Here is a 55,729-nt window from a genome sequence, read left to right as displayed (position 1 = left end):
CGGTGGTGCTCACGAACGCCGAGTGCGCGTTCTCCTACCGCCACAGCCGCTTCAAGGCCGACCCGGACCGCTACGTCGTGCTGCGGGTCGGGTTCCGACTCGAGGACGCCAACGGGCAGTCGGCACCCGTGCGCTACGCCGAGGTCGCCCGCTCGCTCGGGGTCGGGCAGGGCGAGCGCGTCGAGCTGGCCCTGGCCCGGGAGAAGGTCCTCGAGCTGCGCGCGGGCAAGGGCATGGTGCTGGACCCGGCCGACCACGACACCTGGTCGGCTGGGTCGTTCTTCACCAACCCGGTCCTGGAGCCCGGCCAGTACGAGGCGTTCCTCGCCCGGGTCCACGACCGGCTCGGTCCCGAATCGGCGCCGCCCGCCTACCCGGCCGCGGACGGCCGCACCAAGACCTCGGCCGCCTGGCTGATCGACAGGGCCGGCTTCACCAAGGGCTACGGCACCGGGCCCGCCCGGATCTCCACCAAGCACACGCTGGCGCTCACCAACCGCGGCGCCGCCAAGACCGAGGACCTGCTGACGCTGGCCCGCGAGGTCCGTGACGGCGTCCGCGAGGCGTTCGGGGTGGAGCTGGTGAACGAGCCGGTCATGGTCGGCGTCGCTCTCTAGCCTCCGCGTACGACAGCGGCGGGGTCCGACCGCTCAGGCGGGCTCAGCCGCCAGCCACTCGTCGACCCCGCTCAGCAGCTTCTCCTGCACGTCCTGCGGCGCCACCGACGCGCGCACCGACTGACGGGCCAGCTCCGCGAGTTCCTCGTCGCTGAAGCCGTGCGACTCCCGTACCAGCCGGTACTGGGCCGCCAGGCGTGAGCCGAACAGCAGCGGGTCGTCCGCGCCCAGCGCCATCGGCACCCCCGCGTCGAACAGCGTGCGCAGCGGAACGGCCTCGGGCTTCTCGTAGACACCCAGCGCGACGTTCGACGACGGGCAGACCTCGCAGGTCACCCCGCGCTCGGCGAGTTTGCGCAGGAGCCTGGGGTCCTCGGCCGCGCGCACCCCGTGGCCGATCCGGGTGGCGTGCAGGTCGTCCAGGCAGTCGCGGACACTGCTGGGCCCGGACAGCTCCCCGCCGTGCGGGGCGGCGAGCAGGCCGCCGTGCCGGGCGATGGCGAAGGCGCGGTCGAAATCACGCGCGAAGCCCCGGCGCTCGTCGTTGGACAGGCCGAAGCCGACGACGCCCTGGTCCTTGAAACGGACGGCGAGGCGGGCCAGGGTGCGGGCGTCCAGCGGGTGCTTCATCCGGTTCGCCGCCACGACCACGGCCATACCGATGCCGGTCTCCCTCGACGCCGAGTGCACGGCGTCGAGGATGACCTCCATGGTCGGGATCAGCCCGCCCAGCCGCGGGGCGTACGAGGTCGGGTCCACCTGGATCTCCAGCCAGCCCGAGCCGTCGGCCGCGTCCTCCTCGGCCGCCTCGCGCACCAGCCGCCGGATGTCCTCCGGCGAGCGCAGCACGGACCGGGCCATGTCGTACAGGCGCTGGAAGCGGAACCAGCCGCGTTCGTCCGTCGCCCGCAGCTTCGGCGGCTCCGCGGACTTCAGGGCGTCCGGCAGATGGACCCCGTACTTGTCGGCCAGCTCCAGCAGCGTGGCCGGGCGCATCGAGCCGGTGAAGTGCAGATGCAGGTGGGCCTTCGGCAACAGGCGTACGTCACGTGCACGTTCTTCCATTCCCAGATCTTGCCGCATCCCGGCGGTGCGCCGGTACCCGCTTTCCCCAAAGGGGCGTTGCCCGAAATCACGAGCGGACCCCGGCGCCGACGCCGGGGTCCGCCCGTGATTTTCGCGACGGGCGGGGTCAGACGGCCTCACCCAGCAGCTTCTGCAGCCGGGAGACGCCCTCGACCAGGTCCTCGTCGCCGAGCGCGTAGGACAGGCGCAGGTAGCCGGGTGTGCCGAACGCCTCACCCGGAACGACCGCGACCTCGGCCTCCTCCAGGATGAGCTCGGCGAGCTCCACCGAACTGGCCGGGCGCTTGCCGCGGATCTCCTTGCCCAGCAGACCCTTCACGGACGGGTAGGCGTAGAACGCGCCCTCAGGCTCGGGGCAGTTCACACCGGGGATCTCGTTCAGCATCCGCACGATGGTGCGACGGCGCCGGTCGAACGCCTTCTTCATCTCCTCGACGGCCTCGAGGTCGCCGGAGACGGCGGCGAGGGCCGCGACCTGTGCGACGTTGCTCACGTTGGACGTGGCGTGCGACTGGAGGTTGGTCGCGGCCTTGACGACGTCCTTGGGGCCGATCAGCCACCCCACGCGCCAGCCGGTCATCGCGTAGGTCTTGGCGACACCGTTGACCACGACGCACTTGTCGGCCAGCTCCGGCACCAGCACCGGCAGCGAGGTGAACGTCGCGTCGCCGTAGACCAGGTGCTCGTAGATCTCGTCCGTGAGCACCCACAGCCCGTGCTCGGCGGCCCAGCGGCCGATCTCGGCCGCCTGCTCGAGCGAGTACACGGCCCCGGTGGGGTTCGAGGGCGAGACGAAGAGCAGGACCTTGGTGCGCTCGGTGCGCGCCGCCTCGAGCTGCTCGACGGTGACCCGGTAGCCAGTGGTCTCGTCCGCCACCACGTCCACCGGCACACCGCCGGCCAGACGGATGGACTCGGGGTACGTGGTCCAGTACGGCGCCGGGACGATGACCTCGTCACCCGGGTCGAGGATGGCCGCGAAGGCCTCGTAGATCGCCTGCTTGCCGCCGTTGGTCACCAGGACCTGCGAGGGGTCGATCTCGTAGCCGGAGTCGCGCAGCGTCTTGGCGGCGATGGCGGCCTTGAGCTCGGGCAGGCCGCCGGCCGGGGTGTAGCGGTGGTACTTCGGGTCGTGGCAGGCCTTGGCCGCCGCCTCGACGATGTAGTCCGGCGTCGGGAAGTCGGGCTCGCCCGCGCCGAAGCCGATGACCGGCCGCCCGGCCGCCTTCAGCGCCTTGGCCTTGGCGTCCACGGCGAGGGTCGCGGACTCGGAGATCGAACCGACGCGGGCCGAGACCCTGCGGTCGGCGGGGGACTGGGAGGGAGTTGCAGCCGTCATGACTGCCATCGTCGCAGACGCTCCGGGGGCGCGGCACAGCGGTTTCAAGCGGTGGTCACCCCACGGGTGAAACGACGGCGCAGGGGACGCTTCCGCAGCTCGTTAGACCACGGAGGCATGGACCACGTACACTCATGCGTCGGTGGCCCCCAGCGGATGAAGCACGCCTGCTAGCGCATAGCAGCCGTTCGGATGCGGTAGGTTGAGGGGACTCCTCAAAGGGCAATAGCTCAATTGGTAGAGCACTGGTCTCCAAAACCAGCGGTTGGGGGTTCGAGTCCCTCTTGCCCTGCTACACGCATCTTCATCACGGTGCGTGCGCCCATATATGGTGAGAAGCATGCATCGCCGTGCGGCCCTGACAGGCGCGCAGCGGCACGACCGGATTCAGGTGAGGACGAGTGACGGAAGCCCTTGGCTCCACCGCGACGCCTGAGCGCGGTCGGCCCGAGGACGAGGCCAGCCAGTCACGTCGCGGCGGCAAGCGCAAGAAGAAGGGCCCCCTGGCCCGCCTTGCCACGTTCTACCGCCAGGTCATCGCCGAGCTTCGCAAGGTCGTCTGGCCCAAGCGGTCCGACCTCATCACGTACACGACGGTGGTCATCGTCTTCGTCGTCGTGATGATCGCGCTCGTGTCCGTGATTGACTTGGGTTTCAGCAAGCTGATCGAGCAGGTCTTCGGCTGATCCGGCTGTCACCTGGCGGTCCGGGCGGCCATGCCTTGCCCCCGCACTGGTTCCACCCATTGAATTCAGGAAGAAGCAGCCACCGTGTCTGACCCGAACCTGTACGACGTCACCGAGCCCGCCAAGGGCGAGGAGACAGCGGAGACGACGGCCGACGACGCTGCGGAGCAGGCTGCGTCCCCCGAGCAGGACGGTGCTGCGGAAGCCCAGGTCGAGGCCGCCGAGGCGGCGGACGCCACCGAGGACGCCGAGTCGGGGGACAGCGCCGAGGACGCCCGCGAGGCCGAGGACGGCGAGTCCGGCGAGGACGAGTCCGAGGCGGAGGCGGAGCCCGCGCTGGACCCGGTCACCGCGTTCCGCGAGGAGCTGCGCCTCAAGCCCGGCGAGTGGTACGTCATCCACACCTACGCCGGCTACGAGAACCGCGTGAAGTCCAACCTGGAGACCCGCGCCGTCTCGCTGAACATGGAGGACTACATCTTCCAGGCCGAGGTGCCGCAGGAAGAGGTCGTCCAGATCAAGAACGGCGACCGCAGGACCGTCCGCCAGAACAAGCTGCCCGGCTATGTGCTGGTCCGCATGGAGCTGACCAACGAGTCCTGGGGCGTCGTCCGCAACACCCCCGGTGTCACCGGCTTCGTCGGCAACGCCTACGACCCGTACCCGCTGACGCTGGACGAGGTCGTCAAGATGCTGGCGCCGGAGATCGAGGAGCAGGCCGCGGCGGCCGCCGCCGCCGAGGGCGGTGCGGCGGCTCCCAGCCGCAAGGTCGAGGTCCAGGTGCTGGACTTCGAGGTCGGCGACTCCGTCACGGTCACCGACGGCCCCTTCGCCACCCTCCAGGCGACGATCAACGAGATCAACGCCGACTCGAAGAAGGTCAAGGGCCTGGTCGAGATCTTCGGCCGGGAGACCCCGGTCGAGCTCTCCTTCGACCAGATCCAGAAGAACTAGATCCAGAAGAACTAGATCCAGAAGAACTAGATCCGGAAGAACTGGATCCCGGAAGAACTGGCCGACCTGACCGGTCGGCGGAACCGGTCGGCCGGACCATACGCTTCCGACCAGGTCGGACGGGCTCTCGCACGGGACCGCCTCCCGCTCGCGGGAGGCGGTCCGACCTCGTCGGTTTCTGGCCGCACCGCTGTACCCGTTATCGTGGTGCGGTATGCCTCCATCCGGATGACCGGATCAGGGGGCGGATCACCTCTCACTAGGACCCGGAGAGAGCATGCCTCCCAAGAAGAAGAAGGTCACGGGGCTCATCAAGCTCCAGATCAACGCGGGCGCCGCGAACCCGGCGCCGCCGGTCGGCCCCGCGCTGGGCCAGCACGGCGTCAACATCATGGAGTTCTGCAAGGCCTACAACGCCGCGACCGAGTCGCAGCGCGGCATGGTCGTGCCGGTGGAGATCACGGTCTACGAGGACCGCTCCTTCACCTTCGTCACCAAGACTCCGCCCGCCGCCAAGCTGATCCTCAAGGCCGCCGGCGTGGACAAGGGCTCCGGCGAGCCCCACGTGAAGAAGGTCGCCAAGATCACGCGCGACCAGGTCCGCGAGATCGCCAGCACCAAGATGGCCGACCTCAACGCCAACGACCTCGACGCCGCCGAGAAGATCATCGCCGGCACCGCCCGTTCCATGGGTGTCACGGTCGAGGGCTGATCGGCCTCGGAACCTTCCGTGGAAGGGCCGGCGCGGCCCGTACCACGACTCCTCACGCGGCGTGAGCCGCGATGAACCGTCATTAGGAGCAGCAGTGAAGCGCAGCAAGTCCCTCCGCGCTGCGGACGCCAAGGTCGAGCGGGAGCGCCTGTACGCCCCGCTCGAGGCCGTCCGTCTCGCCAAGGAGACCTCCACGACCAAGTTCGACTCGACCGTCGAGGTCGCCATGCGTCTGGGCGTCGACCCGCGCAAGGCCGACCAGATGGTCCGCGGCACCGTGAACCTTCCGCACGGCACCGGCAAGACCGCCCGGGTCCTGGTCTTCGCGACCGGTGACCGTGCTGCGGCCGCGGAAGCCGCGGGCGCCGACATCGTCGGCTCCGACGAACTGATCGACGAGGTCGCCAAGGGCCGCCTCGACTTCGACGCGGTCGTCGCCACCCCGGACCTCATGGGCAAGGTCGGCCGCCTCGGCCGCGTGCTCGGTCCCCGTGGCCTGATGCCGAACCCGAAGACCGGCACCGTGACCCCGGACGTGGCCAAGGCCGTGACCGAGATCAAGGGCGGCAAGATCGAGTTCCGCGTCGACAAGCACTCGAACCTGCACTTCATCATCGGCAAGTCGTCGTTCGGTGAGCAGCAGCTGGTCGAGAACTACGCGGCGGCGCTGGAGGAGATCCTTCGTCTGAAGCCGTCCGCCGCCAAGGGGCGCTACATCAAGAAGGCCGCCATCAGCACCACGATGGGCCCCGGCATCCAGGTCGACCCGAACCGCACGCGCAACCTCCTCGTCGAGGAGGAAGCCTCGGTCTGACGACCCGGGCTCCGGACCGGCCCCCGTTCCCTTCTTCGGGAACGGGGCCCGGTCTTTCTGCGTCTTGGGATGTGTTGTGTCCGCCGAGGACGGCGCGGGTCCACCCCTCGGCCGACCGCCTGGCCGCCACCGCGTGGGACCCATGGGCTACATTTCAAGCTCCTTTGCCATGAGGGGGATTACATGCACAGGACGAACTTGCGCCGTGCCTGCGCGGCTCTGGCCGCCGCGGCGGCGCTGACGGGTGTCGCGGCGTGCGACTCGGGCGGCGGGGCCGCCGAGGGCAAGGCCAAGGCTTCCCAGAGCAGCACCGGCGGGTCCCGCCAGGACAAGGGCTCGGACGGCTCCGGGCAGTCGTCCTCCTCGGGCTCCAAGGTGTCGCTCGCGGCCCTCCAGCGGGTGGAGAGCCGTACCGAGCAGGCGAACTCCTCGAAGGTCACCGGCTCGATGGTCATGGGGACCACGTCGATGACGATGGACGGCGCGCTCGACTGGTCGCACCAGCTGACCGGCAACCTCACCATGCAGCAGAAGGGCGGCGCCCTCGAGAAGCTGGGCGGCGACGGCAAGATGCTGGCCCGGTACACGCCGGACGCGATGTACGTGAACATGGGCCCGAGCTTCGCGGAGAAGGCGCAGGGCAAGCACTGGCTGAAATACGACTACGACGACCTCGCCGCCTACGCGGGGGCGTCGGGCGACGTCATGAAGGACCAGCTGCAGCACAACAACCCCACGCAGTCGGTTCGTATGCTCCTGGCCTCGGGGGATGTGAAGAAGGTCGGCAGCGAGAAGATCGGCAGCGACGACACCACCCACTACACCGGCACCATCGACGTCGCGGACTTCACCGAGAAGTCCTCCAGGACACTGTCGAAGGAGCAGCTCGACGCCTTCAAGAAGCAGCTCGAGCAGAGCGGTGTGACCACCGAGCGCATCGATGTGTGGGTCAACGGTGACGACCTGCTGGTGAAGAAGATCGAGGCCGCGGACACCCCGCAGGGCAAGATGAAGGTCACCTGCTTCTACACCGACTACGGGACCCAGGTGGACGTCCAGGTGCCGCAGAGCTCCGACACCATCGACTTCAAGAAGCTGGTGAACCAGCAGGCCGGCTAGGCCCCTGCACGGGCCCACGGGCCACGCCCCGGCCCCATGCACGGCCCCACGCACAGCCGGGCTTCCCGCCCCGGCCCCGAGGACTCCTCCGGGCCGGGGGCCGCGGGCCCTGGCAGACGGGGAGCCGGGCCGGCCGGGGGAGCCGGAGCCCGATTTGCCTGTGCGAGCGCCGTTCGCGTACCGTGTCCCCGAAGCCAAAGACCGCTGGTCGTTGCCGCCTGTCCACTTCGGTGGGAGGGCGGTGGCCGAAGGAATCCGCTGCTGCGGACGGCCTGCGCAGGTGAATGAGGTCGATCTCCCGTTGTGCCCTCCGTCAGGAGTGGACGCGGTCGAGCCACGCCCCGTGCGCCTGCGCCGGGGCGTTTCGCATGAGCAGAGCTCTTCCTAGCCCGACGTGGGCGGTCCGGCGAAGGCGGTCCGGCCGAAAGGCCGGTCCAGGATCGCATCACCCGGAAGGAGGCCGAGGCTCATGGCGAGGCCCGACAAGTCTGCCGCGGTTGCCGAGCTGACGGACAAGTTCCGCAGCTCCAACGCCGCCGTGCTGACCGAGTACCGCGGTCTCACCGTGGCTCAGCTCAAGCAGCTGCGCCGTTCGCTCGGTGAGAACGCCCAGTACGCCGTGGTGAAGAACACGCTGACCAAGATCGCGGCCAACGAGGCCGGGATCAGCACGCTCGACGACCTGTTCCAGGGTCCGTCGGCCGTCGCCTTCGTGACCGGTGACCCGGTCGAGGCGGCGAAGGGTCTGCGCGACTTCGCCAAGGACAACCCCGCACTCGTCATCAAGGGCGGTGTCCTTGACGGCAAGGCGCTGTCCGCCGACGAGATCAAGAAGCTCGCGGACCTCGAGTCCCGCGAGGTGCTGCTCGCCAAGCTGGCCGGTGGCATGAAGGCGTCGATGGCCAAGGCCGCGGCGACCTTCCAGGCCCCGCTGTCGAAGTTCGTCCGCACCGCGGACGCCCTTCGCGCCAAGCAGGCCGAGCAGGGCGGTGCCGGTACGCCGGCTCCCGCCGAGGCCGATTCCGCCGAGTAGTCACTGCTCGACGTCCGGCCCAGCGGGCCCGTACGCCCGCCGCAATGTACACCCGGCACCAGCCGAATTAGTGGAAGGATCGCCACAATGGCGAAGCTCAGCAACGACGAGCTGCTCGAGGTCTTCGGTGAGATGACCCTCATCGAGCTGTCCGAGTTCGTGAAGGCCTTCGAGGAGAAGTTCGACGTCGAGGCCGCCGCCCCCGTCGCCGTCGCCGCCGCCGGTGGCGCCGGTGCGGCCGCCGCCCCGGCCGAGGAGGAGAAGGACGAGTTCGACGTCATCCTCACCGGTGCGGGCGACAAGAAGATCCAGGTCATCAAGGAGGTCCGCGCGCTGACCTCCCTCGGCCTGAAGGAGGCCAAGGACCTCGTGGACGGCGCCCCGAAGCCGCTCCTGGAGAAGGTCAACAAGGAGGCCGCGGACAAGGCCAAGGCCGCCCTCGAGGCCGCCGGCGCCAGCGTCGAGGTCAAGTAGCACCCCACCCTCGCCAGAGGGCTCGATGCGCCCCGCACCGCGTGGTGCATCCGGCCGAGGACGGTCACCCCTGAGGGTGGCCGTCCTCGGCTTTTTCCTGCCTTCTTTCGGGGGGAATCCGCAGGAAAACAGTGTCCTGTCGGGGGTGTGCGCCCCCGGCCCCCGGCGCGGCGGGAGGCCGCCCTGCCGGACGTTGACGGTCCTCGCGGGTATGGTGATCACCGCCGGTTCGGGCAGGCCCTGTGAAGATCTCCGCAGAGGCTGGGCCTTGACGAACCGCACGCAGCGCGCAATTCTCAGGACGCGTCGTCACATCGATCCGGCCCGGCAGGCATGGATCGTGGCCGAGGTGGGAATGCCTTGCGACAAGCGCAGACCTGGTTCAAGCCCGGATCCGAGGCCCGGGCCTGGCAAGGAAGAGGGGGCGAAGATTCGGTCTCCGAATCACGGCTCTGGACAGCAGTGTGCCTAATGGCTACACTGTCCCTTTGCGCTGCCTGTTAACCGCTTCCTGGCCCGTCACCAGGAGCTCACCCAAACCCGAGCAAGAGCCGGACCGACCCTGACCTCAGGGTTTGTTCCCCGTGCCCGGGAGAGGGGCCGGTACGCGCGTAGTGAGTCCGAGCCCTCGGAAGGACCCCCTCTTGGCCGCCTCGCGCAACGCCTCGACTGCCAATACGAACAACGGCGCCAGCACCGCCCCGCTGCGCATCTCATTTGCAAAGATCCGGGAGCCCCTCGAGGTACCGAACCTCCTCGCGCTGCAGACCGAGAGCTTCGACTGGCTGCTCGGCAATGCCGCCTGGAAGGCGCGGGTCGACGCGGCCCTGGAGAGCGGAGTCGACGTCCCCACCAAGTCCGGCCTCGAGGAGATCTTCGAGGAGATCTCCCCGATCGAGGACTTCTCCGGGTCGATGTCGCTGACCTTCCGCGACCACCGATTCGAGCCCCCGAAGAACTCGATCGACGAGTGCAAGGAGCGCGACTTCACGTACGCGGCCCCGCTCTTCGTCACCGCCGAGTTCACCAACAACGAGACCGGCGAGATCAAGTCCCAGACGGTCTTCATGGGCGACTTCCCGCTCATGACCAACAAGGGCACCTTCATCATCAACGGCACCGAGCGTGTCGTGGTGTCCCAGCTGGTGCGCTCGCCGGGTGTCTACTTCGACAGCAACATCGACAAGACCTCCGACAAGGACGTCTTCTCCGCCAAGGTCATCCCGTCCCGGGGTGCCTGGCTGGAGCTCGAGGTGGACAAGCGCGACATGGTCGGTGTCCGCATCGACCGCAAGCGCAAGCAGTCCGTGACCGTCCTCCTCAAGGCCCTCGGCTGGACCGTGGACCAGATCCTCGAGGAGTTCGGCGAGTACGAGTCCATGCGCGCCACCCTGGAGAAGGACCACACCCAGGGCCAGGACGACGCGCTGCTCGACATCTACCGCAAGCTGCGTCCGGGCGAGCCCCCGACCCGTGAGGCCGCGCAGACGCTGCTCGAGAACCTCTACTTCAACCCCAAGCGCTACGACCTCGCGAAGGTCGGCCGCTACAAGGTGAACAAGAAGCTCGGCATCGACCAGCCGCTGGACTCCGGCGTGCTGACCGTCGAGGACGTCATCGCCACGATCAAGTACCTGGTCAAGCTGCACGCCGGCGAGACCGAGACCCAGGGCGAGAACGGCACGACGATCGTCGTCGAGACCGACGACATCGACCACTTCGGCAACCGTCGTCTGCGCAACGTCGGCGAGCTCATCCAGAACCAGGTCCGCACGGGCCTGGCCCGCATGGAGCGCGTCGTCCGCGAGCGGATGACCACCCAGGACGTCGAGGCGATCACGCCGCAGACCCTGATCAACATCCGGCCGGTCGTCGCCTCCATCAAGGAGTTCTTCGGCACCAGCCAGCTGTCCCAGTTCATGGACCAGACCAACCCGCTGTCGGGTCTGACCCACAAGCGCCGCCTGTCGGCGCTGGGCCCGGGCGGTCTGAGCCGTGAGCGGGCGGGCTTCGAGGTCCGTGACGTGCACCCGTCGCACTACGGCCGCATGTGCCCGATCGAGACGCCGGAAGGCCCGAACATCGGTCTGATCGGCTCGCTGGCCTCGTATGGCCGGGTCAACGCCTTCGGCTTCGTCGAGACCCCGTACCGCAAGGTCGTGAACGGTGTCGTCACCGAGGACGTCGACTTCCTGACCGCCGACGAGGAGGACCGCTTCGTCATCGCGCAGGCCAACGCCCCGCTGACCGACGACGACACCTTCGCCGAGGCCCGTGTCCTGGTCCGCCGCCGCGGTGGCGAGATCGACTACATCCCGGGCACCGAGGTCGACTACATGGACGTCTCGCCGCGCCAGATGGTGTCGGTCGCGACCGCCATGATCCCGTTCCTCGAGCACGACGACGCCAACCGCGCGCTCATGGGATCGAACATGATGCGCCAGGCCGTTCCGCTGATCAAGGCGGAGGCGCCGCTGGTCGGCACCGGTATGGAGTACCGCTGCGCGGTCGACGCCGCCGACGTGATCGCCGCCGAGAAGGACGGTGTGGTCCAGGAGGTCTCCGCGGACTACATCACCGTCGCCAACGACGACGGCACGTACACCACCTACCGCGTCGCCAAGTTCACGCGCTCGAACCAGGGCACCTCCTTCAACCAGAAGGTGCTCGTGGACGAGGGCGCCCGCGTCGTCGCCGGCCAGGTCCTCGCGGACGGGCCGTGCACCGACGAGGGCGAGATGGCGCTCGGCAAGAACCTCCTGGTGGCCTTCATGCCGTGGGAGGGCCACAACTACGAGGACGCGATCATCCTGTCGCAGCGCCTCGTGCAGGACGACGTCCTGTCCTCGATCCACATCGAGGAGCACGAGGTCGACGCCCGTGACACCAAGCTGGGCCCCGAGGAGATCACCCGGGACATCCCCAACGTCTCCGAGGAGGTCCTCGCCGACCTCGACGAGCGCGGCATCATCCGCATCGGTGCCGAGGTCGTCGCGGGCGACATCCTGGTCGGCAAGGTCACGCCCAAGGGCGAGACCGAGCTCACCCCCGAGGAGCGGCTGCTCCGCGCGATCTTCGGTGAGAAGGCGCGCGAGGTCCGCGACACCTCGCTGAAGGTGCCCCACGGCGAGACCGGCAAGGTCATCGGCGTGCGCGTCTTCGACCGTGAGGAGGGCGACGAGCTGCCCCCGGGCGTCAACCAGCTCGTGCGCGTCTACGTGGCCCAGAAGCGCAAGATCACCGATGGTGACAAGCTCGCCGGCCGCCACGGCAACAAGGGCGTCATCTCCAAGATCCTGCCCGTCGAGGACATGCCGTTCCTCGAGGACGGCACCCCGGTCGACATCGTGCTCAACCCGCTGGGTGTCCCGTCGCGAATGAACCCCGGACAGGTTCTGGAGACCCACCTCGGCTGGCTGGCCAAGACCGGCTGGAAGGTCGAGGGCGACGACCAGGACTGGAAGCAGCGCCTCCAGACCATCGGCGCCGACGAGGTCGCCCCCGGCACCAACGTCGCCACCCCGGTGTTCGACGGCGCCCGCGAGGACGAGATCACCGGTCTGTTCGAGTCGACGATCCCGAACCGCGACGGCAACCGCATGGTGCTGCCGTCCGGCAAGGCGCGGCTCTTCGACGGCCGCTCCGGCGAGCCGTTCCCGGAGCCGATCTCGGTCGGCTACATGTACATCCTGAAGCTGCACCACCTGGTGGACGACAAGCTGCACGCCCGTTCCACCGGTCCGTACTCGATGATCACCCAGCAGCCGCTGGGTGGTAAGGCGCAGTTCGGTGGTCAGCGCTTCGGCGAGATGGAGGTGTGGGCCCTCGAGGCCTACGGCGCGGCCTACGCGCTCCAGGAGCTCCTCACCATCAAGTCCGACGACGTTCTCGGCCGCGTGAAGGTCTACGAGGCCATCGTCAAGGGCGAGAACATCCCGGAGCCCGGCATCCCCGAGTCCTTCAAGGTGCTCATCAAGGAGATGCAGTCGCTCTGCCTCAACGTCGAGGTGCTGTCCAGCGACGGCATGTCGATCGAGATGCGCGACACCGACGAGGACGTCTTCCGCGCTGCGGAGGAGCTCGGTATCGACCTGTCCCGGCGCGAGCCGAGCAGCGTCGAAGAGGTCTGACGGGAGTCGGCCGGCCGGGCCCTACCGACCCGGCCGGCCACCCCGACGGCCATCCCTCCTGGTCCGCCTCCGGGCGAGGAGGGTCCCAGGTCCTGGTTGGCCGCAAAGCCACAGGGGACCCGTCAGACACCCTGAAGACTCAGCAACTGCCCGACACCGCCCCGCCGGGCAGCGGCGACAAACCCCGAAAGAGGGATTGACGACAAGTGCTCGACGTCAACTTCTTCGACGAGCTGCGAATTGGCCTCGCCACCGCCGACGACATCCGCACCTGGTCCCACGGCGAAGTGAAGAAGCCGGAGACCATCAACTACCGCACCCTGAAGCCGGAAAAGGACGGGCTCTTCTGCGAGAAGATCTTCGGCCCCACCCGGGACTGGGAGTGCTACTGCGGCAAGTACAAGCGTGTCCGCTTCAAGGGCATCATCTGTGAGCGCTGCGGCGTCGAGGTGACCCGCGCCAAGGTGCGCCGTGAGCGGATGGGCCACATCGAGCTCGCCGCCCCCGTGACCCACATCTGGTACTTCAAGGGCGTCCCGTCGCGTCTGGGCTACCTGCTCGACCTCGCCCCGAAGGACCTCGAGAAGGTCATCTACTTCGCCGCCTACATGATCACGTGGGTGGACGAGGAGCGCCGCACCCGTGACCTGCCCTCCCTCGAGGCGCAGATCCAGGTGGAGCGCCAGCAGGTCGAGCAGCGCCGCGACGTGGACGTCGAGACGCGCCAGAAGAAGCTGGAAGCCGACCTGGCCGAGCTCGAGGCCGAGGGCGCCAAGGCCGACGTGCGCCGCAAGGTGCGCGAGGGTGCCGAGCGCGAGATGAAGCAGCTGCGTGACCGCGCCCAGCGCGAGATCGACCGCCTCGACGAGGTGTGGAGCCGCTTCAAGTCCCTCAAGGTCCAGGACCTCGAGGGCGACGAGCTGCTCTACCGCGAGCTGCGCGACCGCTTCGGCACGTACTTCTCCGGCGGCATGGGCGCGGCTGCCCTGCAGAAGCGCCTGGAGTCGTTCGACCTCGACGAGGAGGCCGAGAAGCTCCGCGAGATCATCCGGACCGGCAAGGGCCAGAAGAAGACCCGTGCGCTCAAGCGCCTCAAGGTCGTCTCGGCGTTCCTGCAGACCCGCAACAGCCCCAACGGCATGGTGCTGGACTGCGTCCCGGTGATCCCGCCGGACCTGCGTCCGATGGTGCAGCTGGACGGTGGCCGCTTCGCGACCTCCGACCTGAACGACCTGTACCGCCGCGTCATCAACCGCAACAACCGCCTCAAGCGTCTCCTCGACCTCGGTGCCCCCGAGATCATCGTGAACAACGAGAAGCGGATGCTGCAGGAGGCCGTCGACGCGCTGTTCGACAACGGCCGCCGCGGCCGCCCGGTCACGGGCCCCGGCAACCGTCCGCTGAAGTCGCTGTCCGACATGCTCAAGGGCAAGCAGGGCCGCTTCCGCCAGAACCTGCTGGGCAAGCGCGTCGACTACTCGGCCCGTTCCGTGATCGTCGTCGGCCCGCAGCTCAAGCTGCACCAGTGCGGTCTGCCGAAGGCCATGGCGCTGGAGCTGTTCAAGCCGTTCGTGATGAAGCGCCTGGTGGACCTCAACCACGCGCAGAACATCAAGTCGGCCAAGCGCATGGTCGAGCGTGCCCGCCCGGTGGTGTGGGACGTCCTCGAAGAGGTCATCGCCGAGCACCCGGTTCTGCTGAACCGCGCGCCGACGCTGCACCGCCTCGGCATCCAGGCCTTCGAGCCGCAGCTGGTCGAGGGCAAGGCCATCCAGATCCACCCGCTGGTCTGCACCGCGTTCAACGCGGACTTCGACGGTGACCAGATGGCCGTCCACCTGCCGCTGTCGGCCGAGGCCCAGGCCGAGGCACGCATCCTGATGCTGTCCTCGAACAACATCCTGAAGCCCGCCGACGGCCGTCCGGTGACCATGCCCACCCAGGACATGGTGCTCGGCCTGTTCTTCCTCACCACCGACGAGGAGGAGCGCGAGGTCAAGGGCGCGGGCCGCTCGTTCGCCTCGGTCGCCGAGGCCATCATGGCCTTCGACGCCCGTGAGCTGGACCTTCAGGCCAAGATCGACCTGCGCCTGCCGGCCGGTACCGTCCCGCCGCGCGGCTGGACCCCGCCGCGCACCGAGGACGGCGGCACCGAGTGGCAGCCGGGCGACCCGTTCCGCCTGACCACGTCCCTGGGCCGCGCGCTCTTCAACGAGCTGCTGCCCGAGGACTACCCGTTCGTCGACTACTCCGTGGGTAAGAAGCAGCTCTCGGAGATCGTCAACGACCTGGCGGAGCGCTACCCCAAGGTCGCCGTGGCGGCGACGCTGGACAACCTCAAGGCGGCCGGTTTCCACTGGGCCACCCGCTCCGGTGTCACCATCGCCATCACCGACGTCGTCGTGCCCCCGACCAAGAAGCAGATCCTCGAGGGCTACGAGGCGCAGGACGAGAAGGTCCAGAAGCAGTACGAGCGCGGCCTGATCACGAAGACCGAGCGTCAGCAGGAGCTGATCGCGATCTGGACCAAGGCGACCAACGAGGTCGCCGAGGCGATGAACGCGAACTTCCCGAAGACGAACCCGATCTTCATGATGGTCGACTCGGGCGCCCGCGGAAACATGATGCAGATGCGCCAGATCGCCGGTATGCGCGGCCTGGTGTCCAACGCCAAGAACGAGACGATCCCGCGTCCGATCAAGGCGTCCTTCCGCGAGGGCCTGACCGTGCTGGAGTACTTCATCTCCACGCACGGTGCCCGTAAGGGTCTGGCCGACACCGCTCTGCGTACCGCCGACTCGGGTTACCTGACCCGTCGTCTCGTGGACGTCTCCCAGGACGTGATCATCCGCGAGGAGGACTGCGGCACCGACCGCGGCCTCAAGCTGGACATCGCGACCGTGGGCGCCGACGGTGTGTTGCGCAAGACCGACAACGTCGAGACCAGCGTGTACGCGCGCATGCTCGCCGAGGACGTCGTCATCGACGGCAAGGTCATCGCGCCGGCCAACGTCGACCTCGGTGACGTGCTCATCGACGAGCTCGTCCGGCACGGTGTCTCCCAGGTCAAGACGCGTTCGATCCTGACCTGCGAGTCCGCCGTCGGTACCTGCGCCATGTGCTACGGCCGCTCCCTGGCCACCGGCAAGCTGGTGGACATCGGCGAGGCCGTCGGCATCATCGCGGCTCAGTCCATCGGTGAGCCCGGCACCCAGCTGACGATGCGTACCTTCCACACCGGCGGTGTGGCCGGTGACGACATCACCCAGGGTCTGCCGCGTGTCGTCGAGCTCTTCGAGGCCCGTACCCCCAAGGGTGTGGCCCCGATCAGCGAGGCGGCCGGCCGCGTGCGGATCGAGGAGACCGAGAAGACCCGAAAGATCGTCATCACTCCGGACGACGGCTCGGACGAGATCGCCTACGGCGTCAGCAAGCGCGCGCGCCTGCTCGTCGGCGAGGGCGACCACGTCGAGGTCGGCCAGAAGCTGACCGTCGGCACGGAGAACCCGCACGACGTCCTGCGGATCCTCGGCCAGCGCGCCGTCCAGGTCCACCTGGTCGGCGAGGTCCAGAAGGTCTACAACAATCAGGGTGTGTCGATCCACGACAAGCACATCGAGATCATCATCCGGCAGATGCTGCGCCGTGTGACGATCATCGAGTCCGGCGACGCCGAGCTCCTGCCGGGCGAACTCGTGGAGCGCTCGCGCTTCGAGGCGGAGAACCGCCGTGTGGTCCAGGAGGGCGGTCAGCCGGCCTCCGGCCGTCCGCAGCTGATGGGTATCACCAAGGCGTCGCTGGCGACCGAGTCCTGGCTGTCGGCGGCCTCCTTCCAGGAGACCACCCGGGTGCTCACCGACGCGGCGATCCACGCCAAGTCGGACCCGCTGCTGGGCCTGAAGGAGAACGTCATCATCGGCAAGCTCATCCCGGCCGGTACGGGCCTGCCCCGCTACCGCAACATCCGGGTCGAGCCGACCGAGGAGGCGAAGGCCGCGATGTACTCGGCCGTCGGCTACGACGACATCGACTACTCGCCGTTCGGCACCGGCTCCGGCCAGGCCGTTCCGCTGGAGGACTACGACTACGGTCCTTACAACGGCTGACGTGTGGATGGCTCAAAAACGAGGGCGGCTCACCCCGAGGGGTGGGCCGCCCTCGTTTTCGTATTCCCGCAACTGCAGCGCCAGCCCGCCGCGTCCTTCACTATGGAGAAGGATGTCGCGGAACGGGGAGGTGTGCGGTGACGGCACTGCAGCCATGGCAACAGTCGGGTCAGTCGGTGATGCGGGCTTCCCACGCGGACCGCGAGCGCGCTGTCGACGTGCTCAAGGCCGCGTACGCGGAGGGCCGCCTCAACAAGCCCGAGTACGAGCAGCGCATGGGGCGCGCCTACTCGGCCGCAACCTACGGCGAGCTGAACATGCTCGTGGCCGACCTCCCGCAGGGCCCCGTTCCCGGCCAGTTCGTGGGACCGGTGGCGCCGGTGCCCGCGACCTTCCTGCCGCCGCCCCCGAGGCCGACCAACTCCTATGCGCTGGCCTCGTTGATCTGCGGTATCGCCGTGCCCTTCACCGGGGTGTCCGCGATCCCGGCCGTGATCCTCGGCCACCTGGCGAAGTCGCAGCTCAGGACGAGCAACGAGGAGGGTGACGGGCTCGCCACGGCGGGGCTGGTGCTGGGGTGGCTGGGCATCGCTTTCGGTGTCGCCATCGTGTTGCTGATGGTCGGGATGGTGGCCGCCGTGAGCACGCCTTAGCACGGCTGAGCTCGTGTGATGGCCGGTGCCCCTTGCGCGCGCCCAGTTGTTTTGACCTGAGCCGATGCGCTAGGTACGCTCTGTCCTTGTGCCTGGGGTGTCCCCGGGTTCCTGTGCGTGCCGTCGCGGACATTTCCATGTGACAGCGATGTGAGCGGCGCGGGACACCGAGAATTCCGCACGTCCTCCAAACGGCGGGACCACTGCAGAGCATCCGACACGCCCGACCTCGTGGGTCGGGAGGTTGCGCTGGTGCGCCCCAGGTTAGCTACATCAGACTTGGCACACAGAAAACGGAGAAGCGGTGCCTACGATCCAGCAGCTGGTCCGAAAGGGCCGGCAGGACAAGGTCGAGAAGAACAAGACGCCCGCGCTGAAGGGTTCCCCCCAGCGCCGCGGCGTCTGCACGCGTGTGTACACGACCACCCCGAAGAAGCCGAACTCGGCGCTTCGCAAGGTCGCTCGTGTCCGCCTGACCAGCGGGATCGAGGTCACCGCCTACATCCCGGGCGAGGGCCACAACCTGCAGGAGCACTCCATCGTGCTCGTGCGCGGCGGCCGTGTTAAGGACCTGCCGGGTGTTCGTTACAAGATCATCCGTGGTTCGCTCGACACCCAGGGTGTCAAGAACCGCAAGCAGGCCCGCAGCCGCTACGGCGCCAAGAAGGAGAAGTAAGAATGCCTCGTAAGGGCCCTGCCCCGAAGCGCCCGGTCATTGTCGACCCGGTCTACAACTCCCCCCTGGTCACCTCGCTGGTCAACAAGATCCTGCTGAACGGCAAGCGCTCCACCGCCGAGCGGATCGTCTACGGCGCCCTCGAGGGCCTGCGTGAGAAGACCGGCAATGACCCGGTCATCACGCTCAAGCGCGCCCTGGAGAACGTCAAGCCGACCCTCGAGGTCCGCTCCCGCCGTGTCGGTGGCGCGACCTACCAGGTGCCGGTCGAGGTCCGTCCGGGCCGTTCCACCACCCTCGCGCTGCGCTGGATCGTGGGCTACTCCCGCGCCCGCCGCGAGAAGACGATGACCGAGCGCCTCATGAACGAGCTCATGGACGCCTCGAACGGTCTGGGTGCCGCGGTCAAGCGCCGCGAGGACACCCACAAGATGGCCGAGTCCAACAAGGCCTTCGCGCACTACCGCTGGTAGTCGACCCCCGCAACGACGAGAACCGAGAGAAGACTGAGCCATATGGCCACCACTTCTGTTGACCTGGCCAGGGTCCGCAACATCGGGATCATGGCCCACATCGACGCGGGCAAGACCACCACCACCGAGCGCATCCTGTTCTACACCGGTGTGACGTACAAGATCGGTGAGGTCCACGAGGGCGCCGCCACGATGGACTGGATGGAGCAGGAGCAGGAGCGCGGCATCACGATCACGTCGGCCGCGACGACCTGTCACTGGTCGCTCGAAGACGTCGACCACACCATCAACATCATCGACACCCCGGGCCATGTCGACTTCACCGTCGAGGTGGAGCGCTCGCTGCGCGTGCTCGACGGTGCCGTGACGGTGTTCGACGGCGTCGCCGGTGTGGAGCCGCAGTCCGAGACGGTGTGGCGCCAGGCCGACCGCTACGGCGTTCCCCGCATCTGCTTCGTGAACAAGCTGGACCGCACCGGTGCGGAGTTCCACCGCTGCGTCGACATGATCGTCGACCGCCTGGGTGCGACCCCGCTGGTCATGCAGCTGCCGATCGGTGCCGAGGCCGACTTCAAGGGCGTCGTGGACCTGGTCGCCATGAAGGGCCTGGTCTGGTCCGCCGAGGCCGCCAAGGGCGAGATGTACGACGTCGTCGACATCCCGGCCACGCACACCGAGGCCGCCCAGGAGTACCGCGACAAGCTCCTGGAGACCATCGCCGAGGCCGACGAGGAGATGATGGAGCTGTACCTCGAGGGCACCGAGCCCACCGAGGAGCAGCTGATCGCGGCCATCCGCCGCGCCACCATCGGCCGCCACGTCACCCCGGTCTTCTGCGGCACCGCGTTCAAGAACAAGGGTGTCCAGCCCCTGCTCGACGCGGTCGTGCGCTACCTGCCCTCCCCGCTCGACATCGAGGCCGTCGAAGGCCACAAGGTCGGCGACGAGGAGACGGTGCTCACCCGCAAGCCGAGCAACGAGGAGCCCTTCTCGGCCCTCGCCTTCAAGATCATGAGCGACCCGCACCTGGGCCGTCTCACCTACCTGCGCGTCTACTCCGGCGTCCTCGAGTCCGGCACCCAGGTGCTGAACTCGGTCAAGGGCCGCAAGGAGCGGATCGGCAAGATCTACCGCATGCACGCGAACAAGCGTGAGGAGATCGCCAGCGTGGGTGCCGGTGACATCGTCGCCGTCATGGGTCTGAAGGACACCACCACCGGTGAGACGCTGTGCGACGCGTCGAACCAGATCATCCTCGAGTCCATGAACTTCCCGGCCCCGGTCATCCAGGTGGCCATCGAGCCGAAGTCCAAGGGCGACCAGGAGAAGTTGGGCGTCGCCATCCAGCGCCTCGCGGAGGAGGACCCGTCCTTCCAGGTCCACACCGACGAGGAGACCGGCCAGACCATCATCGCGGGTATGGGCGAGCTGCACCTCGACGTGCTGGTCGACCGTATGAAGCGCGAGTTCAAGGTCGAGGCCAACGTCGGTAAGCCGCAGGTGGCGTACCGCGAGACCATCCGCAAGGCGGTCGAGCGGATCGACTACACGCACAAGAAGCAGACCGGTGGCTCCGGTCAGTTCGCGAAGGTGCAGATCGCCGTGGAGCCGCTCGAGGGCGGCGACGGCAACTACGAGTTCGTGAACAAGGTCACTGGTGGCCGCATCCCCCGCGAGTACATCCCCTCGGTGGACGCCGGCTGCCAGGAAGCCATGGAGTTCGGCGTGCTCGCCGGCTACCCCCTCGTGGGTGTCCGCGTCACGCTGCTCGACGGCGCCTACCACGAGGTGGACTCCTCCGAGCTCGCCTTCAAGATCGCCGGTTCCATGGCGTTCAAGGAGGGTGCTCGCAAGGCCAGCCCGGCTCTGCTCGAGCCGATGATGGCCGTCGAGGTGACCACGCCCGATGACTACATGGGCGACGTCATCGGCGACTTGAACTCCCGCCGCGGCCAGATCCAGGCCATGGAGGAGCGTCACGGCGCCAGGGTCGTCAAGGCCCTCGTTCCGCTGTCGGAGATGTTCGGCTACGTCGGCGACCTCCGCAGCAAGACCTCGGGTCGGGCCAGCTACTCGATGCAGTTCGACTCCTACGCCGAGGTTCCGCGCAACGTCGCGGAGGAGATCATCGCGAAGGCCAAGGGCGAGTAACACAACGTTGCTCAGGCTTTAGGCTGGAGCTCAAGGCTCGGGACAAACCGCCGCACATCGCACGCGACGTGCGGCGGGGTCCCGGTAGCCGGCCCCCAATAAGCGAAGCGGCCAAGGGCATCCCCCTCGGGGTCCTGGCCGGTTCGGTGAAGACCACCTGACGTCGTACGGCGTACAGAACCACTCCACAGGAGGACCCCAGTGGCGAAGGCGAAGTTCGAGCGGACTAAGCCGCACGTCAACATCGGCACCATCGGTCACATCGACCACGGTAAGACGACCCTTACCGCGGCGATCACCAAGGTGCTGCACGACGCGTACCCGGAGCTGAACCCCTTCACGCCGTTCGACCAGATCGACAAGGCGCCGGAGGAGCGGCAGCGCGGTATCACCATCTCTATCGCGCACGTCGAGTACCAGACCGAGTCGCGTCACTACGCGCACGTCGACTGCCCCGGTCACGCCGACTACATCAAGAACATGATCACCGGTGCCGCCCAGATGGACGGCGCGATCCTGGTGGTCGCCGCGACCGACGGCCCGATGCCGCAGACCAAGGAGCACGTGCTCCTGGCCCGCCAGGTCGGCGTTCCGTCCATCGTCGTCGCGCTGAACAAGGCCGACATGGTGGACGACGAGGAGATCCTGGAGCTCGTCGAGCTCGAGGTCCGCGAGCTGCTCTCCGAGTACGAGTACCCGGGCGACGACATCCCGGTCGTGCGCGTCTCGGCGCTGAAGGCGCTCGAGGGCGACAAGGAGTGGGGCGAGAAGCTGGTCGGCCTGATGCACCAGGTCGACGAGGCCATCCCCACCCCCGAGCGTGACATCGACAAGCCGTTCCTCATGCCGATCGAGGACGTCTTCACGATCACCGGCCGCGGCACCGTCGTGACCGGTCGTATCGAGCGCGGTGTGCTCAAGGTCAACGAGACCGTCGACATCGTGGGCATCAAGCAGGAGAAGACCACCACCACGGTCACCGGCATCGAGATGTTCCGCAAGCTGCTCGACGAGGGCCAGGCCGGTGAGAACGTCGGTCTGCTCCTGCGCGGTATCAAGCGCGAGGACGTCGAGCGCGGCCAGGTCATCATCAAGCCGGGTTCGGTCACGCCGCACACCGACTTCGAGGCCCAGGCCTACATCCTGTCGAAGGACGAGGGCGGTCGCCACACCCCGTTCTTCAACAACTACCGCCCGCAGTTCTACTTCCGTACCACGGACGTGACCGGCGTGGTGACCCTCCCCGAGGGCACCGAGATGGTCATGCCGGGCGACAACACCGCCATGACCGTTGAGCTGATCCAGCCCATCGCCATGGAGGAGGGCCTGAAGTTCGCCATCCGTGAGGGTGGCCGGACTGTCGGCGCCGGTCAGGTCACCAAGATCCTCAAGTGACCCGGCGCTCCTAGGAGCACCCAGCGAGGGGGCCCGCACGACTCGGTCGTGCGGGCCCTTGCGTGTGTCGTGACCGGCTAGGGGTAGCGGGGAAGGTTCTCGGTGGAGATCGTCCACTCGCCGATCGTGATGCCCTCGCCGTACACGAAGTCCTTCCGGGTCGCGTAACGGGGTCCGCCCGGGGTGGGGTGGATGTCGGAGAGTACGGCCCCCTCGCCCGTGCGCGGATCGAAAATCACGTAGAGGGGGATGCCCAGCAGCGGATAGTCCCGTGTCTTCCCCGACCAGTCGTTGTCGGGGTTGGACCGCGACACCACTTCGATGGCGGCGATGAGGGTGCGCGGGTCGAAGGAACCCTCACCTCCATGTCCGCCTCGGCGATCACCATGATGTCCGGGTGCCGCATCACGCCCTCGTGCATGTCCTCCACGTCGGGCGTTCCGGTGTGGGCCAGCAGCCCGTCCGGCATGACCTTCTCCAGGCGGCGGCTGATACGGGCGGCGGTCAGCTCGTGCGGCCGCCCGGGCGAGATCATGTCGTGAACGATCCCTTCCTTGGTGATCTCCAGCTTGCCGGGAACGCCCTCCCGCATGCGCTCGACGATGTCCCGCATGGCCGGGTAGCGCAGGGCATCGCACTCCGCGTGATCCGGGGCGATCGTCATGGCGTTCGCTCCCTTCTGTGGCAGCGGCCGGAGAGCTCGAATTTCATGCTGGTCGCGAGGAACGACGCCGCCGCTCGGCCGGCGTCGCACGGTGCTGTGCGTGGGAGGTGGGCCGGTTGCGCCTGCGAACTCCGAGTCCGGTCGGTCGCCGGCCGCCACCGCGCGTGAACCCGGGGGTTGACCCGTACCTGCGTGGGGTACCCTGCTCCGCCCCGATTGGCGGTAGGCGCAGCCGGTATGGCACACTGTTCCAGTTGCTCGGTTGAGCGCCGATGCTGCGCGCCTCCCGTCGGGAGGACCGGAAGCAAGTCCCACAGTATTCGTCGTCCCTGCGCGGGGCGGAAGTACGGGAATCTTCCGGGAAGTGTCAGCGGGGTGCCGGCCAGGCGCCCGGTGGATTGTCTTCCCCGGACCGCGGTCAAGCGCCGTATTCCTTCTTCGAGGGATCTCCCATGCGGAGAACTGCGAGAAGGGGTGCGACACGCCCGACCGCGTGGGTCGGAGAAGACGGGTAATGCGCCGGGTTCCAGAGCGTTTATCCCTAGAGACAGGACTACGAAGCAGCCATGGCGGGACAGAAGATCCGCATCCGGCTCAAGGCCTACGACCACGAGGTCATCGACTCCTCGGCGAAGAAGATCGTCGAGACGGTGACGCGTACTGGTGCGCAGGTCGCGGGCCCGGTGCCGCTGCCCACTGAGAAGAACGTGTACTGCGTCATCAAGTCGCCGCACAAGTACAAGGACTCGCGCGAGCACTTCGAGATGCGCACTCACAAGCGCCTCATTGACATCCTCGACCCCACGCCGAAGACCGTCGACTCGCTCATGCGTCTCGACCTGCCGGCCGGTGTCGACATCGAGATCAAGCTCTGAGGGACGCACCAGTAATGGCTAAGCAGATTAAGGGCGTCCTGGGCGAGAAGCTCGGCATGACCCAGGTCTGGGACGAGAACAACCGGGTCGTCCCGGTGACCGTCGTCAAGGCCGGGCCCTGCGTCGTGACCCAGGTCCGCACAGCAGACGCCGACGGCTACGAGGCCGTCCAGATCGCCTTTGGCGAGATCGACCCCCGCAAGGTGAACAAGCCCCTCAAGGGCCACTTCGAGAAGTCCGGCGTGACCCCGCGCCGCCACCTCGTCGAGCTGCGCACCGCTGACGCGACCGAGTACACCCTGGGCCAGGAGATCACCGCCGAGGTGTTCGAGTCCGGTGTCAAGGTCGACGTGACCGGCACCAGCAAGGGCAAGGGCTTCGCCGGTGTCATGAAGCGCCACAACTTCCGTGGCCTCGGCGCCGGACACGGCACCCAGCGCAAGCACCGCTCCCCGGGCTCCATCGGCGGCTGCGCCACCCCGGGCCGCGTGTTCAAGGGCATGCGCATGGCCGGCCGTATGGGCAACGAGCGGGTCACCACCCAGAACCTGACCGTCCACGCCGTTGACGCGGAGAAGGGCCTGCTGCTCATCAAGGGCGCGGTTCCTGGTCCGAACGGCGGCCTCGTCCTGGTCCGCACCGCGGCCAAGGGGGCTTGAGGTAATGAGCACCATTGACATCCTTTCGCCGGCCGGCGACAAGACCGGGACCGTCGACCTCCCCGCGGAGATCTTCGACGTGCAGGTCAGCATCCCGCTGATCCACCAGGTCGTCGTCGCCCAGCTGGCCGCTGCCCGCCAGGGCACGCACAAGACCAAGACCCGTGGCGAGGTCCGCGGCGGTGGCAGGAAGCCGTACCGTCAGAAGGGCACCGGCCGCGCCCGTCAGGGCTCGACCCGCGCCCCGCAGTTCGCCGGTGGTGGCGTCGTGCACGGTCCCGTGCCGCGCGACTACTCGCAGCGCACGCCCAAGAAGATGAAGGCCGCCGCCCTGCGCGGTGCCCTCTCCGACCGGGCCCGCCACAACCGCATCCACGTCGTCTCCGGCGTGGTCGAGGGCGCCGCCTCCACGAAGGCCGCCAAGACGCTGTTCGGCAGGATCAGCGAGCGCAAGAACGTGCTCCTGGTCGTCGAGCGCAGCGACGAGGCCGCGTGGCTGTCCGCCCGCAACCTGCCCCAGGTGCACATCCTGGAGCCGGGCCAGCTCAACACGTACGACGTGCTCATCTCCGATGACGTGGTCTTCACCCAGGCCGCCTTCGAGCGGTTCGTGTCCGGTCCTTCCGCCGACCAGGCGGGTAGCGCAGCCGAGTCCGCCACCGCCGTCGCCCGCGAGAGCGAGCTCGAAGGGAGCGACGCCTGATGAGTGAGGCGACTGTCGGGACCACTGTCACGAGCAAGACGTACACGGACCCCCGTGACATCCTGCTCAAGCCGGTGATCTCCGAGAAGAGCTACGCGCTGCTCGACGAGAACAAGTACACGTTCATCGTCGACCCGCGGGCCAACAAGACCCAGATCAAGCAGGCCGTCGAGGCGGTCTTCTCGGTCAAGGTCCTGGGCGTGAACACCATCAACCGGCAGGGCAAGCGCAAGCGCACCCGCACCGGTTTCGGGAAGCGCAAGGACACCAAGCGCGCCATCGTGACGCTGGCTGAGGGCGAGCGCATCGACATCTTCGGCGGCCCGGTCTCCTAAGGGAGTCCGAGTCGTCCGATATCGGACGAGGACTGAGAAATGGGTATCCGCAAGTACAAGCCGACGACCCCGGGCCGTCGTGGCGCCAGCGTCGCCGACTTCGTCGAGATCACGCGGTCCACGCCGGAGAAGTCGCTGGTCCGCCCGCTGCACAGCAAGGGCGGTCGTAACAACGCCGGTCGCGTGACCGTTCGCCACCAGGGCGGCGGCCACAAGCGTGCGTACCGCGTCATCGACTTCCGCCGTCACGACAAGGACGGCGTGCCGGCCAAGGTCGCTCACATCGAGTACGACCCCAACCGCACCGCGCGCATCGCGCTCCTGCACTACGCAGACGGCGAGAAGCGCTACATCCTCGCCCCGGCCAAGCTGGGCCAGGGCGACCGGATCGAGAACGGCCCCGGCGCCGACATCAAGCCGGGCAACAACCTCCCGCTGCGGAACATCCCGGTGGGTACCGTGATCCACGCCATCGAGCTGCGGCCCGGCGGCGGCGCGAAGATCGCCCGTTCCGCGGGATCTTCCGTCCAGCTGCTGGCCAAGGAGGGCGCCTACGCCCACCTGCGCATGCCGTCCGGCGAGGTCCGGCTGGTCGACATCCGCTGCCGCGCCACCGTTGGCGAGGTCGGCAACGCCGAGCAGTCGAACATCAACTGGGGCAAGGCCGGCCGCATGCGCTGGAAGGGCGTCCGCCCGACCGTTCGTGGTGTCGCGATGAACCCGGTGGACCACCCGCACGGTGGTGGTGAGGGCAAGACCTCTGGTGGTCGCCACCCGGTGTCTCCGTGGGGCCAGAAGGAAGGCCGCACGCGCAGCCCGAAGAAGGCGAGCAGCAAGTACATCGTCCGCCGCCGCAAGACGAACAAGAAGCGCTAGGAGCAGTCTCGATGCCGCGCAGTCTGAAGAAGGGGCCCTTCGTCGACGACCACCTGATCAAGAAGGTGGACGTCCAGAACGAAGCCGGCACCAAGAACGTCATCAAGACCTGGTCCCGCCGCTCGATGATCGTCCCGGCGATGCTGGGTCACACGATCGCGGTGCACGACGGCCGCAAGCACGTCCCGGTGTTCGTCACCGAGTCGATGGTCGGCCACAAGCTCGGCGAGTTCGCGCCGACCCGCACCTTCCGTGGCCACGAGAAGGACGACCGCAAGTCGCGTCGTCGCTGACGGCCTCTGAAGGAACACGACTGAGATGAGCAAGGGGACAGCAATGGAAGCCAGGGCCCAGGCGCGGTACATCCGCGTCACGCCCATGAAGGCCCGCCGTGTGGTGGACCTCATCCGTGGCCTGCCGGCCACGGAGGCGCAGGCGGTCCTGCGATTCGCTCCGCAGGCCGCGAGCGAGCCGGTTGGCAAGGTGCTTGACAGCGCCATCGCGAACGCCGCGCACAACTACAACCACAACGACGTGGACTCGCTGTTCATCAGCGAGGCGTACGTCGACGAGGGGCCGACCCTGAAGCGGTTCCGTCCGCGGGCCCAGGGCCGCGCCTACCGGATCCGCAAGCGCACCAGCCACATCACCGTGGTCGTCGCCTCCAAGGAAGGGACCCGGTAATGGGCCAGAAGGTTAACCCGCACGGGTTCCGGCTCGGCATCACCACGGACTTCAAGTCCCGGTGGTACGCCGACAAGCTGTACAAGGACTACGTCAAGGAAGACGTCGCCATCCGCCGGATGATGACGACGGGCATGGAGCGGGCCGGTATCTCGAAGGTTGAGATCGAGCGCACCCGCGACCGCGTCCGCGTCGACATCCACACCGCCCGGCCGGGCATCGTCATCGGCCGCCGCGGCGCGGAGGCCGACCGCATCCGGGGCGACCTCGAGAAGCTGACCGGCAAGCAGGTCCAGCTGAACATCCTCGAGGTCAAGAACCCCGAGATCGACGCCCAGCTCGTCGCGCAGGGCGTGGCCGAGCAGCTGTCCTCCCGCGTGTCCTTCCGCCGTGCCATGCGCAAGGCGATGCAGGGCTCGATGAAGGCCGGCGCCAAGGGCATCAAGATCCAGTGCGGTGGCCGTCTCGGCGGCGCCGAGATGTCCCGGTCGGAGTTCTACCGCGAGGGCCGTGTGCCGCTGCACACGCTCCGCGCGAACGTCGACTACGGCTTCTTCGAGGCCCGCACCACCTTCGGCCGCATCGGCGTGAAGGTGTGGATCTACAAGGGCGACGTCAAGAACCTCCGCGAGGTTCGCGAGGAGAACGCCGCCGCCCGCGCCGGCAACCGTCCGCCGCGCGGTGGTGGCAACGACCGTCCGCGCCGCGGTGGCGAGCGCGGTGAGCGTGGCGGCCGTGGCCGCAAGCCGCAGCAGCAGTCCGCGGAGTCGGCCCCCAAGGCCGAGGCTCCCGCGGTTGAGGCTCCGGCTGCTGAGAGCACCGGAACGGAGGCCTGACCGTCATGCTGATCCCTCGCAGGGTCAAGCACCGCAAGCAGCACCACCCGAAGCGGTCGGGCATGGCCAAGGGCGGCACCGAGCTCGCCTTCGGCGAGTACGGCATCCAGGCCGTCACCCCGGCCTACGTGACGAACCGGCAGATCGAGTCCGCTCGTATCGCCATCACCCGTCACATCCGCCGAGGCGGCAAGGTCTGGATCAACATCTACCCGGACCGTCCGCTGACGAAGAAGCCGGCCGAGACCCGCATGGGTTCCGGCAAGGGTTCTCCGGAGTGGTGGATCGCGAACGTCAAGCCCGGTCGGGTGATGTTCGAGCTGTCCTACCCGAACGAGAAGGTTGCTAAGGAGGCGCTGACCCGCGCCGCCCACAAGCTTCCGATGAAGTGCCGGATCGTCCGGCGCGAGGCAGGTGAGTCGTGATGGCGGCGGGGACGACCAAGGCGTCCGAGCTGCGCACACTTGGTGACGAGGAACTGGTCACCAAGCTGAGCGAGGCCAAGGAGGAGCTGTTCAACCTCCGCTTCCAGGCGGCGACCGGACAGCTCGACAACCACGGTCGGCTCAAGGCCGTCCGCAAGGACATCGCCCGGATCTACACCCTGATGCGGGAGCGCGAGCTCGGCATCGAGACGGTGGAGAACGCCTGATGAGCGAGAAGAATGTGACTACAGCGAACACCAGCGGCTCCGCCGCGGGGAACGAGCGCGGTTTCCGCAAGACCCGTGAGGGTCTCGTCGTCAGCGACAAGATGGACAAGACCGTCGTCGTCGCTGTCGAGGACCGTGTGAAGCACGCGCTGTACGGCAAGGTCATCCGCCGTACCAACAAGCTCAAGGCCCACGACGAGCAGAACGCTGCGGGCGTCGGCGACCGTGTCCTCCTGATGGAGACCCGGCCGCTGTCCGCGACGAAGCGCTGGCGCGTCGTCGAGATCCTCGAGAAGGCCAAGTAATCACCTGAGGGTTCCCCTCAGGACCGTTCCGTCAGGCTCGGTCGGCTCCCCGCGCGGGAGTCGGCCGGGAACCGGCGCGACAACCAGGAGATAGACGTGATCCAGCAGGAGTCGCGGCTGCGTGTCGCCGACAACACGGGTGCCAAGGAGATTCTCTGCATCCGCGTGCTCGGCGGCTCGGGTCGGCGCTACGCAGGCATCGGTGACGTCATCGTGGCCACCGTCAAGGACGCGATCCCCGGTGGCAACGTCAAGAAGGGCGATGTCGTCAAGGCTGTCGTCGTGCGGACCGTGAAGGAGCGCCGCCGCGTCGACGGCTCCTACATCCGCTTCGACGAGAACGCCGCCGTCATCCTCAAGAACGACGGTGACCCCCGCGGTACCCGCATCTTCGGCCCCGTGGGGCGCGAGCTGCGCGAGAAGAAGTTCATGAAGATCATCTCGCTCGCTCCGGAGGTGCTGTAACCGATGAAGATCAAGAAGGGCGACCTGGTCCAGGTCATCACCGGCAAGGACAAGGGCAAGCAGGGCAAGGTCATCGTGGCCTACCCGACTGAGAACCGTGTCCTGGTCGAGGGTGTCAACCGGGTCAAGAAGCACACCAAGGCCGGTCAGACCGCTCGCGGCTCGAAGACCGGCGGGATCGTCACGACCGAGGCCCCGATCCACGTGAGCAATGTTCAGCTCGTCGTGGAGAAGGACGGCAAGAAGGTCGTCACCCGCGTCGGTTACCGCTTCGACGACGAGGGCAACAAGATCCGCGTTGCCAAGCGGACCGGTGAGGACATCTGATGACTGCTACCGCTACGCAGCCGCGTCTGAAGACGCGCTACCGCGAAGAGATCGTCGGGAAGCTCCGCGAGGACTTCAAGTACGAGAACGTCATGCAGGTGCCCGGTCTGGTCAAGATCGTGGTCAACATGGGTGTGGGCGACGCCGCCCGCGATTCCAAGCTGATCGAGGGCGCCATCCGCGACCTCGCCACGATCACGGGTCAGAAGCCGGCCGTCACCAAGGCCCGCAAGTCCATCGCGCAGTTCAAGCTGCGTGAGGGTCAGCCGATCGGTGCGCACGTCACCCTCCGCGGTGACCGCATGTGGGAGTTCCTGGACCGCCTCCTGTCGCTCGCGCTTCCGCGCATCCGCGACTTCCGCGGTCTGTCGCCGAAGCAGTTCGACGGCCGGGGCAACTACACCTTCGGTCTCACGGAGCAGGCGATGTTCCACGAGATCGACCAGGACAAGATCGACCGGGTCCGGGGCATGGACATCACCGTGGTGACCACGGCGACCAACGACGATGAGGGCCGCGCTCTCCTGCGTCACCTCGGCTTCCCGTTCAAGGAGAACTGACCGTGGCGAAGAAGGCTCTGATCGCTAAGGCCGCCCGCAAGCCCAAGTTCGGTGTGCGCGCGTACACCCGCTGCCAGCGCTGCGGCCGTCCGCACTCCGTCTACCGCAAGTTCGGCCTCTGCCGTGTGTGCCTCCGTGAGATGGCGCACCGCGGCGAGCTGCCGGGCGTGACCAAGAGCTCCTGGTAGTCCGTCCGTCCGGTCCCCGCCGCCGTCCCTCCGAGGACGGCCGGCGGGCGGCCGGGTGGATCCGGATCACTGGGAACTCTCGGTAAGCACTTCCTGGTCGGCGCAGTCCGCCCACCGCCGCCCCGTGAAGGGGCGGCGGCAAGGAAGCCCTTTTTGCTCGCGTAGAGTAGAAGGGTTGGGTTCCGTCGCCCTGACCGCCCGTGGGCGGAGCTCGCACAAGAACGCTTACTACGCCGTAGGTCCCCGCACCGCACCCGTCCCGACTTGTCGGGGAGAGGGATGGCGCATATAGGAAACCGCGGCGAGAGAGGCCCAAGGCCATCATGACCATGACCGACCCGATCGCAGACATGCTCACACGTCTGCGCAACGCGAACTCGGCTTACCACGACTCCGTCGTGATGCCGTTCAGCAAGATCAAGTCGCACATCGCGGAGATCCTCCAGCAGGAGGGCTACATCCAGGGCTGGAAGGTCGAGGACGCCGAGGTGGGCAAGAACCTCGTCGTCGACCTGAAGTTCGGGCCGAACCGCGAGCGCTCGATCGCCGGCATCAAGCGTATTTCCAAGCCGGGCCTGCGGGTCTACGCAAAGTCCACCAACCTGCCGAAGGTCCTCGGCGGCCTGGGCGTGGCGATCATCTCCACGTCCCAGGGCCTCCTGACCGGCCAGCAGGCCGCCAAGAAGGGTGTGGGCGGGGAAGTCCTCGCCTACGTCTGGTAACACGGGAAACGGAGGTTTAGCCATGTCGCGTATTGGACGGCTGCCCATCCCGGTTCCCGCCGGCGTGGACGTCACCATCGATGGCCGGACGGTCCAGGTGAAGGGCCCCAAGGGCTCCCTCTCCCACACCGTTGCCGCGCCGATCGAGATCGCAAGGGACGAGGACGACAAGCTCGTTGTCACCCGTCCCAACGACGAGCGTCAGTCCAAGGCCCTGCACGGCCTGTCGCGGACGCTGGTGGCGAACATGATCACCGGCGTGACCGCGGGCTACCGCAAGTCCCTCGAAATCAGCGGTGTTGGTTACCGCGTGGCAGCGAAGGGCTCCAGCCTGGAGTTCTCGCTGGGGTACAGCCACCCCATCGTCGTCGAGGCCCCGGAGGGCATCTCCTTCCAGGTCGAGTCGCCGACCAAGCTTCACGTGGACGGCATCGACAAGCAGAAGGTCGGCGAGGTTGCCGCGAACATCCGCAAGCTGCGCAAGCCCGACCCGTACAAGGCCAAGGGCGTGAAGTACGCGGGCGAGGTCATCCGCCGCAAGGTCGGAAAGGCTGGTAAGTAAGCCATGGCAGTCGGTGTGAAGATCGGCAAGGGCAAGGCCTACAAGGGCAACGCCCGCAAGCGCCGTCACATCCGCGTCCGCAAGCACGTGTCGGGTACGCCCGCGCGTCCGCGCCTGGTCGTGACCCGCTCCAACCGCCACATCGTGGCGCAGGTCGTCGACGACATCGCGGGCCACACGCTGGCTTCGGCGTCCACGCTGGACACGTCCATCCGTGGTGCCGAGGGCGACAAGAGCGAGGCGGCCAAGAAGGTCGGCCGGCTCGTCGCCGAGCGTGCCAAGGCCGCCGGTGTCGAGACTGTCGTGTTCGACCGCGGTGGCAACCAGTACGCCGGGCGCATCGCCGCCCTGGCGGACGCCGCCCGCGAGGCCGGGCTCCAGTTCTGAGCCGGTTCCGTAGCTAGCGGAAGCAACGAAGAGAGGTAATTCCAATGGCTGGACCCCAGCGCCGCGGTGGCGGCGCCGGTGGCGGCGAGCGGCGGGACCGGAAGGACCGGCGGGACGGCGGCGCCGCCGCCGAGAAGACCGCTTACGTCGAGCGCGTGGTCGCGATCAACCGCGTCGCCAAGGTTGTGAAGGGTGGTCGTCGCTTCAGCTTCACCGCGCTGGTCGTGGTGGGCGACGGTGACGGCACCGTGGGTGTCGGTTACGGCAAGGCCAAGGAGGTGCCGGCCGCCATCGCCAAGGGTGTGGAGGAGGCCAAGAAGCACTTCTTCAAGGTCCCCCGTATCCAGGGCACCATCCCGCACCCGATCCAGGGTGAGGAGGCGGCCGGCGTCGTTCTGCTGAAGCCGGCTTCCCCCGGTACCGGTGTCATCGCCGGTGGCCCGGTGCGTGCCGTGCTCGAGTGCGCGGGCATCCACGACGTGCTGAGCAAGTCCCTCGGCTCGTCGAACCCGATCAACATCGTGCACGCCACGGTGGCGGCTCTGCGTGGCCTTCAGCGCCCCGAGGAGATCGCGGCCCGCCGCGGTCTGCCGCTCGAGGACGTCGCTCCCGCGGCTCTGCTGCGTGCGCGCGCCGGGGCGGGTGCATGAGCATGGCCCGTCTCAAGATCACGCAGACGAAGTCCTACATCGGCAGCAAGCAGAACCACCGTGACACCCTGCGTTCGCTCGGGCTCAAGCGCCTGCACGACGTGGTCGTCAAGGAGGACCGCCCGGAGATCCGCGGCATGGCCCGCACTGTGCGCCACCTCGTCACGGTCGAGGAGGTCGACTGACATGGGTGCTGACAACCCGCTGAAGGTCCACCACCTGCGTCCGGCCCCCGGCGCCAAGACCGCCAAGACCCGTGTGGGTCGTGGTGAGGCGTCCAAGGGCAAGACCGCCGGTCGTGGCACCAAGGGCACCAAGGCCCGCTACCAGGTTCCGGAGCGCTTCGAGGGTGGGCAGATGCCGCTGCACATGCGGCTGCCCAAGCTCAAGGGCTTCAAGAACCCGTTCCGCACCGAGTACCAGGTCGTGAACCTGGACAAGCTGGCCGCGCTGTACCCGGAGGGGGGCGAGGTCACTGTCGCCGGCCTCGTCGCCAAGGGCGCGGTGCGCAAGAACCAGCTCGTCAAGGTGCTCGGCACCGGCGAGATCACCGTGGCGCTGCAGGTGACCGTTGACGCGGTCTCCGGCTCCGCCAAGGAGAAGATCACCGCCGCCGGCGGCACTGTCACCGAGCTCGTCTGAGCCCGATGACGGCCGTTTGACGCCACAGCCGGGGATGTCCCTTCCACAGGGGCATCCCCGGCTTGTCGTTCCTAGGGCGGCGTCCTCGCCGGTAAGGTGGCGGACGCTGCTTGTTTCCGGTCGGTACGTGTCGTCCGGGGTCTTGCTCAAACCTTGCAATAAGAAATCATGTAATCGCCGTCCGGTGCGACAGCTGCCGCACCGATTCACCATCACCTCTCCGCCCACTGGGCGAGAGACGCAGGAGGCACCGTGCTCACCGCGTTCGCCCGGGCGTTCAGGACGCCCGACCTGCGCAAGAAGCTGCTGTTCACGCTGGGCATCATGGTGCTGTTCCGCCTCGGAGCTCACATCCCCGTACCCGGCGTCGACTTCCAGGCCGTGAAGTACTGCGTCAACGCGACCAATACCTCTGGTCTGTTCGGGCTGGTGAACCTGTTCAGTGGCGGTGCGCTTCTCCAGCTGACGATCTTCGCGCTGGGGATCATGCCGTACATCACGGCGAGCATCATCCTGCAGCTGCTGACCGTGGTGATCCCCCGCCTCGAGGCCCTCAAGAAGGAGGGCCAGGCCGGCACGGCCAAGATCACGCAGTACACCCGCTACCTGACGATCGGGCTCGCGGTGCTCCAGGCCACCGGCCTGGTGGCGACCGCCCGCAGCGGGCAGCTCTTCTCGGGCTGCAACCGCGCGACCGAGATCGTTCCCGACACCTCCATGTTCCGGATCGTCACGATGGTCATCGTGATGACCTCCGGCACCTCTGTGATCATGTGGCTCGGTGAGCTCATCACCGACCGCGGCATCGGCAACGGCATGTCGATCCTGATGTTCCTGTCCATCGCAGCCGGCTTCCCGGGCGCCCTGTGGGCGATCAAGAAGCAGGGCACGATCGGCGACGGCTGGGTCGAGTTCTTCGCGGTCTGCGCGGTCGGCCTGGCGATGGTCGCGCTGGTGGTCTTCGTCGAGCAGGCCCAGCGGCGGATCCCCGTGCAGTACGCGAAGCGGATGATCGGACGGCGCGCCTATGGCGGTACGTCCACTTACATCCCTTTGAAGGTGAACCAGGCGGGTGTGATTCCTGTCATCTTCGCGTCGTCGCTGCTCTACATCCCGGCTCTACTCGTGCAGTTCAGCGGCTCGAATGCGGGCTGGGCGAACTGGATTAGGGCCAATTTCGTCAAGGGTGACCACCCCTATTACATCATTACGTACTTTTTGCTCATTGTGTTCTTCGCCTTCTTCTACGTGGCGATCTCCTTCAACCCTGAGGAAGTCGCCGACAACATGAAGAAGTATGGTGGGTTCATCCCGGGCATCCGGGCGGGCCGACCCACCGCGGAGTACCTGAGCTACGTGCTGAACCGCATCACCTGGCCGGGTTCGCTGTACCTGGGTCTGATCGCTCTCGTCCCGACGGTGGCACTGGTGCTGTTCAACGCGAACCAGAACTTCCCGTTCGGTGGAACAAGCATCCTGATCATCGTGGGTGTCGGCCTGGAGACCGTGAAGCAGATCGAGAGCCAGCTCCAGCAGCGCAACTACGAAGGGTTCCTCCGCTGATGCGTATCGTCCTCGTCGGGCCGCCTGGGGCAGGCAAGGGTACCCAGGCGCAGTTCCTCGCCAAGGAGCTGGCCATCCCGCACATCTCCACGGGTGACCTCTTTCGCGCGAACATCAGCCAGGGCACCGCCCTGGGCAAGGAAGCCCAGTCCTACATGAAGCAGGGCCTCCTCGTTCCGGACTCGGTCACCATCGCGATGGCGAAGGACCGTCTCCAGAAGCCGGACACCGGGAACGGGTTCCTGCTGGACGGGTTCCCGAGGAATCTGCACCAGGCCGAGGCGCTGGACGAGTTCCTCCGCGAGCAGAACATCGGCCTGGACGCGGTGCTGGACCTGGAGGTCCCCGAGGACGAGGTCGTGAAGCGGATCGCCGGCCGGCGCATCTGCCGCAACGACAGCAGCCACGTCTTCCACGTCGTCTACGGCCCTCCGAAGGCCGAGGGCGTGTGCGACGTGTGCGGCGGTGAGCTCTACCAGCGCGAGGACGACAACGAGCAGATCGTGCGCCGCCGCCTGGAGGAGTACCACAACCAGACCGAGCCGATCATCGGCTACTACAAGAACCAGGGGCTGGTGAAGACGATCTCCGCCCTGGGCAAGGTCGACGAGGTGACCGAGCGGGCGCTGGACGCCTTGAAGTCGAGGACGCAGGAGTCCGGCGCCGCCTGAGCGGTGAGTGCGCGCTCCTGAGCGATGTGTGAGTACGGCCGCGGTGCCCTGCTGGGCGCCGCGGCCGTAATCTTGAGTGGGGCGGCGGTCGGCCGCTGCCCGTGAGTGGCTGGAAGGGCGAAGGCGCATGGTGGAGATCAAGACCCCCGAGCAGATCGCGAAGATGCGCGAGGCCGGGCTGGTCGTCGCGCGCATCCACCAGGCCTGCGGGGAGGCGGCCGTGCCGGGCGCCACCACCAAGGACCTGGACGACGTCGCCCGCAAGGTGCTCGCCGACCACGGCGCCAAGCCGAACTTCCTCGGCTACGGCGGCTTCCCGGCCACGATCTGCACCTCGGTCAACGAGGTCGTGGTCCATGGGATCCCCGGCACCGGCACCGTCCTGAAGGACGGCGACATCATCTCCATCGACGCGGGCGCGATCGTGGACGGCTGGCACGGCGACGCCGCGTTCACCGCGTTCGTGGGCGAGGGGCACGCTCCGGAGCTGCACGAGCTCAGCCGGGTGACGGAGGAGTCGATGTGGGCCGGTATCGCCGCGGTCCGCAAGGGCAACCGGCTCGTGGACATCTCCAAGGCCATCGAGGGCTACATCCGCCGCCAGCCGCGTCCCGCCTGCGGCAAGTACGGGATCGTCGAGGACTACGGCGGCCACGGCATCGGCTCGGCCATGCACATGGACCCGCACCTGCTGAACTACGTGGACCGCCGGCGCGGCCGAGGCCCCAAGCTGGTCCCGGGGTTCTGCATCGCCATCGAGCCCATGGTGAGCCTGGGCACCTCCCGCACCCATGTGCTCGAGGACGACTGGACGGTCAAGACCGACGACGGCAGCTGGTCCTCGCACTGGGAGCACTCGGTCGCGCTCACCGAGGAGGGCCCCCTGGTGCTGACCGCGGTGGACGGCGGCAGGGCCAAGCTCGCCGAGTACGGCATCCAGACCGCCCCGGATCCGGCAGCGTAATGATCTTCAGCGGTGGGCAGCATTCCCAGTGACGGGGCCCTCGGGCCCTCGATTCGTCATTCGGCATGCCCTGACGTAGACTGATGCGTCGGCTCACGTGTGCCCGCACGCCCGCGTATGGGCGCGCGTCAGCCGACCAAGGTAGCCGATCTCGGAAGGCGAAGCGTGCCCAAGAAGCAAGGGGCCATCGAAATCGAGGGCACCGTGATCGAGTCTCTGCCGAACGCGATGTTCAGGGTGGAGCTCCAGAACGGGCACAAGGTCCTCGCGCACATCAGCGGCAAGATGCGGATGCACTACATCCGTATCCTTCCTGACGACCGGGTCGTCGTGGAGTTGTCTCCCTACGACCTGACGCGCGGACGGATCGTCTACCGCTACAAGTAGATCGCCGCCGCCCCGATCGCTCGGGGCTTCGGCACGACCCGGAGAACCTCACATCACATGAAGGTCAAGCCGAGCGTCAAGAAGATCTGCGACAAGTGCAAGGTGATCCGCCGCCACGGCCGGGTCATGGTGATCTGCGACAACCTGCGCCACAAGCAGCGCCAGGGCTGACGCACCACCGCACTCGCGGCTTCTTCTCAGCGACGCGTTCAACACGTTCATACGCAGTCACCCGACCCCCCTCGGGACGACACCCCCGGTCGGAGGCCGGGGACCCGGAGGCAGGACCTCCGGGAACGGTGCTGCGGAAGACCTCCGAATAGCAACTGGAGCCACATAAATGGCACGCCTCGTTGGCGTTGACCTCCCGCGCGAGAAGCGCGTGGAGGTCGCTCTCACCTATGTCTTCGGCATCGGTCGTACCCGTGCCCAGGAGACGCTCAAGAACACCGGCGTGAACCCGGACGTCCGCGTCCGCGACCTGGCCGAGGAAGACCTCGTCAAGCTCCGCGACTGGGTGGAGGCGAACTACAAGACCGAGGGTGACCTCCGCCGCGAGATCCAGGCGGACATCCGCCGCAAGGTGGAGATCGGCTGCTACGAGGGTCTGCGCCACCGCCGCGGCCTTCCGGTCCGCGGCCAGCGCACCCACACGAACGCCCGCACCCGCAAGGGCCCGCGTCGCGCCATCGCCGGTAAGAAGAAGCCGGGCAAGAAGTAGTCCTCAGCTTCACGACCCAGCGGTCCGAAGCCGTAGGACCGATCACCTCACAGGAGTTCTCACCACATGCCTCCGAAGAGCCGTCAGGCCGGCGCCAAGAAGGTGCGCCGCAAGGAGAAGAAGAACGTCGCCCACGGGCACGCTCACATCAAGAGCACGTTCAACAACACCATCGTTTCGATCACCGACCCCTCGGGCAACGTGATCTCCTGGGCCTCTGCCGGCCACGTCGGCTTCAAGGGCTCGCGCAAGTCGACCCCGTTCGCCGCGCAGATGGCCGCCGAGTCGGCCGCCCGTCGCGCGCAGGAGCACGGCATGCGCAAGGTCGACGTCTTCGTCAAGGGTCCCGGCTCCGGCCGTGAGACCGCGATCCGCTCCCTCCAGGCCACCGGCCTCGAGGTGGGTTCGATCCAGGACGTCACCCCGACCCCGCACAACGGCTGCCGCCCGCCGAAGCGCCGCCGCGTCTGACCAGCTGAAGTAGGAGAAACGAGACAATGGCGCGTTACACCGGGGCCGACTGCAAGCGTTGCCGTCGGGAGAAGCAGAAGCTCTTCCTCAAGGGGAGCAAGTGCGAGAGCGCAAAGTGCCCGATCGAGATCCGTCCTTACCCCCCGGGTGAGCACGGGCGCGGGCGCACCAAGGACAGCGAGTACCTGCTTCAGAAGCGTGAGAAGCAGAAGTGCGCTCGTATCTACGGTGTCCTTGAGAAGCAGTTCCGCGGTTACTACGAGGAAGCCAACCGCAAGCAGGGCAAGACTGGCGAGAACCTGCTGCGCATCCTCGAGACCCGCCTCGACAACGTGGTCTACCGGGCCGGCTTCGCCAAGTCCCGCGACCACGCCCGTCAGCTGGTCCGCCACGGCCACATCGAGGTCAACGGCCGCAAGACGGATATCCCGTCGGCTCGCGTCAGCGAGAACGACATCGTCCAGGTCCGCAAGGACTCGCTCGAGCTGACCCCGTTCGTGGTGGCCCGTGCCGAGGCCGGCGAGCGGACCGTTCCGGCGTGGCTCGAGGTCATCCCGTCGAAGATGAGGGTGCTCGTGCACGCTCTGCCCCAGCGCCAGGTGATCGACACCCAGGTGCAGGAGCAGCTGATTGTGGAGCTCTACTCCAAGTAAGAGCTCTGAAAACGGGCGGTTCGGTGTGTTTTCCGCCGAACCGCCCGTACCCTTGAAGCCTCGGCGTCAAATAGCGGGCGCCGAAGACTGGAGGACATCCCCATGCTCATCGCTCAGCGGCCGACGCTGACCGAAGAGGTCGTCGACGAATTCCGCTCCCGGTTCGTGATCGAGCCGCTGGAGCCGGGCTTCGGCTACACCCTCGGCAACTCCCTGCGTCGTACCCTGCTCTCCTCGATCCCCGGTGCCGCGGTCACCAGCATCCGGGTCGACGGCGTCCTGCACGAGTTCACCACCGTGCCGGGCGTCAAGGAGGACGTCACCGACGTCATCCTCAACATCAAGCAGCTCGTCGTCTCCTCGGAGCACGACGAGCCGGTCGTGATGTACCTGCGCAAGCAGGGCCCGGGCCTGGTCACCGCCGCGGACATCGCTCCGCCGGCCGGTGTCGAGGTGCACAACCCGGAGCTGGTCCTCGCCACGCTGAACGGCAAGGGCAAGCTGGAGATGGAGCTGACCGTCGAGCGCGGCCGCGGCTACGTCTCCGCCGTGCAGAACAAGCAGTCGGGCCAGGAGATCGGCCGGATCCCGGTCGACTCGATCTACAGCCCGGTGCTCAAGGTCACCTACAAGGTGGAAGCCACCCGCGTCGAGCAGCGCACCGACTTCGACAAGCTGATCGTCGACGTCGAGACCAAGCAGGCCATGCGTCCGCGTGACGCCATGGCTTCGGCCGGCAAGACCCTCGTCGAGCTGTTCGGCCTCGCCCGCGAGCTGAACGTCGACGCCGAGGGCATCGACATGGGCCCGTCCCCGACGGACGCCGCCCTCGCCGCCGACCTGGCGCTGCCGATCGAGGAGCTGGAGCTCACCGTCCGCTCCTACAACTGCCTCAAGCGCGAGGGCATCCACTCCGTGGGTGAGCTCGTGGCGCGTTCCGAGGCCGATCTGCTCGACATCCGCAACTTCGGTGCGAAGTCGATCGACGAGGTCAAGGCGAAGCTGGCCGGCATGGGCCTGGCGCTCAAGGACAGCCCGCCCGGATTCGACCCGACCGCCGCCGCCGACGCCTTCGGCGCCGACGACGACGCCGACTCGGGCTTCGTGGAGACCGAGCAGTACTGAGCGACACCCGCAGTACCGAGCCGTGAGGCTCGTCGGAGCCGTGGGGCCGGTGTCCCGCGGCTCCGCCACGGACTTCGGTGGGGCAACACCGCCCCACCGAACTGACACCGGTACCTGATACGGCCGGTGCAGACATGGAGGAGAAACACCATGCCGAAGCCCACCAAGGGCGCCCGTCTGGGCGGCAGCGCAGCGCACGAGCGTCTCATGCTGCGCAACCTGGCCACCGCTCTCTTCGAGCACGGCCGCATCACCACGACCGAGGCCAAGGCCCGCCGCCTGCGTCCGTTCGCCGAGCGCCTGGTCACCAAGGCCAAGCGCGGCGACCTGCACGCGCGTCGCCAGGTGCACGAGGTCATCGGCGACAAGAGCGTCGTGCACACCCTCTTCGCGGAGATCGGTCCTCGCTTCGAGAACCGTCCGGGCGGCTACACCCGCATCACCAAGATCGGTCCCCGTCGTGGCGACAACGCCCCGATGGCCGTGATCGAGCTGGTCGAGGCGCTGACCGTCCAGCAGACCGCGGTGGGCGAGGCCGAGGGCGCCACCAAGCGCGCGGCCAAGGAGTCGGCTGCCAAGGAGTCGGCCAAGGCCGAGGCCGGCGACAAGGCTCTCGAGGGTCTCGGGAAGACCGACGAGACCGAGGCCGCCGAGGCTCCGGCCGAGGAGTCCAAGGACGCCTGACGCGTCCGAGGTTTCGGTGACGGACCCGCTCTTCCCCAGGGGAGAGCGGGTCCGTCCGCGTATGTGGGAGTGCGAGTGGGCGAGGTACGGGTCCGGCTGGACCTGAGTTACGACGGCCGGGACTTCTCGGGCTGGGCCAAGCAGCGCGAGCGGCGCACGGTGCAGGGGGAGCTGGAGTCGGCGATCCGGACCGTGCTGCGGCTGCCCGAGCCGGTGGAGCTGACCGTGGCGGGCCGTACCGACGCGGGGGTGCACGCGCGCGGGCAGGTGGCGCACGTGGACCTCGACGAGCGGGTGTGGCAGGAGCACGGGGGGAAGCTGCTGCGGCGGCTCGCAGGGCGGCTGCCGCACGACGTCCGGGTGTGGCGGGTGACCCGTGCGCCGGAGGGCTTCGACGCCCGTTTCTCGGCGATCTGGCGGCGGTACGCCTACCGGGTCGGCGACCACCCCGGCGGGGTCGATCCGCTGCTGAGGGGCTTTGTGCTCTGGCACGACCGCCCGCTGGACGTGGACCTGATGAACGAGGCCGCGGCCAAGCTGCTGGGCGAGCACGACTTCGCGGCGTACTGCAAGAAGCGTGAGGGCGCCACGACGATCCGCACGCTCCAGAGGCTGGAGTGGGAGCGCGCCCCTGAGGGGCTGGCGGTGGCGACCGTCCGCGCCGACGCCTTCTGCCACAACATGGTGCGGGCACTGGTGGGCTCGATGCTCCTGGTGGGCGACGGACACCGTCCGGTGGACTTCCCGGCCGAGGTGCTGGCGGGGCGGGTGCGGCACTCGGCGGTCAATGTGGTGCGCCCGCACGGGCTGACCCTGGAGGAGGTCGGCTACCCGGCGGACGAGCTGCTGGCGGCGCGGAACCTGGAGGCACGCAGCAAGCGGTCGCTGCCCGTCGTGGGGGGCTGCTGAGCCCGGGCCCGCAGGGCGCGGGAGAACATCCGGTTTGCCCTGTCCACGGGGTCCGCGGCCGATAGCCTGATGACGACATCGCCGCAAGGGGGGCCCGGTGGAGTCTTTGAAAGCCCTGGAGCCGGGCGATCCGGCACAGGTGGGGCAGTATCGGATCGTCGCCCGCCTCGGTGCGGGCGGTATGGGGCGGGTGTATCTCGGCAGGTCGCGCGGTGGTCGCGCCTTCGCCGTCAAGGTGGTGCGGCCCGAGCTGGCCGAGGACCGCGAGTTCCGGCAGCGCTTCGCGCGTGAGGTGGCGGCCGCCCGGCGGGTGAACGGTGTGTTCACGGCCGGGGTGGTCGACGCGGACCCGGAGGGCTCACCGCCATGGCTGGCGACGGCCTACGTGCCCGGGGTCTCGCTGGATGTCGCCGTGGCCGAGCACGGCGCCTGGCCCCAGGCGCCCATCACCGCGCTGGCCGCCGGGCTCGCCGAGGCCCTGGAGGCGATCCACGCCGCCGACCTGGTCCACCGCGACCTCAAGCCGTCCAACATCCTGCTCGCCGCCGACGGCCCCCGCGTCATCGACTTCGGCATCTCCGTCGCCAACGAGGCCAGCGCGCTCACCCGCACCGGTGTGGTGGTCGGTACGCCGGGCTTCATGTCGCCCGAGCAGCTCACGGGCGAGCCGGTGGGACCGCCGAGCGACATCTTCTCCCTCGGCTCGGTGCTCGCGTTCACCGCTTCGGGGACGGGGCCCTTCGGGACGGGCTCGGCGCAGGGACTGATGTTCCGGATCGTGTACAACGAGCCGGACCTGCGGGCCGTGCCGGAGCGGCTGCGCCCGATGGTCGCGCACTGCCTCGCGAAGAGGCCGCAGGACCGGCCGGGGCTGGGAGAGATCCTCAATGAGCTGGCCGAGACGGTGGGCGCCGAGCAGCCGACCCTCGCCTTCGCGGGCTCGGCGTGGCTGCCGCCCGCGGTCGCGGGGACGGTGAGGGAGCGCACCGAGGACTCACCTCATCAGGCCGCTCAGGATCCCCAGAACCTCCCCGAGGCCCAGAACCTCACGGAGTCCCGGACGCTCCCGGAGCCCCAGATGCCCCAGGGCCCCTGGAGGCCCCAGGAGCCCCGTGGGGACGCTGCGCCCACGACCGCACCGCTCGGCCACGACGCGAAGCTCTCCGCGCCCATGCCGCCCATGCCGCCCATGGCTCCCCCTCCCGCGGTACCGAGCACACCCCCGCCCGGAGCGCCGTACGTCTCCCCGCCGGGGGCGACCTCCGGCTTCGGCCCCCCGCCGCTGGTCCCGGAGACTCCGCCTCCGGGGGGACCCGGGTACACCGCCATCGGTGCGGATGCGCCCCCCAACCCGTACGCGCACCCGCACATCCCCCCGGACTCCCGCGGCGGGCGCGGGGCGGGCGCGGCGAAGTGGATCGTCGCCGCGGCGGCCGTGCTCGCCATCGCGTTCCTGGCCTGGTTCCTGCCGCACCAGCTCAGGGCGGACTCGGCTGCCTCATCCCGTTCGTCCGCCTCGCCGTCCACGGACCACGGCAGCCCGGCCGCCGGCCCCTCCGGCTCCGAGAGCGCCTACGAGAGCCCGTCCAGTTCCTCGGAGCCGAGCCCTCCGGTGTCCGAGAGCCCCTCGTACAGCGCGGAGCCGAGCTCTTCCGTGGACGAGGCCTCAGCGAGCGCAGACCAGCGCTCGGGATCGACCGCGGAGCCCGTGCTGGGCACCTGGCGGGGCAGCTACATCTGCAACCAGGGCGTCACCGGGCTGGTGCTCACCATCAAGGACGCGGGCGACGGCGATGTGGACGCCGTCTTCAGCTTCTATCCCGCACCGTCGAATCCCGGGGTGCCCCGAGGCTCGTTCGCCATGACCGGTTCCTTCGACGGGAGCTCGCTGGAGCTGACCGGCGACCACTGGATCAGCCAGCCGCCGGGCTACCTCATGGTGGACCTGTCGGCCCGATACGACTCCGGTACTCCCAGTCATCTCGACGGCTCCGTGACGGGCCCCAGCTGCACCAGCTTCTCCGTGGACCGCACATCCTGACGCTTCTCCCGCGGGCCGGGGAGCGCGGTCAGCGGGCCGCCGCGTCCCTGCCCCGCTGGACGATGCGGTCGAAGGCGAAGGTGCCGGCGTCCCGCCCGGCCTGCTTGGCGGCCCTGTCGCCGCCCGAGGCGGCGCCGCCGTCCGCGGGACCGGCGATGGTGAAGTAGGCGTAGCGGCCCACGGCGTTGCTGGTGCGCCAGCAGGCGACCGGACGGCAGAAGGTGCCGACGCCGCCGCCGGACATCGCCGCGATATTGCCCGTCGCCTGCTTGCGCGCCCGGCTCGCCGCCTTGGCGTCGTCGAAGACGGCGACGCCGACGGTCACCGCCTTGCCGTCGCGTACGTAGGTGGCCCGAAGGACCTGGTGGCAGCCGTTGCGGGCGAGCACGGAGCCGAGGCCGCCCTGTGTGACGCTCGCGCAGTTCTTGGTGGTGCTGGTGGTGGCCCTGGTGTAGGAGCGGTCATCGATGCTCATGCGCTTGTCGGGGAAGAGGGTGCCCGGCGTGAGCGGCGCGGTGTCCTTCCCGGCGCTGGAGATGAATGCCAGCGGGTCCGGCGCCGGCGGCCGGCTCACCGCGGGGAAGTCGGGCGCGGACGGGCCCGGGTCCGGCGGCAGCGCGGAGGCGGAGGGCAGATCGGCTGCGGGGTCGTGCGAGGAGTGCGAGCCGCTGCGGCTGATGGCGACGGCCACGATCCCGGCCACGGCGGCCGCGGCCAGCGCGCCCCCGCCGATCATGAACAGCCTGCGCCTGCGGGTCCCGCGGGCGGTGGCGGCGGCGAGGGCGTCCCAGTCGGGCTCGCCGGGGTTGCGCGGAGCCGGAACACCGGGCTGCCCCGCGGGCGGCCAGGGGCTGTGCGGCTGGCCGCCCTGCCGCCCGTCCTGCCCCCCGTCCTGCCGACCGTCGCCCGGTCCGGATCCCGGTCCAGGCCCTGGTCCCCGTCCCGGTCCTGATCCCGCTCCCCACCCGTCGCTCATGCCGGAATCCTAGGGCCTGCCCCCGTCCCGCCCCGGCTCCGGCCGCCTGTTGGGAAAACCGGTTGGGCGGGCGTGCGGACGGGGGAAGAATCCCTGCCCATGGGACACCTCGAGGCTGCGCACTTGGAGTACTACCTGCCGGACGGGCGGGTGCTGTTCTCGGATGCCTCCTTCCGGGTGGGGGAGGGCGCGGCGGTCGCCCTGGTCGGGGCCAACGGGGCGGGGAAGACCACCCTGCTGCGGATGATCGCGGGGGAGCTGGAACCGCACGGCGGCTCGGTCGTCGTCAGCGGCGGCCTCGGGGTGATGCCGCAGTTCGTCGGTTCGGTCCGCGACGACACCACCGTGCGCGATCTGCTGGTGTCGGTGGCCCGTCCGGGGCTGCGGACGGCGGCCAGGGCGGTCGACGAGGCGGAGCTGGCGATCATGGCGCGCGACGACGAGCCCGCGCAGCTCGACTACGCGCAGGCGCTCAGCGACTGGGCGGAGGTCGGCGGCTACGACGCCGAGACCGTCTGGGACATGTGCACGATGGCCGCGCTCGGCGCTCCCTACGAGCGGGTGCAGTGGCGCGAGGTCTCGACGCTGTCCGGGGGCGAGCAGAAGCGGCTCGTCCTGGAGGCCCTGCTGCGCGGACCGGAGGAGGTGCTCCTGCTCGACGAGCCGGACAACTACCTGGACGTGCCCGGCAAGCGCTGGCTGGAGGAGCAGTTGCGGCAGACCCCGAAGACCGTGCTGTTCGTCTCCCACGACCGGGAACTGCTCGCCCGCGCCGCCGAGAAGGTCGTCAGTGTCGAGCCGGGCCCCGCGGGGTCGGACGTCTGGGTGCACGGCGCGGGCTTCGCCACGTTCCACGAGGCGCGCAAGGAGCGCTTCGCGCGGTTCGAGGAGCTGCGCCGCCGCTGGGACGAGCAGCACGCCAAACTCCAGCAGCTGGTGAGTACGCTCAAGCAGAAGGCGAAGTACAACGACGGCATGGCCAGTCGCTGCCAGGCGGCGCAGACACGGCTGCGCAGGTTCGAGGAGGCGGGCCCTCCCCAGGAGCCCCCGCGCGAGCAGAACATCACGATGCGGCTGCGGGGCGGCCGCACCGGGGTACGGGCGGTCACCTGCGAGCGCCTGGAGCTGACCGGTCTGATGAAGCCGTTCGACCTGGAGGTCTTCTACGGCGAGCGGGTGGCGGTGCTGGGCTCCAACGGCTCGGGGAAGTCGCACTTCCTGCGGTTGCTCGCGGGCGGCCCGGTGGCGCACACCGGTCTCTGGAAGCTGGGCGCGCGGGTGGTGCCGGGCCACTTCGCCCAGACTCACACGCATCCGGAGCTGGTCGGGCGCGCGCTGGTCGACATCCTGTGGACCGAGCACGCCAAGGACCGGGGCGGGGCGATGAGCGTGCTGCGCCGCTACGAGCTGGAGCGGCAGGGCGACCAGCCCTTCGACCGGCTCTCGGGCGGCCAGCAGGCCCGTTTCCAGATCCTCCTGCTGGAGCTGGACGGGGCGACGGCGCTCCTGCTCGACGAGCCCACGGACAACCTCGACCTGGAGAGCGCCGAGGCGCTGCAGGAGGGGCTGGAGGCGTACCAGGGCACGGTGCTGGCGGTCACGCACGACCGGTGGTTCGCCCGCTCCTTCGACCGCTTCCTGGTCTTCGGGCAGGACGGGGTGGTGCGGGAGGCGACGGAGCCGGTGTGGGACGAGGCCCGCGTGGCGCGGGAGCGGTAGAACGCCCGCGTTGGCGTGTGGTCCCGGAGCGGTGGAGCCCGCCCGCTTACGATCCCGTTCATGCAGCGGAACAATTCAGGCATTGCTGGCAAAGTGGATGGGGGGGCGGGGATCGGGGCCTGGTTGTGCTCCCCCGCCTCCCGGACCGCCAGGGCCGCGGCCGTCTTCATGCTCCTGCTGTCGGTGTCGGTCGCGGTCAGCGGCACGCGGCCCGGCATGGACAACTACTTCGTGGTCAAGGCCGCCAGGACCCTGATGGAGGGCGGGTCCCCCTACGCGGACAAGCGGTTCCTCTATCTTCCGAGCAGTGTCTTCGCCGCCGTCCCCGAAGCGCTGATGCCCGAGCGGGCGGTGCTGTGGGGGGCGCCGTTCGCGGCCACCGCCCTGGTGATGTTCGGCTGGTGGTGCTCGCTGCGGATCTTCTCGGTCTCCCCGGGCAGTCGGCTGGCCGTGCTGGGGGTGGCCGCCCTGGTCTACTTCGCGCCGTTCCGCGATGTGGTGGGCCTGGCCAACTGGACCGCGTTCTCCGTCGCCGCCATGCCGTTCGCGCTGTTGATGGCGCTGCGCTCGCGCTGGACCGCGGCGGGCGCCGTGGTGGGCGTGGCCATCGCCTTCAAGCCGATGCTCGTACCGTTCGCCCTGATCCTGCTGTTCGCCCGGCGGCCGAGGGCCTTCGCGCTCGCGGCGGCGATCCCGGCGGTGGCCTCGCTGCTGGCGGCGCTGGCGATGCCGCGTCCGACGCTGTTCATCACCAAGACCCTGCCCTTCCTCTTCCAGGGCCAGGACAACTACGCCCGACCCTTCGACGGCTCCCTGTCCACGGTGCTGCCCAGGCTGGGACTGCCGCAGGGCCCGGCCATGTGCGCCGCCGGGGCGCTCGCGCTGGCCGGTCTGTATGTCGCGTGGATGCGCTGGCGGCGGGGAGGGGACGAGCGGCTGCGGCTGGTGGAGACCGGCTCGATGATCATGCTCTCGGTGTTCCTCGTCTCCCGGCCGTCCTTCCTCCACTACGTGCTCGTCGTGCTCCTGCCGCTGCTCGCCTCGATGCCGGTGCGCGGCTCGGCGGCGCGCTCCCCGTGGTTCTGGTTCGCGCTGATTCCGCAGGTGCACGCGTTCGTCTGGCCCTATCTGGCCACTCAGGAGCGCCGGGCGTTCAAGGACGCCTGGATGTTCTGCGCCCTGGCCGCCGTGGTGGCGCACAGGTGCGTGGCGGCCGGGCGGGCGGCGGTCCCCGAGCGGGAGGCGGGGCAGGGATCGGAGCACGGCGCCGGGCGGCGCGTGGGGAAGGCGGTGGCGGAGGGAGTGGGACCGTGCGGCCGGACGGGTGGGGAACCCGCCGCCGCACCGGCGGGCCTGCGCGAAGGAGCGGCTGGAACGCCGTAAAATCTGCCCGGTCGTTCCGGGGCTCCGGCAGCGCGTTTTGACCCTGGCCGCCCCAGACCGGTATTCTGCGAGTTCGTTGTGCGTATTGGCTTGCTCGTTCTCACGTGAGAAGTCACTACGCCGGACCATCCGGGCACTGATCGGTTAGGCCGATTGTTCACGTCCGGGCGGTCCTGTCAGGACCCACTCACTGAAGAAGCGAAGGCTACGACCGTGCGCACGTACAGCCCTAAGCCCGGCGATGTCCAGCGTCAGTGGCACGTAATCGACGCGACCGACGTCGTGCTCGGCCGACTGGCCTCCCAGGCCGCGTCTCTGCTCCGGGGCAAGCACAAGCCGGTGTACGCGCCGCATGTCGACACTGGTGACTTCGTCATCATCATCAACGCCGACAAGGTGCACCTCTCCGGCAACAAGCGGACCCAGAAGATGGCCTACCGCCACTCCGGCTACCCGGGTGGTCTGCGCTCCGTCCGCTACGACGAGCTGCTGGACAAGAACCCCGAGAGGGCCGTGGAGAAGGCCATCAAGGGCATGCTCCCCAAGAACACCCTGGGTCGCCAGATGCTGTCCAAGCTGAAGGTGTACTCCGGCTCCGAGCACCCGCACGCTGCCCAGCAGCCGGTGCCGTTCGAGATCACTCAGGTCGCGCAGTAGTCCCGGCCACACCCCTGACGAGAAGAAATCTGAGGAGCATTCGTGGCCGAGACCACCGCTGAGGCCCCCCTCGAGGTCGAGGAGACCGTTGAGGCGCAGGACCAGGAGAACTACACGTCCGAGTCGCTCGCCGGCCGCTTCGGTGAAGCGATCCCGGGCGCCGGCACCGGCCGCCGCAAGGAGGCGATCGCCCGTGTGCGCATCGTCCCCGGCACCGGCCAGTGGAAGATCAACGGTCGCACCCTTGAGGAGTACTTCCCCAACAAGGTGCACCAGCAGGCCGTCAACGAGCCCTTCAAGATCCTTGAGCTCGACGGCAAGTACGACGTCTTCGTCCGCATCAGCGGCGGCGGCATCTCCGGCCAGGCCTACGCGCTGCGCCTCGGTGTCGCCCGTTCGCTGAACGAGGCCGACCCCGACAACAACCGCGGCCCGCTCAAGAAGGCCGGCTTCCTCACCCGGGACGCCCGCGCCGTCGAGCGCAAGAAGGCAGGTCTGAAGAAGGCCCGCAAGGCGCCGCAGTACAGCAAGCGCTAAACAGGCCTCCCTATCGGGATCGGCGTGGCCGCTGGTCTCCCGGTCCGGATACGGAACCTACGAACGCCTCGGAGGCACGAACCTGTGCCTCCGAGGCGTTTGTCTTTTTATCGGGGAAACTAGGGCCAGCAGGTCACGTCGGGACTGTCATCTGCCGTCCGTTTCTCTCGCACTCTCGGAGGAATCACTGTGGGACGACTCTTCGGCACGGACGGCGTGCGCGGCGTCGCCAACCGGGACCTGACCGCCGAGCTCGCGCTCGGCCTGTCGGTGGCGGCGGCGCATGTGCTGGCGGACGCCGGCGCCTTCGAGGGCCATCGACCGGTGGCGGTGGTGGGGCGTGATCCCCGTGCTTCGGGTGAGTTCCTGGAGGCCGCCGTGGTCGCCGGACTCGCCAGCGCAGGCGTGGACGTCCTGCGCGTCGGTGTGCTGCCCACTCCGGCGGTGGCGTATCTCACCGGCGCGCTGGGCGCCGACCTCGGCGTGATGCTCTCCGCCAGCCACAACCCGATGCCCGACAACGGGATCAAGTTCCTCGCCCGCGGCGGCCACAAGCTGGCCGACGAGATCGAGGACGCCATCGAGGCGCACTACGACCGCTACGGCGGCGCCGGTGACGCCGACTGGGACCGCCCGACCGGCGCGGGCGTCGGCCGGGTCACCGACTACGGCGAGGGCTTCGACCAGTACGTCGCCCACCTCGTCGCGGTGCTGCCCAACCGCCTCGACGGGCTCAAGGTCGTCATCGACGGCGCGCACGGAGCGGCGGCCCGGGTCTCCCCGGAGGCATTCACCCGCGCGGGCGCCGAGGTGATCACCATCGGCGCCGACCCGGACGGCCTCAACATCAACGACGGCTACGGCTCCACGCACCTCGGCAGGCTTCAGGCGGCCGTGGTCGAGTGCGGCGCCGACCTCGGCGTGGCGCACGACGGCGACGCCGACCGCTGCCTGGCCGTGGACGCCGAGGGCACCGAGATCGACGGCGACCAGATCCTCGCGGTCCTCGCCGTCGCCATGCGGGACGCCGGGACGCTGCGCGAGAACACCGTCGTGGCCACTGTCATGTCCAACCTCGGCTTCAAGCTGGCGCTCGAGCGCGAGGGCATCCGCCTGATCCAGACCTCGGTCGGCGACCGCTATGTGCTGGAGCAGATGAAGAGCGGCGGCTACGCCCTCGGCGGCGAGCAGTCCGGGCACGTCATCCTGCTCGACCACGCCACCACCGGCGACGGCGCGCTCACCGGCCTGATGCTCGCCGCGCGGCTCGCGGCGACCAAGCAGCCGCTGTCCGAGCTCGCCGCGGTGATGACCCGGCTCCCGCAGGTGCTCATCAACGTGCCCGACGTCGACAAGTCACGGGTCTCCAGCTCCGCGGAGCTGGCCGCGGCCGTCGGCGAGGCCGAGCGTGAGCTCGGCGCCACCGGCCGGGTCCTGCTGCGCTCGTCCGGGACGGAGCCGCTGGTGCGCGTCATGGTCGAGGCCGCCGACACCGACCAGGCGCATGCCGTGGCCGGACGCCTGGCCGACGTGGTCAAACGGGTCCTGGGCAACTGACCGCCCCCGGCTGCTGAACCCTTTCTTCGGACGCCCGCCCTGTCCCTGCGGGGCGGGCGTCCGCCATTCGCGCCGCGGCCGGGCGAGCGGGAGGTCAGAGCTTGCGCAGGCTCAGGCGCTGGACCTTGTGGTCGCCGCCCTTGCGCAGGATCAAGGTGGAGCGGCCACGGGTCGGCAGGACGTTCTCCAGCAGGTTGGGCTTGTTGACGGTGCGCCAGATCATGGTGCCGTAGTCCATCGCCTCCTCCTCGCAGACCTGGGTGTAGCGGTGGAAGTACGAGTGCGGGTCCTGGAACGCGGTCTGACGCAGCTTGCGGAATCGGCTGAGGTACCAGTGCTCGATGTCGTCGGTGCGCGCGTCCACGTAGACGCTGAAGTCGAAGAAGTCGGCGACGGCGACCCGGGTGCGGCCGTCCTTGCCGGGAAGGGCCGGCTGAAGGACGTTCAGCCCCTCGACGATCAGGATGTCCGGGCGGCGCACGGTCTGGGTGGCACCGGGCACGATGTCGTAGGTGAGGTGGGAGTACACGGGCGCTGAGACCGCTTCCTTGCCCGCCTTGACGTCGGCGACGAAACGCGTCAGCGCCCGCCGGTCGTAGGACTCGGGGAAGCCCTTGTACGACATCAGGCCGCGCCGCTCCAGCTCCGCCTTGGGAAAGAGGAAGCCGTCCGTGGTGATCAGCTCCACGCGCGGGTGCTCGGGCCAGCGGGCGAGCAGCGCCTGGAGGATGCGCGCGGTCGTGGACTTGCCGACGGCCACGCTGCCCGCGACCCCGATGACGAACGGGGTGCCCGACTGCGGGCCGTGGCCGTTGCGGGTGTCGCCGAGGAAGGTGTTGAGGGCGCCGCGCAGGCCGTTGGTGGCGGCCACGTAGAGGTTCAGCAGGCGGGACAGCGGCAGGTAGACGTCGACGACCTCGTCCAGGTCCACCACGTCGCCGAGGCCGCGCAGCCGCTCGACCTCCTCGGCGGTCAGCGGCAGCGGGGTCTTGTCCCGCAGCGCGCTCCATTCGGCGCGGGACAGGTCCACGTAGGGACTGGACGTCGTCGTAGTCGCGATCACAGCGTCCATTGTGGGCACAGGTGCTCTATTCACGGTCGGCGGGGCGGCGCGACGAGGCACGCGCGGGTGGCGGGAATGGCCGGGGCGGGTGGCGGGAAATAGCTCGCCGGGCACCGGCCAGGGCGCTGTCAGCCGGTTGTGGACGGGCTGTCAGTGGTGCCTGGCATGGTGGTCGGTGGGCGCGGGGGCGTCCGCACACCGAGAGGCAAGGGACGGCTCATGACCTACGCGATCCAGGCTGAAGGCCTGGTCAAGCGGTTCAAGGAGACCGAGGCGCTCGCCGGGGTCGATCTGGTCGCGCGCACCGGCACGGTACTGGGCGTGCTGGGTCCCAACGGTGCCGGGAAGACCACGGCCGTGCGGATCCTGGCCACGCTGCTGCGGCCCGACGGGGGCAGGGCGCTCGTCGGCGGCCACGACGTGGTGCGCGAGGCGGGCCTGGTGCGGGCCGAAGTCGGCCTGACGGGGCAGTACGCAGCGGTGGACGAGATGCTCACCGGCTACGAGAACCTGCTGATGATCGGCCGCCTGCTGGGGCTGCCCAGGAGCGAGGCGAAGGCGCGGGCCGCCGAGCTGCTGGAGAGCTTCCGCCTGAGCCACGCGGGCGGGCGCGCCGCCAAGACGTTCTCCGGCGGTATGCGGCGCCGCCTCGATCTGGCGGCCAGCCTGGTGGGACGGCCGAGGATCCTCTTCCTCGACGAGCCGACCACGGGCCTGGACCCGCACAGCCGCGGGGAGCTGTGGGAGATCGTGCGGGGCCTGGTCGGCGACGGGGTCACCGTCCTGCTGACCACGCAGTATCTGGAGGAGGCGGACCAGCTCGCCGACGACATCGTGGTGATCGACAAGGGCCGGGTCATCGCCGACGGCACTCCGGACGAGCTGAAGTCCCAGGTGGGCGGCCAGGTGCTCCAGGTCAGGCCGCTCTCGCCGGAGGATCTGGCGAGGACGCACGCACTGATGGCGGAGGCCGCCGGTCCCGGGGCCAAGATCGAGGGCGGTGTGGTGACCGCCCCGGTGAACGATCCGGCGATGATGCCCGCGATCGTGCGCAGGCTCGATCAGGAAGGTGTGGCCGTGGGGGAGCTGGCGCTGCGCCGCTCCAGCCTCGACGAGGTGTTCCTGGCACTGACCGGGCGCCGGGCCGAGGAGACGGACGGGACCGGCGAGCAGGCCGGTGACCCGGCGGACGAGCGGGACTTCGAGAAGGTGGGGATGTCGGCATGAGCGCGGCGACCGCGACCGTGGCCGCTCCGTCGATGGCCAAGAGCGGGCGAGTGCGCCCGGCGGCCGCGCTGGAGCAGACCGCCACGATGGCCTGGCGGAATCTGGTGCAGATCAAGCACAACCCGATGGAGCTGATCGACCTCAGCGTCCAGCCGGTGATGTTCGTGATCCTGTTCACCTATGTCTTCGGCGGCCAGATGGCCGGGTCCCCGAAGGAGTACCTGCAGTACGCGCTGGCCGGCCTGATCGTGCAGAACGCGCTGTTCGGCACGCTGAGTACGGGCATCGGGCTGAACACCGACCTGACCAAGGGCGTCTTCGACCGGCTGCGGAGCCTGCCCATCGCCCGGATAGCGCCCCTGCTGGGGCGGGTGGTCGCCGACACGATCAAGCAGGTGTGGTCGCTCGCGCTGATGTTCGGCCTCGGTGTGCTGCTCGGCTTCCGCTTCCACACGAGCGTCGGCAGCGTTCTGGCGGGAGTGGGGCTCCTGCTGTTGTTCACCCTGTCGATGGCGTGGATGGCGGTGCTGATCGGCATGGTGGCGAGCGACCCGGAGAAGGTGCAGGTCTTCGCGTTCACCACGATGATGCCGCTCACCTTCACCAGCAGCGCCTTCGTGCGCGAGGACACGATGCCGGGCTGGCTGCAGGCATGGGTGAAGGTGAACCCGGTCTCCCATCTGTCGGACGCCTTCCGCGGTCTGACGACGGGCGGCGAGGTGGCCTCACCGGTGCTGTGGACCCTCGTCTGGGCGGCGGGCATAGCCGCGGTCTTCGCCCCTCTGGCGATGCGGGCGTACCGCGCGAGGTCCTGACACGCGGATGGCGGTTGGGCAGGGGCCGTCGGCGCCGCGCGGATCGAGGAGCGCGCGGCACCGGCGCCCCGGCGTGAGCCATGTCATAGGCGCCCCGCACCTCGAGGACGGAGGTCCCGCCGTCCGCGGTGAGCCTTGACCTTGCGCCGGGGACATCCGGCGCACGGTCGTCCTCCGGTGGGGGCGGGTCCGGCGGGACGAGCGGCCGGGGTGGGACGGACGGAGCCGAGAGGCACTTAAGCTGGCACGCATGTGCGGAATCGTTGGATACGTGGGCGGGCAGTCGGCCCTGGACGTTGTCATCGCCGGGCTCAAGCGCCTGGAGTACCGGGGCTACGACTCGGCCGGGGTGGCGGTGCTCGCCGACGGCGGGCTGGCCGCGGACAAGAAGGCCGGGAAGCTGGCCAATCTGGAGAAGGCCCTCGCGGACCACCCCCTGCCGACCGGCCACACCGGCATCGGGCACACCCGCTGGGCCACCCACGGCGGTCCTACGGACGCCAACGCCCACCCCCACCTGGACAACGCGGGCCGGGTCGCCGTCGTCCACAACGGCATCATCGAGAACTTCGCGGCCCTGCGTGCCGAGCTGTCCGAGCGCGGCCACACACTCGTCTCGGAGACCGACACCGAGGTCGTCACCCATCTGCTGGCCGAGCAGTTCTCTCAGGTCCCCGACCTCGCCGAGGCGATGCGGCAGGTGTGCCGGCGCCTCGACGGGGCGTTCACGCTGGTCGCCGTGCACGCGGACGCGCCCGATGTGGTGGTGGGCGCCCGCCGCAACTCCCCGCTGGTGGTCGGCGTCGGTGACGGCGAGAACTTCCTGGCGTCCGACGTGGCCGCGTTCATCGCGCACACCCGCGAGGCCGTAGAGCTGGGCCAGGACCAGGTGGTGGAGCTGCGCCGCGAGGGCGTGACCGTCACCGACTTCGACGGCAACCCCGCCGAGGTCCGCGAGTACCACGTCGACTGGGACGCCTCGGCCGCCGAGAAGGGCGGCTACGACTACTTCATGCTCAAGGAGATCGCCGAGCAGCCCAAGGCGGTCGCCGACACCCTCCTGGGCCGCATCGACGCCTCGGGGCGGCTGACGCTGGACGAGGTGCGCATCCCCGAACCGGCCCTTCGCGAGATCGACAAGATCGTGATCGTCGCCTGCGGCACGGCGTTCCACGCGGGCATGATCGCCAAGTACGCGATCGAGCACTGGACGCGGGTGCCGTGCGAGGTGGAGCTGGCGAGCGAGTTCCGCTACCGGGACCCGATCCTGGACCCGCGCACACTCGTCGTGGCGATCTCGCAGTCCGGCGAGACCATGGACACGCTGATGGCGCTGCGCCACGCCCGCGAGCAGGGCTCGAAGGTGCTGGCGATCTGCAACACCAATGGCTCCACCATCCCCCGTGAGTCCGACGCGGTGCTCTACACGCACGCGGGCCCCGAGGTCGCCGTCGCGTCCACGAAGGCGTTCCTGACGCAGCTCGTCGCCTGCTACCTCGTGGCGCTCTACCTGGGCCAGGTGCGCGGCACCAAGTGGGGCGACGAGATCTACGCGGTCATCCGCGAGCTGTCCGACATCTCCAAGCAGGTCGAGCAGGTCCTGGACACGATGGAGCCGGTGCGCGAGCTGGCCCGGTCGCTGAAGGACAAGAACACCGTCCTGTTCCTGGGCCGCCACGTCGGCTACCCGGTGGCGCTGGAGGGCGCGCTCAAGCTCAAGGAACTGGCGTACATGCACGCCGAGGGCTTCGCCGCGGGCGAGCTCAAGCACGGCCCCATCGCGCTGATCGAGGAGGACCTCCCGGTCGTCGTGGTGGTGCCGTCCCCGCGCGGCCGCTCGGTCCTGCACGACAAGATCGTCTCCAATATCCAGGAGATCAGGGCCCGTGGCGCCCGGACGATCGTGATCGCCGAGGAGGGCGACCAGACGGTCGTGCCGTACGCCGACCACCTCATCTCGATCCCGGCGACCCCGACACTCCTCCAGCCGCTGGTGGCCACGGTCCCGTTGCAGGTCTTCGCATGCGAGCTGGCAACGGCCCGCGGCAACGAGGTCGACCAGCCCCGCAACCTGGCGAAGTCCGTCACCGTCGAAT

Annotated in this window: 60 protein-coding genes, 1 tRNA gene and 1 pseudogene (2 of these 62 running past the window's edge); 57 read left to right on the top strand and 5 right to left on the bottom strand. The window is 68.7% G+C overall.

The window, feature by feature from the left end; genetic code table 11:
- Positions 1-617: the 3' portion of a UDP-N-acetylmuramate dehydrogenase gene (locus IEY86_RS06755; protein WP_189130587.1), read on the top strand. The gene continues 439 nt to the left of window position 1, outside the view; 617 of the gene's 1,056 nt are visible here — the last part of the coding sequence; its start codon lies off the left edge, out of view; the stop codon is at positions 615-617.
- Positions 618-650: 33 nt separating this feature from the next.
- Here the strand turns inward: IEY86_RS06755 and IEY86_RS06750 are convergent, their stop codons facing one another.
- Complete coding sequence (locus IEY86_RS06750; protein WP_189130586.1) at positions 651-1,700, bottom strand: adenosine deaminase; 1,050 nt, start codon at positions 1,698-1,700, stop codon at positions 651-653.
- A 109-nt stretch (positions 1,701-1,809) separates the two neighbouring features.
- Positions 1,810-3,042, bottom strand: a complete 1,233-nt coding sequence (locus IEY86_RS06745; RefSeq protein WP_189130585.1) for a pyridoxal phosphate-dependent aminotransferase — start codon at positions 3,040-3,042, stop codon at positions 1,810-1,812.
- Between the two features lie 219 nt (positions 3,043-3,261).
- Here IEY86_RS06745 and IEY86_RS06740 point away from each other — a divergent pair.
- From IEY86_RS06740 to tuf, 15 genes are all read left to right on the top strand, one after another.
- A tRNA-Trp gene (locus IEY86_RS06740) sits at positions 3,262-3,334 on the top strand.
- A gap of 109 nt (positions 3,335-3,443) precedes the next feature.
- Positions 3,444-3,728: a preprotein translocase subunit SecE gene (secE, locus tag IEY86_RS06735; protein WP_189130584.1), complete on the top strand. Its 285-nt coding sequence runs from the start codon at positions 3,444-3,446 to the stop codon at positions 3,726-3,728.
- Between the two features lie 84 nt (positions 3,729-3,812).
- Positions 3,813-4,682: a transcription termination/antitermination protein NusG gene (nusG, locus tag IEY86_RS06730; protein WP_189130583.1), complete on the top strand. Its 870-nt coding sequence runs from the start codon at positions 3,813-3,815 to the stop codon at positions 4,680-4,682.
- A gap of 277 nt (positions 4,683-4,959) precedes the next feature.
- On the top strand, positions 4,960-5,394 hold the full coding sequence (gene rplK, locus IEY86_RS06725) for a 50S ribosomal protein L11 (RefSeq protein WP_189130582.1): 435 nt from the start codon (positions 4,960-4,962) through the stop codon (positions 5,392-5,394).
- 94 nt (positions 5,395-5,488) lie between these two features.
- Positions 5,489-6,208: a 50S ribosomal protein L1 gene (gene rplA, locus IEY86_RS06720; protein ID WP_189130581.1), complete on the top strand. Its 720-nt coding sequence runs from the start codon at positions 5,489-5,491 to the stop codon at positions 6,206-6,208.
- A gap of 183 nt (positions 6,209-6,391) precedes the next feature.
- Positions 6,392-7,327, top strand: coding sequence for an SCO4651 family lipoprotein (locus IEY86_RS06715; RefSeq protein ID WP_189130580.1), 936 nt, complete (start codon positions 6,392-6,394; stop codon positions 7,325-7,327).
- A 469-nt stretch (positions 7,328-7,796) separates the two neighbouring features.
- A complete protein-coding gene (gene rplJ / locus IEY86_RS06710; RefSeq protein WP_189130579.1) occupies positions 7,797-8,360 on the top strand; it encodes a 50S ribosomal protein L10 in 564 nt (187 codons plus the stop codon).
- 87 nt (positions 8,361-8,447) lie between these two features.
- Positions 8,448-8,834 carry a 50S ribosomal protein L7/L12 gene (gene rplL, locus IEY86_RS06705; RefSeq protein ID WP_189130578.1) on the top strand — a complete coding sequence of 129 codons (387 nt, stop codon included), beginning with the start codon at positions 8,448-8,450 and terminating at the stop codon, positions 8,832-8,834.
- 644 nt (positions 8,835-9,478) lie between these two features.
- The gene (gene rpoB, locus IEY86_RS06700; protein WP_189130577.1) at positions 9,479-12,964 is read left to right on the top strand and encodes a DNA-directed RNA polymerase subunit beta; all 3,486 of its coding nucleotides are present in this window, start codon (positions 9,479-9,481) and stop codon (positions 12,962-12,964) included.
- A 206-nt stretch (positions 12,965-13,170) separates the two neighbouring features.
- The gene (locus tag IEY86_RS06695; RefSeq protein ID WP_189130576.1) at positions 13,171-17,070 is read left to right on the top strand and encodes a DNA-directed RNA polymerase subunit beta'; all 3,900 of its coding nucleotides are present in this window, start codon (positions 13,171-13,173) and stop codon (positions 17,068-17,070) included.
- Between the two features lie 179 nt (positions 17,071-17,249).
- The gene (locus tag IEY86_RS06690) at positions 17,250-17,723 is read left to right on the top strand and encodes a DUF1707 and DUF4190 domain-containing protein (RefSeq protein WP_189130637.1); all 474 of its coding nucleotides are present in this window, start codon (positions 17,250-17,252) and stop codon (positions 17,721-17,723) included.
- A 304-nt stretch (positions 17,724-18,027) separates the two neighbouring features.
- Complete coding sequence (gene rpsL, locus IEY86_RS06685) at positions 18,028-18,399, top strand: 30S ribosomal protein S12 (RefSeq protein WP_014144289.1); 372 nt, start codon at positions 18,028-18,030, stop codon at positions 18,397-18,399.
- Between the two features lie 2 nt (positions 18,400-18,401).
- Positions 18,402-18,872 carry a 30S ribosomal protein S7 gene (gene rpsG / locus IEY86_RS06680; protein ID WP_189130575.1) on the top strand — a complete coding sequence of 157 codons (471 nt, stop codon included), beginning with the start codon at positions 18,402-18,404 and terminating at the stop codon, positions 18,870-18,872.
- A gap of 42 nt (positions 18,873-18,914) precedes the next feature.
- Positions 18,915-21,023, top strand: coding sequence for an elongation factor G (fusA, locus tag IEY86_RS06675; protein WP_189130574.1), 2,109 nt, complete (start codon positions 18,915-18,917; stop codon positions 21,021-21,023).
- Between the two features lie 201 nt (positions 21,024-21,224).
- Entirely contained in the window at positions 21,225-22,418 is a 1,194-nt protein-coding gene (gene tuf, locus IEY86_RS06670; RefSeq protein ID WP_189130573.1) for an elongation factor Tu, read from the top strand.
- Positions 22,419-22,495: 77 nt separating this feature from the next.
- Here tuf and IEY86_RS06665 read toward each other — a convergent pair.
- Positions 22,496-23,082 (bottom strand): annotated as a pseudogene (locus IEY86_RS06665) (Uma2 family endonuclease).
- Positions 23,083-23,648: 566 nt separating this feature from the next.
- Between IEY86_RS06665 and rpsJ the strand changes: the two are divergent.
- From rpsJ to IEY86_RS36230, 33 genes are all read left to right on the top strand, one after another.
- Complete coding sequence (gene rpsJ, locus IEY86_RS06660; protein WP_014144312.1) at positions 23,649-23,957, top strand: 30S ribosomal protein S10; 309 nt, start codon at positions 23,649-23,651, stop codon at positions 23,955-23,957.
- Positions 23,958-23,971: 14 nt separating this feature from the next.
- A complete protein-coding gene (gene rplC, locus IEY86_RS06655; RefSeq protein ID WP_189130572.1) occupies positions 23,972-24,616 on the top strand; it encodes a 50S ribosomal protein L3 in 645 nt (214 codons plus the stop codon).
- Between the two features lie 4 nt (positions 24,617-24,620).
- Complete coding sequence (gene rplD / locus IEY86_RS06650; RefSeq protein WP_189130571.1) at positions 24,621-25,319, top strand: 50S ribosomal protein L4; 699 nt, start codon at positions 24,621-24,623, stop codon at positions 25,317-25,319.
- Positions 25,319-25,654 carry a 50S ribosomal protein L23 gene (gene rplW, locus IEY86_RS06645; RefSeq protein WP_189130570.1) on the top strand — a complete coding sequence of 112 codons (336 nt, stop codon included), beginning with the start codon at positions 25,319-25,321 and terminating at the stop codon, positions 25,652-25,654. Before rplD ends, rplW begins: the two co-directional genes overlap by 1 nt.
- Before the next feature lie 39 nt (positions 25,655-25,693).
- Entirely contained in the window at positions 25,694-26,530 is an 837-nt protein-coding gene (gene rplB / locus IEY86_RS06640) for a 50S ribosomal protein L2 (RefSeq protein WP_189130569.1), read from the top strand.
- Between the two features lie 11 nt (positions 26,531-26,541).
- Positions 26,542-26,823, top strand: coding sequence for a 30S ribosomal protein S19 (rpsS, locus tag IEY86_RS06635; protein WP_014178772.1), 282 nt, complete (start codon positions 26,542-26,544; stop codon positions 26,821-26,823).
- A 43-nt stretch (positions 26,824-26,866) separates the two neighbouring features.
- Positions 26,867-27,214, top strand: coding sequence for a 50S ribosomal protein L22 (gene rplV, locus IEY86_RS06630; protein ID WP_189130636.1), 348 nt, complete (start codon positions 26,867-26,869; stop codon positions 27,212-27,214).
- On the top strand, positions 27,214-28,050 hold the full coding sequence (gene rpsC / locus IEY86_RS06625) for a 30S ribosomal protein S3 (RefSeq protein WP_189130568.1): 837 nt from the start codon (positions 27,214-27,216) through the stop codon (positions 28,048-28,050). The genes rplV and rpsC overlap by 1 nt, the downstream gene beginning before the upstream one ends.
- Before the next feature lie 5 nt (positions 28,051-28,055).
- On the top strand, positions 28,056-28,475 hold the full coding sequence (gene rplP, locus IEY86_RS06620; RefSeq protein WP_189130567.1) for a 50S ribosomal protein L16: 420 nt from the start codon (positions 28,056-28,058) through the stop codon (positions 28,473-28,475).
- The gene (rpmC, locus tag IEY86_RS06615) at positions 28,475-28,702 is read left to right on the top strand and encodes a 50S ribosomal protein L29 (protein WP_189130566.1); all 228 of its coding nucleotides are present in this window, start codon (positions 28,475-28,477) and stop codon (positions 28,700-28,702) included. Before rplP ends, rpmC begins: the two co-directional genes overlap by 1 nt.
- Positions 28,702-29,007 carry a 30S ribosomal protein S17 gene (rpsQ, locus tag IEY86_RS06610; protein WP_189130565.1) on the top strand — a complete coding sequence of 102 codons (306 nt, stop codon included), beginning with the start codon at positions 28,702-28,704 and terminating at the stop codon, positions 29,005-29,007. The genes rpmC and rpsQ overlap by 1 nt, the downstream gene beginning before the upstream one ends.
- A 96-nt stretch (positions 29,008-29,103) precedes the next feature.
- A complete protein-coding gene (rplN, locus tag IEY86_RS06605) occupies positions 29,104-29,472 on the top strand; it encodes a 50S ribosomal protein L14 (protein WP_018382557.1) in 369 nt (122 codons plus the stop codon).
- A gap of 3 nt (positions 29,473-29,475) precedes the next feature.
- Complete coding sequence (rplX, locus tag IEY86_RS06600; protein ID WP_189130564.1) at positions 29,476-29,799, top strand: 50S ribosomal protein L24; 324 nt, start codon at positions 29,476-29,478, stop codon at positions 29,797-29,799.
- Positions 29,799-30,359 carry a 50S ribosomal protein L5 gene (gene rplE / locus IEY86_RS06595; RefSeq protein WP_189130563.1) on the top strand — a complete coding sequence of 187 codons (561 nt, stop codon included), beginning with the start codon at positions 29,799-29,801 and terminating at the stop codon, positions 30,357-30,359. Before rplX ends, rplE begins: the two co-directional genes overlap by 1 nt.
- A gap of 2 nt (positions 30,360-30,361) precedes the next feature.
- A complete protein-coding gene (locus IEY86_RS06590) occupies positions 30,362-30,547 on the top strand; it encodes a type Z 30S ribosomal protein S14 (protein WP_003956452.1) in 186 nt (61 codons plus the stop codon).
- Between the two features lie 323 nt (positions 30,548-30,870).
- Positions 30,871-31,269, top strand: coding sequence for a 30S ribosomal protein S8 (gene rpsH, locus IEY86_RS06585; protein ID WP_189130562.1), 399 nt, complete (start codon positions 30,871-30,873; stop codon positions 31,267-31,269).
- 22 nt (positions 31,270-31,291) lie between these two features.
- On the top strand, positions 31,292-31,831 hold the full coding sequence (gene rplF / locus IEY86_RS06580) for a 50S ribosomal protein L6 (protein WP_189130561.1): 540 nt from the start codon (positions 31,292-31,294) through the stop codon (positions 31,829-31,831).
- Between the two features lie 3 nt (positions 31,832-31,834).
- Positions 31,835-32,218, top strand: coding sequence for a 50S ribosomal protein L18 (gene rplR / locus IEY86_RS06575; protein ID WP_189130560.1), 384 nt, complete (start codon positions 31,835-31,837; stop codon positions 32,216-32,218).
- A gap of 44 nt (positions 32,219-32,262) precedes the next feature.
- The gene (gene rpsE / locus IEY86_RS06570; RefSeq protein ID WP_189130559.1) at positions 32,263-32,868 is read left to right on the top strand and encodes a 30S ribosomal protein S5; all 606 of its coding nucleotides are present in this window, start codon (positions 32,263-32,265) and stop codon (positions 32,866-32,868) included.
- A gap of 2 nt (positions 32,869-32,870) precedes the next feature.
- Positions 32,871-33,053, top strand: a complete 183-nt coding sequence (gene rpmD, locus IEY86_RS06565; protein ID WP_189130635.1) for a 50S ribosomal protein L30 — start codon at positions 32,871-32,873, stop codon at positions 33,051-33,053.
- A 1-nt stretch (position 33,054) separates the two neighbouring features.
- Entirely contained in the window at positions 33,055-33,510 is a 456-nt protein-coding gene (gene rplO / locus IEY86_RS06560) for a 50S ribosomal protein L15 (protein ID WP_189130558.1), read from the top strand.
- A gap of 252 nt (positions 33,511-33,762) precedes the next feature.
- The gene (gene secY, locus IEY86_RS06555; protein WP_189130557.1) at positions 33,763-35,073 is read left to right on the top strand and encodes a preprotein translocase subunit SecY; all 1,311 of its coding nucleotides are present in this window, start codon (positions 33,763-33,765) and stop codon (positions 35,071-35,073) included.
- Complete coding sequence (locus IEY86_RS06550) at positions 35,073-35,744, top strand: adenylate kinase (RefSeq protein WP_189130556.1); 672 nt, start codon at positions 35,073-35,075, stop codon at positions 35,742-35,744. Before secY ends, IEY86_RS06550 begins: the two co-directional genes overlap by 1 nt.
- 127 nt (positions 35,745-35,871) lie before the next feature.
- Positions 35,872-36,708, top strand: a complete 837-nt coding sequence (gene map, locus IEY86_RS06545) for a type I methionyl aminopeptidase (protein WP_189130555.1) — start codon at positions 35,872-35,874, stop codon at positions 36,706-36,708.
- A 165-nt stretch (positions 36,709-36,873) separates the two neighbouring features.
- Positions 36,874-37,095, top strand: a complete 222-nt coding sequence (infA, locus tag IEY86_RS06540; RefSeq protein ID WP_018382544.1) for a translation initiation factor IF-1 — start codon at positions 36,874-36,876, stop codon at positions 37,093-37,095.
- A gap of 57 nt (positions 37,096-37,152) precedes the next feature.
- Positions 37,153-37,266, top strand: coding sequence for a 50S ribosomal protein L36 (rpmJ, locus tag IEY86_RS06535; protein WP_003956441.1), 114 nt, complete (start codon positions 37,153-37,155; stop codon positions 37,264-37,266).
- Positions 37,267-37,435: 169 nt separating this feature from the next.
- Positions 37,436-37,816, top strand: a complete 381-nt coding sequence (rpsM, locus tag IEY86_RS06530; RefSeq protein ID WP_189130554.1) for a 30S ribosomal protein S13 — start codon at positions 37,436-37,438, stop codon at positions 37,814-37,816.
- 66 nt (positions 37,817-37,882) lie between these two features.
- Positions 37,883-38,287, top strand: coding sequence for a 30S ribosomal protein S11 (gene rpsK / locus IEY86_RS06525; RefSeq protein ID WP_018382542.1), 405 nt, complete (start codon positions 37,883-37,885; stop codon positions 38,285-38,287).
- Between the two features lie 26 nt (positions 38,288-38,313).
- The gene (rpsD, locus tag IEY86_RS06520; RefSeq protein WP_189130553.1) at positions 38,314-38,940 is read left to right on the top strand and encodes a 30S ribosomal protein S4; all 627 of its coding nucleotides are present in this window, start codon (positions 38,314-38,316) and stop codon (positions 38,938-38,940) included.
- A 102-nt stretch (positions 38,941-39,042) separates the two neighbouring features.
- Complete coding sequence (locus IEY86_RS06515; RefSeq protein ID WP_189130552.1) at positions 39,043-40,065, top strand: DNA-directed RNA polymerase subunit alpha; 1,023 nt, start codon at positions 39,043-39,045, stop codon at positions 40,063-40,065.
- 150 nt (positions 40,066-40,215) lie between these two features.
- Positions 40,216-40,749, top strand: coding sequence for a 50S ribosomal protein L17 (gene rplQ / locus IEY86_RS06510; RefSeq protein ID WP_189130551.1), 534 nt, complete (start codon positions 40,216-40,218; stop codon positions 40,747-40,749).
- Positions 40,750-40,824: 75 nt separating this feature from the next.
- Positions 40,825-41,658, top strand: a complete 834-nt coding sequence (truA, locus tag IEY86_RS06505) for a tRNA pseudouridine(38-40) synthase TruA (RefSeq protein ID WP_189130550.1) — start codon at positions 40,825-40,827, stop codon at positions 41,656-41,658.
- 97 nt (positions 41,659-41,755) lie between these two features.
- Entirely contained in the window at positions 41,756-43,699 is a 1,944-nt protein-coding gene (locus IEY86_RS36230; RefSeq protein WP_229698196.1) for a serine/threonine-protein kinase, read from the top strand.
- 28 nt (positions 43,700-43,727) lie between these two features.
- Here IEY86_RS36230 and IEY86_RS06495 read toward each other — a convergent pair whose 3' ends face one another.
- On the bottom strand, positions 43,728-44,675 hold the full coding sequence (locus IEY86_RS06495) for a hypothetical protein (RefSeq protein WP_189130549.1): 948 nt from the start codon (positions 44,673-44,675) through the stop codon (positions 43,728-43,730).
- 99 nt (positions 44,676-44,774) lie between these two features.
- On the opposite strand from IEY86_RS06495, the gene IEY86_RS06490 reads away from it, so the two are divergent.
- The 5 genes from IEY86_RS06490 to glmM all read left to right on the top strand — a co-directional run bounded on the left by IEY86_RS06490 (position 44,775) and on the right by glmM (position 50,528).
- Positions 44,775-46,394, top strand: coding sequence for an ABC-F family ATP-binding cassette domain-containing protein (locus tag IEY86_RS06490; RefSeq protein WP_189130548.1), 1,620 nt, complete (start codon positions 44,775-44,777; stop codon positions 46,392-46,394).
- A 123-nt stretch (positions 46,395-46,517) separates the two neighbouring features.
- A complete protein-coding gene (locus tag IEY86_RS06485; RefSeq protein ID WP_229698195.1) occupies positions 46,518-47,777 on the top strand; it encodes a glycosyltransferase family 87 protein in 1,260 nt (419 codons plus the stop codon).
- A gap of 213 nt (positions 47,778-47,990) precedes the next feature.
- Positions 47,991-48,434 carry a 50S ribosomal protein L13 gene (gene rplM / locus IEY86_RS06480; RefSeq protein WP_189130546.1) on the top strand — a complete coding sequence of 148 codons (444 nt, stop codon included), beginning with the start codon at positions 47,991-47,993 and terminating at the stop codon, positions 48,432-48,434.
- 42 nt (positions 48,435-48,476) lie between these two features.
- Complete coding sequence (rpsI, locus tag IEY86_RS06475; RefSeq protein ID WP_189130545.1) at positions 48,477-48,971, top strand: 30S ribosomal protein S9; 495 nt, start codon at positions 48,477-48,479, stop codon at positions 48,969-48,971.
- A 189-nt stretch (positions 48,972-49,160) separates the two neighbouring features.
- The gene (glmM, locus tag IEY86_RS06470; protein WP_189130544.1) at positions 49,161-50,528 is read left to right on the top strand and encodes a phosphoglucosamine mutase; all 1,368 of its coding nucleotides are present in this window, start codon (positions 49,161-49,163) and stop codon (positions 50,526-50,528) included.
- Positions 50,529-50,622: 94 nt separating this feature from the next.
- Here the strand turns inward: glmM and coaA are convergent, their stop codons facing one another.
- Entirely contained in the window at positions 50,623-51,600 is a 978-nt protein-coding gene (gene coaA, locus IEY86_RS06465; protein WP_189130543.1) for a type I pantothenate kinase, read from the bottom strand.
- 210 nt (positions 51,601-51,810) lie between these two features.
- Between coaA and IEY86_RS06460 the strand changes: the two genes are divergently transcribed.
- The 3 genes from IEY86_RS06460 to glmS form a co-directional block, all read left to right on the top strand.
- Positions 51,811-52,818, top strand: coding sequence for an ATP-binding cassette domain-containing protein (locus IEY86_RS06460; RefSeq protein WP_189130542.1), 1,008 nt, complete (start codon positions 51,811-51,813; stop codon positions 52,816-52,818).
- Entirely contained in the window at positions 52,815-53,633 is an 819-nt protein-coding gene (locus IEY86_RS06455; RefSeq protein WP_189130541.1) for an ABC transporter permease, read from the top strand. Before IEY86_RS06460 ends, IEY86_RS06455 begins: the two co-directional genes overlap by 4 nt.
- Positions 53,634-53,883: 250 nt before the next feature.
- On the top strand, positions 53,884-55,729 hold the 5' portion of the coding sequence (glmS, locus tag IEY86_RS06450; RefSeq protein WP_189130540.1) for a glutamine--fructose-6-phosphate transaminase (isomerizing). The gene runs 2 nt beyond the window's last position; only the first 1,846 of its 1,848 coding nucleotides appear in the window; its start codon is at positions 53,884-53,886; its stop codon straddles the right edge of the window (only 1 of its three bases is visible, at position 55,729).

Origin of the sequence: Wenjunlia tyrosinilytica (assembly GCF_014646055.1) — a bacterium.
Taxonomy (GTDB): domain Bacteria; phylum Actinomycetota; class Actinomycetes; order Streptomycetales; family Streptomycetaceae; genus Wenjunlia; species Wenjunlia tyrosinilytica.
This window is presented reverse-complemented; position numbering and strand designations above follow the sequence as displayed.

Excerpts from the sequence above, each read along its gene's own strand:
- IEY86_RS06750 (WP_189130586.1), bottom strand. The coding sequence starts at position 1,700 with ATGCGGCAAGATCTGGGAATGGAAGAACGTGCACGTGACGTACGCCTG.
- IEY86_RS06745 (WP_189130585.1), bottom strand. The coding sequence starts at position 3,042 with ATGACGGCTGCAACTCCCTCCCAGTCCCCCGCCGACCGCAGGGTCTCG.
- rplK (WP_189130582.1), top strand. The coding sequence starts at position 4,960 with ATGCCTCCCAAGAAGAAGAAGGTCACGGGGCTCATCAAGCTCCAGATC.
- IEY86_RS06715 (WP_189130580.1), top strand. The coding sequence starts at position 6,392 with ATGCACAGGACGAACTTGCGCCGTGCCTGCGCGGCTCTGGCCGCCGCG.
- rplJ (WP_189130579.1), top strand. The coding sequence starts at position 7,797 with ATGGCGAGGCCCGACAAGTCTGCCGCGGTTGCCGAGCTGACGGACAAG.
- rplL (WP_189130578.1), top strand. The coding sequence starts at position 8,448 with ATGGCGAAGCTCAGCAACGACGAGCTGCTCGAGGTCTTCGGTGAGATG.
- IEY86_RS06690 (WP_189130637.1), top strand. The coding sequence starts at position 17,250 with ATGCGGGCTTCCCACGCGGACCGCGAGCGCGCTGTCGACGTGCTCAAG.
- rpsG (WP_189130575.1), top strand. The coding sequence starts at position 18,402 with ATGCCTCGTAAGGGCCCTGCCCCGAAGCGCCCGGTCATTGTCGACCCG.
- fusA (WP_189130574.1), top strand. The coding sequence starts at position 18,915 with ATGGCCACCACTTCTGTTGACCTGGCCAGGGTCCGCAACATCGGGATC.
- rpsJ (WP_014144312.1), top strand. The coding sequence starts at position 23,649 with ATGGCGGGACAGAAGATCCGCATCCGGCTCAAGGCCTACGACCACGAG.
- rplC (WP_189130572.1), top strand. The coding sequence starts at position 23,972 with ATGGCTAAGCAGATTAAGGGCGTCCTGGGCGAGAAGCTCGGCATGACC.
- rplD (WP_189130571.1), top strand. The coding sequence starts at position 24,621 with ATGAGCACCATTGACATCCTTTCGCCGGCCGGCGACAAGACCGGGACC.
- rplW (WP_189130570.1), top strand. The coding sequence starts at position 25,319 with ATGAGTGAGGCGACTGTCGGGACCACTGTCACGAGCAAGACGTACACG.
- rplB (WP_189130569.1), top strand. The coding sequence starts at position 25,694 with ATGGGTATCCGCAAGTACAAGCCGACGACCCCGGGCCGTCGTGGCGCC.
- rpsS (WP_014178772.1), top strand. The coding sequence starts at position 26,542 with ATGCCGCGCAGTCTGAAGAAGGGGCCCTTCGTCGACGACCACCTGATC.
- rplV (WP_189130636.1), top strand. The coding sequence starts at position 26,867 with ATGGAAGCCAGGGCCCAGGCGCGGTACATCCGCGTCACGCCCATGAAG.
- rpsC (WP_189130568.1), top strand. The coding sequence starts at position 27,214 with ATGGGCCAGAAGGTTAACCCGCACGGGTTCCGGCTCGGCATCACCACG.
- rplP (WP_189130567.1), top strand. The coding sequence starts at position 28,056 with ATGCTGATCCCTCGCAGGGTCAAGCACCGCAAGCAGCACCACCCGAAG.
- rpmC (WP_189130566.1), top strand. The coding sequence starts at position 28,475 with ATGGCGGCGGGGACGACCAAGGCGTCCGAGCTGCGCACACTTGGTGAC.
- rpsQ (WP_189130565.1), top strand. The coding sequence starts at position 28,702 with ATGAGCGAGAAGAATGTGACTACAGCGAACACCAGCGGCTCCGCCGCG.
- rplX (WP_189130564.1), top strand. The coding sequence starts at position 29,476 with ATGAAGATCAAGAAGGGCGACCTGGTCCAGGTCATCACCGGCAAGGAC.
- rplE (WP_189130563.1), top strand. The coding sequence starts at position 29,799 with ATGACTGCTACCGCTACGCAGCCGCGTCTGAAGACGCGCTACCGCGAA.
- rpsH (WP_189130562.1), top strand. The coding sequence starts at position 30,871 with ATGACCATGACCGACCCGATCGCAGACATGCTCACACGTCTGCGCAAC.
- rplF (WP_189130561.1), top strand. The coding sequence starts at position 31,292 with ATGTCGCGTATTGGACGGCTGCCCATCCCGGTTCCCGCCGGCGTGGAC.
- rplR (WP_189130560.1), top strand. The coding sequence starts at position 31,835 with ATGGCAGTCGGTGTGAAGATCGGCAAGGGCAAGGCCTACAAGGGCAAC.
- rpsE (WP_189130559.1), top strand. The coding sequence starts at position 32,263 with ATGGCTGGACCCCAGCGCCGCGGTGGCGGCGCCGGTGGCGGCGAGCGG.
- rpmD (WP_189130635.1), top strand. The coding sequence starts at position 32,871 with ATGGCCCGTCTCAAGATCACGCAGACGAAGTCCTACATCGGCAGCAAG.
- rplO (WP_189130558.1), top strand. The coding sequence starts at position 33,055 with ATGGGTGCTGACAACCCGCTGAAGGTCCACCACCTGCGTCCGGCCCCC.
- IEY86_RS06550 (WP_189130556.1), top strand. The coding sequence starts at position 35,073 with ATGCGTATCGTCCTCGTCGGGCCGCCTGGGGCAGGCAAGGGTACCCAG.
- map (WP_189130555.1), top strand. The coding sequence starts at position 35,872 with ATGGTGGAGATCAAGACCCCCGAGCAGATCGCGAAGATGCGCGAGGCC.
- rpmJ (WP_003956441.1), top strand. The coding sequence starts at position 37,153 with ATGAAGGTCAAGCCGAGCGTCAAGAAGATCTGCGACAAGTGCAAGGTG.
- rpsM (WP_189130554.1), top strand. The coding sequence starts at position 37,436 with ATGGCACGCCTCGTTGGCGTTGACCTCCCGCGCGAGAAGCGCGTGGAG.
- rpsK (WP_018382542.1), top strand. The coding sequence starts at position 37,883 with ATGCCTCCGAAGAGCCGTCAGGCCGGCGCCAAGAAGGTGCGCCGCAAG.
- rpsD (WP_189130553.1), top strand. The coding sequence starts at position 38,314 with ATGGCGCGTTACACCGGGGCCGACTGCAAGCGTTGCCGTCGGGAGAAG.
- IEY86_RS06515 (WP_189130552.1), top strand. The coding sequence starts at position 39,043 with ATGCTCATCGCTCAGCGGCCGACGCTGACCGAAGAGGTCGTCGACGAA.
- rplQ (WP_189130551.1), top strand. The coding sequence starts at position 40,216 with ATGCCGAAGCCCACCAAGGGCGCCCGTCTGGGCGGCAGCGCAGCGCAC.
- IEY86_RS06495 (WP_189130549.1), bottom strand. The coding sequence starts at position 44,675 with ATGAGCGACGGGTGGGGAGCGGGATCAGGACCGGGACGGGGACCAGGG.
- IEY86_RS06490 (WP_189130548.1), top strand. The coding sequence starts at position 44,775 with ATGGGACACCTCGAGGCTGCGCACTTGGAGTACTACCTGCCGGACGGG.
- coaA (WP_189130543.1), bottom strand. The coding sequence starts at position 51,600 with ATGGACGCTGTGATCGCGACTACGACGACGTCCAGTCCCTACGTGGAC.
- IEY86_RS06460 (WP_189130542.1), top strand. The coding sequence starts at position 51,811 with ATGACCTACGCGATCCAGGCTGAAGGCCTGGTCAAGCGGTTCAAGGAG.
- IEY86_RS06455 (WP_189130541.1), top strand. The coding sequence starts at position 52,815 with ATGAGCGCGGCGACCGCGACCGTGGCCGCTCCGTCGATGGCCAAGAGC.